General features: G+C 63.9%; 59 protein-coding genes (2 of these 59 running past the window's edge). 27 read left to right on the top strand and 32 right to left on the bottom strand.

Annotated elements, in window-relative coordinates:
- On the top strand, nt 1-218 hold the end of the coding sequence (locus CMN27_RS02435; RefSeq protein WP_293623814.1) for a hypothetical protein. Its footprint begins 1,774 nt before the window's first position; only the last 218 of its 1,992 coding nucleotides appear in the window; its start codon lies off the left edge, out of view; it ends in the stop codon at nt 216-218.
- 52 nt (nt 219-270) lie between these two features.
- Entirely contained in the window at nt 271-912 is a 642-nt protein-coding gene (locus tag CMN27_RS02440; RefSeq protein ID WP_293623815.1) for a pseudouridine synthase, read from the top strand.
- Between the two features lie 11 nt (nt 913-923).
- Here the strand turns inward: CMN27_RS02440 and CMN27_RS02445 are convergent, their stop codons facing one another.
- The 7 genes from CMN27_RS02445 to CMN27_RS02475 form a co-directional block, all read right to left on the bottom strand.
- Nucleotides 924-2,069, bottom strand: a complete 1,146-nt coding sequence (locus CMN27_RS02445) for an aldo/keto reductase (RefSeq protein WP_293623816.1) — start codon at nt 2,067-2,069, stop codon at nt 924-926.
- Between the two features lie 64 nt (nt 2,070-2,133).
- Nucleotides 2,134-2,364 carry a DUF2835 family protein gene (locus CMN27_RS02450; protein WP_293623817.1) on the bottom strand — a complete coding sequence of 77 codons (231 nt, stop codon included), beginning with the start codon at nt 2,362-2,364 and terminating at the stop codon, nt 2,134-2,136.
- A 13-nt stretch (nt 2,365-2,377) separates the two neighbouring features.
- Nucleotides 2,378-4,267, bottom strand: coding sequence for a sensor domain-containing phosphodiesterase (locus tag CMN27_RS02455; protein WP_293623818.1), 1,890 nt, complete (start codon nt 4,265-4,267; stop codon nt 2,378-2,380).
- 142 nt (nt 4,268-4,409) lie between these two features.
- Entirely contained in the window at nt 4,410-5,288 is an 879-nt protein-coding gene (gene yghU / locus CMN27_RS02460) for a glutathione-dependent disulfide-bond oxidoreductase (protein ID WP_293623819.1), read from the bottom strand.
- A gap of 95 nt (nt 5,289-5,383) precedes the next feature.
- Complete coding sequence (locus CMN27_RS02465; RefSeq protein ID WP_293623820.1) at nt 5,384-5,908, bottom strand: phenolic acid decarboxylase; 525 nt, start codon at nt 5,906-5,908, stop codon at nt 5,384-5,386.
- A gap of 78 nt (nt 5,909-5,986) precedes the next feature.
- The gene (locus CMN27_RS02470; RefSeq protein ID WP_293623821.1) at nt 5,987-7,228 is read right to left on the bottom strand and encodes a sodium:proton antiporter; all 1,242 of its coding nucleotides are present in this window, start codon (nt 7,226-7,228) and stop codon (nt 5,987-5,989) included.
- Nucleotides 7,229-7,270: 42 nt separating this feature from the next.
- Entirely contained in the window at nt 7,271-8,332 is a 1,062-nt protein-coding gene (locus tag CMN27_RS02475; protein WP_293623822.1) for an amidohydrolase family protein, read from the bottom strand.
- Between the two features lie 149 nt (nt 8,333-8,481).
- Between CMN27_RS02475 and CMN27_RS02480 the strand changes: the two genes are divergently transcribed.
- The 6 genes from CMN27_RS02480 (at nt 8,482) to CMN27_RS02505 (ending at nt 13,763) form a co-directional block, all read left to right on the top strand.
- Entirely contained in the window at nt 8,482-9,666 is a 1,185-nt protein-coding gene (locus CMN27_RS02480) for a hypothetical protein (RefSeq protein WP_293623823.1), read from the top strand.
- A gap of 75 nt (nt 9,667-9,741) precedes the next feature.
- Nucleotides 9,742-10,674, top strand: coding sequence for a glutathione S-transferase family protein (locus CMN27_RS02485; protein ID WP_293623824.1), 933 nt, complete (start codon nt 9,742-9,744; stop codon nt 10,672-10,674).
- Nucleotides 10,675-10,794: 120 nt separating this feature from the next.
- A complete protein-coding gene (locus tag CMN27_RS02490; RefSeq protein ID WP_293623825.1) occupies nt 10,795-10,983 on the top strand; it encodes a hypothetical protein in 189 nt (62 codons plus the stop codon).
- Nucleotides 10,976-11,356 (top strand): hypothetical protein, encoded by a 381-nt coding sequence (locus tag CMN27_RS02495; RefSeq protein WP_293623826.1) that lies wholly within the window; start codon nt 10,976-10,978, stop codon nt 11,354-11,356. Before CMN27_RS02490 ends, CMN27_RS02495 begins: the two co-directional genes overlap by 8 nt.
- A 135-nt stretch (nt 11,357-11,491) precedes the next feature.
- Nucleotides 11,492-12,658 (top strand): zinc-binding dehydrogenase, encoded by a 1,167-nt coding sequence (locus tag CMN27_RS02500; protein ID WP_293623827.1) that lies wholly within the window; start codon nt 11,492-11,494, stop codon nt 12,656-12,658.
- Nucleotides 12,659-12,716: 58 nt separating this feature from the next.
- On the top strand, nt 12,717-13,763 hold the full coding sequence (locus CMN27_RS02505) for a proline racemase family protein (RefSeq protein ID WP_293623828.1): 1,047 nt from the start codon (nt 12,717-12,719) through the stop codon (nt 13,761-13,763).
- Nucleotides 13,764-13,967: 204 nt separating this feature from the next.
- Here CMN27_RS02505 and CMN27_RS02510 read toward each other — a convergent pair whose 3' ends face one another.
- On the bottom strand, nt 13,968-14,855 hold the full coding sequence (locus tag CMN27_RS02510; RefSeq protein ID WP_293623829.1) for a polysaccharide deacetylase family protein: 888 nt from the start codon (nt 14,853-14,855) through the stop codon (nt 13,968-13,970).
- A gap of 93 nt (nt 14,856-14,948) precedes the next feature.
- Here CMN27_RS02510 and CMN27_RS02515 point away from each other — a divergent pair, with 93 nt between their 5' ends.
- Entirely contained in the window at nt 14,949-15,830 is an 882-nt protein-coding gene (locus CMN27_RS02515) for a DNA ligase (protein ID WP_293623830.1), read from the top strand.
- A gap of 46 nt (nt 15,831-15,876) precedes the next feature.
- Here CMN27_RS02515 and CMN27_RS02520 read toward each other — a convergent pair whose 3' ends face one another.
- Complete coding sequence (locus CMN27_RS02520) at nt 15,877-16,179, bottom strand: antibiotic biosynthesis monooxygenase (RefSeq protein WP_293623831.1); 303 nt, start codon at nt 16,177-16,179, stop codon at nt 15,877-15,879.
- Between the two features lie 137 nt (nt 16,180-16,316).
- Between CMN27_RS02520 and CMN27_RS02525 the strand changes: the two genes are divergently transcribed.
- Nucleotides 16,317-17,189, top strand: coding sequence for an AEC family transporter (locus CMN27_RS02525; protein WP_293623832.1), 873 nt, complete (start codon nt 16,317-16,319; stop codon nt 17,187-17,189).
- Between the two features lie 50 nt (nt 17,190-17,239).
- Here CMN27_RS02525 and CMN27_RS02530 read toward each other — a convergent pair whose 3' ends face one another.
- From CMN27_RS02530 to CMN27_RS02550, 5 genes are all read right to left on the bottom strand, one after another.
- Entirely contained in the window at nt 17,240-17,455 is a 216-nt protein-coding gene (locus tag CMN27_RS02530) for a hypothetical protein (RefSeq protein ID WP_293623833.1), read from the bottom strand.
- An 80-nt stretch (nt 17,456-17,535) separates the two neighbouring features.
- Nucleotides 17,536-17,757: an addiction module protein gene (locus tag CMN27_RS02535; RefSeq protein ID WP_293623834.1), complete on the bottom strand. Its 222-nt coding sequence runs from the start codon at nt 17,755-17,757 to the stop codon at nt 17,536-17,538.
- A 259-nt stretch (nt 17,758-18,016) separates the two neighbouring features.
- Nucleotides 18,017-19,126 (bottom strand): alkene reductase, encoded by a 1,110-nt coding sequence (locus CMN27_RS02540; RefSeq protein ID WP_293623835.1) that lies wholly within the window; start codon nt 19,124-19,126, stop codon nt 18,017-18,019.
- Between the two features lie 162 nt (nt 19,127-19,288).
- Nucleotides 19,289-19,741: a plastocyanin/azurin family copper-binding protein gene (locus CMN27_RS02545; RefSeq protein WP_293623836.1), complete on the bottom strand. Its 453-nt coding sequence runs from the start codon at nt 19,739-19,741 to the stop codon at nt 19,289-19,291.
- Nucleotides 19,742-19,915: 174 nt separating this feature from the next.
- Entirely contained in the window at nt 19,916-21,040 is a 1,125-nt protein-coding gene (locus tag CMN27_RS02550; RefSeq protein WP_293623837.1) for a zinc-dependent alcohol dehydrogenase family protein, read from the bottom strand.
- Nucleotides 21,041-21,236: 196 nt separating this feature from the next.
- Between CMN27_RS02550 and CMN27_RS02555 the strand changes: the two genes are divergently transcribed.
- The gene (locus CMN27_RS02555) at nt 21,237-21,803 is read left to right on the top strand and encodes an adenine phosphoribosyltransferase (protein WP_293623838.1); all 567 of its coding nucleotides are present in this window, start codon (nt 21,237-21,239) and stop codon (nt 21,801-21,803) included.
- Here the strand turns inward: CMN27_RS02555 and CMN27_RS02560 are convergent.
- The 4 genes from CMN27_RS02560 to CMN27_RS02575 all read right to left on the bottom strand — a co-directional run bounded on the left by CMN27_RS02560 (nt 21,800) and on the right by CMN27_RS02575 (nt 25,235).
- Complete coding sequence (locus tag CMN27_RS02560) at nt 21,800-22,831, bottom strand: sodium:calcium antiporter (protein ID WP_293623839.1); 1,032 nt, start codon at nt 22,829-22,831, stop codon at nt 21,800-21,802. The genes CMN27_RS02555 and CMN27_RS02560 overlap by 4 nt on opposite strands.
- A complete protein-coding gene (locus tag CMN27_RS02565) occupies nt 22,828-23,640 on the bottom strand; it encodes a crotonase/enoyl-CoA hydratase family protein (protein WP_293623840.1) in 813 nt (270 codons plus the stop codon). The genes CMN27_RS02560 and CMN27_RS02565 overlap by 4 nt, the downstream gene beginning before the upstream one ends.
- Before the next feature lie 171 nt (nt 23,641-23,811).
- Nucleotides 23,812-24,480 carry a dienelactone hydrolase family protein gene (locus tag CMN27_RS02570; protein ID WP_293623841.1) on the bottom strand — a complete coding sequence of 223 codons (669 nt, stop codon included), beginning with the start codon at nt 24,478-24,480 and terminating at the stop codon, nt 23,812-23,814.
- Between the two features lie 278 nt (nt 24,481-24,758).
- Entirely contained in the window at nt 24,759-25,235 is a 477-nt protein-coding gene (locus CMN27_RS02575; RefSeq protein WP_293623842.1) for a polyribonucleotide nucleotidyltransferase, read from the bottom strand.
- Nucleotides 25,236-25,381: 146 nt separating this feature from the next.
- On the opposite strand from CMN27_RS02575, the gene CMN27_RS02580 reads away from it, so the two are divergent.
- Nucleotides 25,382-25,912 carry a pilin gene (locus CMN27_RS02580; RefSeq protein ID WP_293623843.1) on the top strand — a complete coding sequence of 177 codons (531 nt, stop codon included), beginning with the start codon at nt 25,382-25,384 and terminating at the stop codon, nt 25,910-25,912.
- A gap of 18 nt (nt 25,913-25,930) precedes the next feature.
- On the opposite strand, the gene CMN27_RS02585 is transcribed toward CMN27_RS02580, so the two are convergent.
- Nucleotides 25,931-26,329: a S4 domain-containing protein gene (locus tag CMN27_RS02585; RefSeq protein WP_293623844.1), complete on the bottom strand. Its 399-nt coding sequence runs from the start codon at nt 26,327-26,329 to the stop codon at nt 25,931-25,933.
- 42 nt (nt 26,330-26,371) lie between these two features.
- On the opposite strand from CMN27_RS02585, the gene CMN27_RS02590 reads away from it, so the two are divergent.
- Together CMN27_RS02590 and CMN27_RS02595 are read left to right on the top strand one after the other, a co-directional pair.
- The gene (locus CMN27_RS02590) at nt 26,372-26,650 is read left to right on the top strand and encodes a DUF3634 family protein (protein ID WP_293623845.1); all 279 of its coding nucleotides are present in this window, start codon (nt 26,372-26,374) and stop codon (nt 26,648-26,650) included.
- Nucleotides 26,651-26,739: 89 nt separating this feature from the next.
- Nucleotides 26,740-27,405 carry a glutathione S-transferase gene (locus CMN27_RS02595; RefSeq protein ID WP_293623846.1) on the top strand — a complete coding sequence of 222 codons (666 nt, stop codon included), beginning with the start codon at nt 26,740-26,742 and terminating at the stop codon, nt 27,403-27,405.
- Between the two features lie 53 nt (nt 27,406-27,458).
- On the opposite strand, the gene CMN27_RS02600 is transcribed toward CMN27_RS02595, so the two are convergent.
- From CMN27_RS02600 to CMN27_RS02625, 6 genes are all read right to left on the bottom strand, one after another.
- A complete protein-coding gene (locus CMN27_RS02600; protein ID WP_293623847.1) occupies nt 27,459-27,779 on the bottom strand; it encodes a ComEA family DNA-binding protein in 321 nt (106 codons plus the stop codon).
- Between the two features lie 524 nt (nt 27,780-28,303).
- The gene (locus CMN27_RS02605; RefSeq protein ID WP_293623848.1) at nt 28,304-29,236 is read right to left on the bottom strand and encodes a histone deacetylase family protein; all 933 of its coding nucleotides are present in this window, start codon (nt 29,234-29,236) and stop codon (nt 28,304-28,306) included.
- A gap of 228 nt (nt 29,237-29,464) precedes the next feature.
- A complete protein-coding gene (locus tag CMN27_RS02610; RefSeq protein WP_293623849.1) occupies nt 29,465-29,854 on the bottom strand; it encodes a DUF3015 family protein in 390 nt (129 codons plus the stop codon).
- A gap of 85 nt (nt 29,855-29,939) precedes the next feature.
- Nucleotides 29,940-31,811 (bottom strand): phosphomethylpyrimidine synthase ThiC, encoded by a 1,872-nt coding sequence (thiC, locus tag CMN27_RS02615; protein WP_293623850.1) that lies wholly within the window; start codon nt 31,809-31,811, stop codon nt 29,940-29,942.
- Nucleotides 31,812-31,906: 95 nt separating this feature from the next.
- Nucleotides 31,907-32,533 (bottom strand): bifunctional nicotinamidase/pyrazinamidase, encoded by a 627-nt coding sequence (pncA, locus tag CMN27_RS02620; RefSeq protein WP_293623851.1) that lies wholly within the window; start codon nt 32,531-32,533, stop codon nt 31,907-31,909.
- A gap of 7 nt (nt 32,534-32,540) precedes the next feature.
- Nucleotides 32,541-34,013: a nicotinate phosphoribosyltransferase gene (locus CMN27_RS02625; RefSeq protein WP_293623852.1), complete on the bottom strand. Its 1,473-nt coding sequence runs from the start codon at nt 34,011-34,013 to the stop codon at nt 32,541-32,543.
- Nucleotides 34,014-34,248: 235 nt separating this feature from the next.
- Here CMN27_RS02625 and CMN27_RS02630 point away from each other — a divergent pair, with 235 nt between their 5' ends.
- Together CMN27_RS02630 and CMN27_RS02635 are read left to right on the top strand one after the other, a co-directional pair.
- Nucleotides 34,249-34,875 (top strand): lysophospholipid acyltransferase family protein, encoded by a 627-nt coding sequence (locus CMN27_RS02630; RefSeq protein WP_293623853.1) that lies wholly within the window; start codon nt 34,249-34,251, stop codon nt 34,873-34,875.
- Nucleotides 34,876-34,887: 12 nt separating this feature from the next.
- Entirely contained in the window at nt 34,888-35,649 is a 762-nt protein-coding gene (locus CMN27_RS02635) for a lysophospholipid acyltransferase family protein (protein WP_293623854.1), read from the top strand.
- Here CMN27_RS02635 and CMN27_RS02640 read toward each other — a convergent pair.
- Nucleotides 35,646-37,601, bottom strand: coding sequence for a non-ribosomal peptide synthetase (locus CMN27_RS02640; RefSeq protein ID WP_293623855.1), 1,956 nt, complete (start codon nt 37,599-37,601; stop codon nt 35,646-35,648). The genes CMN27_RS02635 and CMN27_RS02640 overlap by 4 nt on opposite strands.
- A 9-nt stretch (nt 37,602-37,610) precedes the next feature.
- Nucleotides 37,611-38,846 carry a cytochrome P450 gene (locus CMN27_RS02645; protein ID WP_293623856.1) on the bottom strand — a complete coding sequence of 412 codons (1,236 nt, stop codon included), beginning with the start codon at nt 38,844-38,846 and terminating at the stop codon, nt 37,611-37,613.
- 173 nt (nt 38,847-39,019) lie between these two features.
- Between CMN27_RS02645 and CMN27_RS02650 the strand changes: the two genes are divergently transcribed.
- Nucleotides 39,020-39,685, top strand: coding sequence for a 4'-phosphopantetheinyl transferase superfamily protein (locus tag CMN27_RS02650; protein ID WP_293623857.1), 666 nt, complete (start codon nt 39,020-39,022; stop codon nt 39,683-39,685).
- Here CMN27_RS02650 and CMN27_RS02655 read toward each other — a convergent pair.
- The gene (locus tag CMN27_RS02655; protein WP_293623858.1) at nt 39,633-40,157 is read right to left on the bottom strand and encodes an NUDIX hydrolase; all 525 of its coding nucleotides are present in this window, start codon (nt 40,155-40,157) and stop codon (nt 39,633-39,635) included. The genes CMN27_RS02650 and CMN27_RS02655 overlap by 53 nt on opposite strands.
- An 82-nt stretch (nt 40,158-40,239) precedes the next feature.
- Nucleotides 40,240-41,052, bottom strand: a complete 813-nt coding sequence (locus CMN27_RS02660) for a UDP-2,3-diacylglucosamine diphosphatase (protein ID WP_293623859.1) — start codon at nt 41,050-41,052, stop codon at nt 40,240-40,242.
- A gap of 185 nt (nt 41,053-41,237) precedes the next feature.
- On the opposite strand from CMN27_RS02660, the gene purD reads away from it, so the two are divergent.
- The 4 genes from purD to CMN27_RS02680 are packed head-to-tail and all read left to right on the top strand — an operon-like array spanning nt 41,238 to nt 45,731.
- Nucleotides 41,238-42,560, top strand: coding sequence for a phosphoribosylamine--glycine ligase (gene purD, locus CMN27_RS02665; protein WP_293623860.1), 1,323 nt, complete (start codon nt 41,238-41,240; stop codon nt 42,558-42,560).
- A 51-nt stretch (nt 42,561-42,611) separates the two neighbouring features.
- Nucleotides 42,612-43,172, top strand: a complete 561-nt coding sequence (locus CMN27_RS02670; protein WP_293623861.1) for an ATP-dependent zinc protease — start codon at nt 42,612-42,614, stop codon at nt 43,170-43,172.
- A gap of 16 nt (nt 43,173-43,188) precedes the next feature.
- Nucleotides 43,189-44,730, top strand: a complete 1,542-nt coding sequence (locus CMN27_RS02675; protein WP_293623862.1) for an inactive transglutaminase family protein — start codon at nt 43,189-43,191, stop codon at nt 44,728-44,730.
- On the top strand, nt 44,727-45,731 hold the full coding sequence (locus CMN27_RS02680) for an alpha-L-glutamate ligase-like protein (protein WP_293623863.1): 1,005 nt from the start codon (nt 44,727-44,729) through the stop codon (nt 45,729-45,731). The genes CMN27_RS02675 and CMN27_RS02680 overlap by 4 nt, the downstream gene beginning before the upstream one ends.
- Before the next feature lie 60 nt (nt 45,732-45,791).
- Here CMN27_RS02680 and CMN27_RS02685 read toward each other — a convergent pair whose 3' ends face one another.
- The 3 genes from CMN27_RS02685 to CMN27_RS02695 form a co-directional block, all read right to left on the bottom strand.
- Nucleotides 45,792-46,409, bottom strand: coding sequence for a class I SAM-dependent methyltransferase (locus CMN27_RS02685; protein WP_293623864.1), 618 nt, complete (start codon nt 46,407-46,409; stop codon nt 45,792-45,794).
- Between the two features lie 107 nt (nt 46,410-46,516).
- Nucleotides 46,517-47,092, bottom strand: a complete 576-nt coding sequence (locus tag CMN27_RS02690) for a hypothetical protein (protein WP_293623865.1) — start codon at nt 47,090-47,092, stop codon at nt 46,517-46,519.
- A 159-nt stretch (nt 47,093-47,251) separates the two neighbouring features.
- Nucleotides 47,252-49,183: an aconitate hydratase gene (locus CMN27_RS02695; RefSeq protein ID WP_293623866.1), complete on the bottom strand. Its 1,932-nt coding sequence runs from the start codon at nt 49,181-49,183 to the stop codon at nt 47,252-47,254.
- Nucleotides 49,184-49,483: 300 nt separating this feature from the next.
- Between CMN27_RS02695 and ndhC the strand changes: the two genes are divergently transcribed.
- The 6 genes in view from ndhC to nuoG are tightly spaced (at most 55 nt apart) and all read left to right on the top strand, a layout consistent with a single transcriptional unit that may run on beyond the window.
- Entirely contained in the window at nt 49,484-49,933 is a 450-nt protein-coding gene (ndhC, locus tag CMN27_RS02700; protein ID WP_293623867.1) for an NADH-quinone oxidoreductase subunit A, read from the top strand.
- A gap of 55 nt (nt 49,934-49,988) precedes the next feature.
- Complete coding sequence (locus CMN27_RS02705) at nt 49,989-50,645, top strand: NADH-quinone oxidoreductase subunit B (RefSeq protein ID WP_293623868.1); 657 nt, start codon at nt 49,989-49,991, stop codon at nt 50,643-50,645.
- Nucleotides 50,645-52,393, top strand: coding sequence for an NADH-quinone oxidoreductase subunit C/D (gene nuoC, locus CMN27_RS02710; RefSeq protein ID WP_293623869.1), 1,749 nt, complete (start codon nt 50,645-50,647; stop codon nt 52,391-52,393). Before CMN27_RS02705 ends, nuoC begins: the two co-directional genes overlap by 1 nt.
- Nucleotides 52,390-52,857 (top strand): NADH-quinone oxidoreductase subunit NuoE, encoded by a 468-nt coding sequence (gene nuoE, locus CMN27_RS02715; protein WP_006912265.1) that lies wholly within the window; start codon nt 52,390-52,392, stop codon nt 52,855-52,857. The genes nuoC and nuoE overlap by 4 nt, the downstream gene beginning before the upstream one ends.
- 23 nt (nt 52,858-52,880) lie before the next feature.
- Entirely contained in the window at nt 52,881-54,197 is a 1,317-nt protein-coding gene (nuoF, locus tag CMN27_RS02720) for an NADH-quinone oxidoreductase subunit NuoF (RefSeq protein WP_293623870.1), read from the top strand.
- A gap of 14 nt (nt 54,198-54,211) precedes the next feature.
- A protein-coding gene (nuoG, locus tag CMN27_RS02725; RefSeq protein ID WP_293623871.1) for an NADH-quinone oxidoreductase subunit NuoG crosses the window boundary here: on the top strand, nt 54,212-55,980 show its 5' portion. 916 nt of this gene lie beyond the right edge of the window; only the first 1,769 of its 2,685 coding nucleotides appear in the window; its start codon is at nt 54,212-54,214; its stop codon lies beyond the right edge, outside the window.

Here is a 55,980-nt window from a genome sequence, read left to right on the forward strand (position 1 = left end):
GCCAGGACTGGGGCCAGGGTATCGTCACCACGACCGAAGGCCACGGCGAACTGCCGGGCGAGGCGTCGCTGCCGTTCGCGGAATTCGCCTCGCGGCTATTCGTGTATCACTACGACCCGCTCGAACACGGCAACGCCGACGGCGTGACCGACGAGGAACTCGAGCGCATCGTGACGCTGGCCTACGACAGCTGGGGCAAGGAGTTCGATACCGAGTAGGCTTGCTGCATTCGTTTGATTGCCGTCGTTCGCGGGTGGGTCGCATCGCCATATGAGCCGAGCAGCACACAAGCCGAGTCCGGGCCAGGGCTCTGCGCGCCGCCGCAAGCCCAAGCCGCGCAAGCCCGCGGCGCGGCCTGACACGCCGCGGCTGATCGCGTTAAACAAGCCGTTCCGGGTGCTGACCCAGTTCACCGACGGCAACGGGCGGGCGACGCTGGCCGACTATCTCGATGTGCCCGGCGTGTATCCGGCCGGCCGGCTCGATCGCGACAGCGAGGGGCTGCTGCTGCTGACCAACGACGGCCAGCTGCAGGCTCGGATCACCGACCCGAAGTACAAGCTGCCCAAGACCTACTGGGTACAGGTCGACGGCGAGGCTACGAACGCGCAGATCGAGGCGCTACGCGCCGGCCCCATGCTCAAGGATGGTCCGACCCGGCCAGCCGATGTCGAAATCATCGTCGACCCCGAACTCTGGCGCCGCGACCCGCCCGTGCGTTATCGCAAGAATGTGCCCACCAGCTGGCTTGAAATCACTATCCGCGAAGGCCGCAATCGCCAGATTCGACGCATGACCGCCGCGGTGGGTCTGCCGACCCTGCGCCTCGTGCGTACCCGTATCGGGCCTTGGTCGCTGGCCGGGCTGGCCAGCGGCGAGTGGCGTGAACTGGCGCCGAGCCTGCCCGGCTAGAGTCGCCGCGATTACGCCTTCTGAGTCAGCTCGGTCGGCGCATCGCTGTTGATCAGCCCTTCGCGTTTGACCGCCTGCCAGAATGCCGGGTCGATCGAGGCGCGCATGGACGCCGCGTTCTCGCGCGCCTGCCGTGCATTACGTGCGCCCGGAATGGTTGCGGATACGATCGACGGCGCCGCGGTGAACTGCAGGGCCGCGGTCCGCAGATCGGTGCCATAGGACTCGGCCAACTTGCTGAGCTTGGCGCGTTTTTCGCGATAGCCGTCGGGAATGGGGTCGCCGCTGTAGAGCCAGCGATCCTTGCCGGCCAGAAAGCCGGCACCCAGGGGCGCACCGATCACCACCGAGCAGCCCTGGGCCTCGCATTTCGGAAACAGCCGCTCGAGCGCGTCGTCGTGGTTCATCAATGTATAGCGCGTGGCCTGTAGCAGCACGTTGGGCTCGGCATTGTCGAGGGCCGCGAGCGCGGGCTCGATATCGTTCACGCCCATGCCCCAGGCCTTGATCAGCCCTTCCTCGCGCATTTTGGTGAGCTCCGGCATGGCGCCTTCGATCGCGGTCTTGAGCTGGGCATCGTAGTCGTCCAGATCCTTGTTGCTGGGCGCCAGATCGTGGATGAACACCATATCGAGACTGGGCACGCCCAGGCGCTGCAGGCTGTCTTCGACCGAACGTCGCACGCCGGCGGCGGTGTAGTCGTAGCGATAGTTGAAGTTCAGATCGCCCGCCCAGATACCGTGGCTGTCCATCGATGCGTCGGGGGTCAGCAGGCGCCCCACCTTGGACGACAGCAGATACGCTTCGCGCGGTTTGCCGTCGAGAAAATGCCCCATGCGGCGTTCGCTCAAACCCAGGCCATACCAGGGCGAGGTATCGAAATAGCGCACGCCCGCATCCCAGTGCGCCTGCATCATGGCCTCGACGGTTTCGTCGGAAGTTTCGGCAAACATATTGCCGGCCTGGGTACCGCCGACGCCGTATTTATGCGGCGGGCGATAGCCCGACGCGCCGCTCGGGTTGGCCGGCATCGAGTCGGGGCTGTGCGTGGCATGCGCTGCGTTGTCTGCGGCAAAGGCGCGCGGTACGAGCAGCGAGGCCGCACCGGCCAATCCACCGAAGGCGGCCGTGCGAAGAAAATGACGACGGCTGGTCATGATGTATCCGTGAGCTTTGAACGATGCCGGCCAAGGTAGCAGACGCTACCGACAACGTTCGACGTCAGGGGCTGTCGCCCAAACGTTGCAGCGACTGGAAGCGGCCGTTGTCGTCGTAGCTCAGGCGGTAGACGCCGTGCACGCCGTCGCGCGTGACCACGCGCCGCAGCGCCTGGGCGGGTAGCAGCACACGCCGACCGTCGGTGCTGGAGGCATAGACATGGTCGACCGAGCCCGCATAGTGGGCCTGACACTGGGCGGCACAAAGTTCGATGATCAGATCGATGCTCGGCATGGGCAGACAACGCTCACATGGGCCCGGGCTGTTCCTGCGGCTGGGCGGCGACGCGCTCGCAGGAGGCCGCCCGCGATTCCGGCCGGGCGAGCAGGAAACCCTGGCTGTATTCGCAGCCGAACGAGCGGATCCATTCGTGCTGGGCACGGGTTTCCACGCCTTCGGCCACCACGCCCAGATCCTGCCCGTGTGCCAGATCGACAATGCTGCGGACCAGTTCGCGGGCGACCGCATCGTGCTCCAGACGCTGGACGACGCTCTTGTCGAGCTTGACCAGCGCCAGCGGCAGCCGGGTGAGATAGGCAATGGACGAATAGCCGGTGCCGAAATCGTCCATGGCGATACGAATGCCCAGCGTGTTCAGGCGCGCCATGGTGCGGGCCGCTACGTCGAAGTCGGCGATCAGGCTGCGCTCGGTGAGTTCGAATACCAGCCGGCGGCCGTCGATGCCGTGGCGCGCCAGCACGCCGGCGACACAGTCGTAGAAATCGCTCTCATAGAATTCACGGCCGGGGATGTTGATTGCGACATAAGGCAGGGGCAACGACCGTTGCTGCGCCTGCCATTGCGCGATCTGCGCGGCAGCGGTATCCAGCGCGTGTTCCACGAGCGCCCGGCTGAGGTTGTGTTCGGCTTCGGCCAACGGGATGAATTCATCCGGATAGATATCGCCGAGTTCGGAGTCGTGCCAGCGCGCGAGCAGCTCGAAACCGGCAAGCACGTCGCCGCGATTGCTGAACAACGGCTGCCAGTGGAAGTCGATACCGCCTTCCTGCAATGCGGTTTCGAACAGACGGCGGATATGGCGATCGCGCAGCAGCTGGCGGTTGATCGTTTCCGAGAAAAGCACGACGCCGCGGCGGATATCGGCGCGTCGGTGGGCCTGGCGTGCACGCGACACCAGTTCCGCGGCCTGACGCCCATGATCGCCGTGCACGGCAAGGCCGCCAACGACCTGAAACGCCACCTGGGCCGCGCCGCCGCTGACCGCACGGTTGGCATAATCGACCTGGCGCTCGCAGTCGGCACGTACGGCTTCGATATCCTCGCCGTCGGGTACCGCGCCGACGAATTCGGTATCCGACAGGCGTGCGATATAACAGAAATCCGCCGCCCCATCCTGAAGCGCCGCCAGCCAGCTCGCGACCGTATTGCGTGCGACCTGCTCGCCGTAGGTCTGTTCGTAGTGGGCGAGATTGACGATATCCAGGTGCAGCACCGCACTGCCCTGCCCGTCGCGAGCGCGCGACATCAACACATCGTCGAGGCGTTCGAGGGCGATCGTGCGGGTAGCGACCGGCAGCGAGGGGTCGCGATCCATCAGCCTTGCGACGTGGCGATCGTGTGCCGCGATACGCCGGTCGAGATCGAATTCGTGTTCGATCCAGTCCGCCAGTTCCTTGAGCAGCTGGCGGTCCCGGTCGCTGAAGGCGCGCGGCTTGTAGCCGGCCAGGCAGATCGTACCGATCGGCCGGCCCTTGGGCCCATGCAATGGCATGCCGGCATAGCTGCGTATATACGGCGCCCTGGCGACATAGGGTAGATGCGAAAAACGCAGATCGCGACTTGCGTCTTCCACGAATAGCGGCTTGTCGTGGACGATGGTGTGATCGCACACCGACACGCTGCGTGACGATTCCTTGATCTCGATGCCGCAGGTGGACTTGAACCACTGGCGGTCGCCTTCCATGAGCGACATCAGCGCGATCGGCATATTCAGCAGCTGGGTGGCCAACCGCGTGATCCGGTCGAAGCGTTCCTCGGGGCGGGTGTTGAGCAGGCCGAGTTCGAGCAGATCCGACAGGCGCTCGGATTCCCGACGGTCGCTATCGGCTGCCGCATTGATATGCCGTCGCGCCCCGGGCTGCTGCGGCAGCCCGTCGCCGGTCGTTTCGCTGGTCACTTTCCCCGTCCTTTGGCGCTCGCCCCGCTAGATGCGCATATCCCAATCGTTATCGCTCGGACGCGCATTTTTTTCAAGCACCGGATACCGCGCACCGGCCGCCCGACACTGCCCCGCCCCGGGCCGAGCGGCCGGTGCGCGTTCAGTCTGCTGCCTCGAGCTTGTCCTGGGTACGGTATTCGAAGTCGCTGGCGTCGTGGCGCTCACGCAGCTGCTCCTGCGGTTCGCCCCAGAGACGGTTGACCATACGCCCGCGCCGCACGGCCGGACGCGCATCGATTTCCTGTGCCCAGCGCTGCACGTTCTCGTACTCCTGCACCTGCAGGAATTCGCCCGCATCGTAGAGCCGGCCGAGTGCGAGCGCGCCGTACCAGGGCCAGGTCGCGATATCGGCAATGCTGTATTCGCCGCCGGCCAGATACTGGGATTCGGCCAGGCGCCGATCGAGCACGTCGAGCTGACGTTTGACTTCCATGGTGAAGCGATCGATCGGGTACTGCATCTTCTCCGGCGCATAGGCATAGAAATGCCCGAAGCCGCCGCCCAGATACGGGGCGCTGCCCATCTGCCAGAACAGCCAGTTCATCGCCTCGGTACGCGCTGCGGGTTCGCCCGGAAGGAATTCACTGAACTTCTCGGCCAGATACAGCAGAATCGAGCCGGACTCGAACACCCGCGTCGGGTTGGTCGTACCGTAGTCGACCATCACCGGAATCTTGGAGTTGGGGTTGATGGCGACATAGCCGCTGGAAAACTGCTCGCCCTCGCCGATATTGATCGGCCAGGCGTCGTATTCCGCGCCCTCGTGGCCGAGTTCGAGCAGCTCCTCGAACATGACCGTGGCCTTCACGCCGTTGGGCGTAGCCAGCGAATAGAGCTGGAAGTCGTGCTTGCCGACCGACAGCTCGGCTTCGTGGGTCGGGCCGGCGACCGGGCGATTGATATTGGCGAACTTACCGCCGCTGCCCTTTTCCCAGGTCCAGACTTTCGGCGGCGTGTAATCGTGGTTTGCGTCACTCATCATCGAATTATGTTGATAGCTGTTGGCCGCGATTATCCGCATATCCGGGCCTTGGCGTCGAACTGGCCACCGCCGGGCAGCGGCCAGGACATCGACTAGTTGCGCCGGTCTGCATAGCCGTCGGGCAGTTGCTGCGGCGCCTCGGCGACCACGCTTTCGTCATCGATTTCGCGCGTTTCCACGAAGGTCAGCCGGGCGAATTCGTCGATCACCTGTTTAGGGTAGGTCGGGCCTGCATCACGCAGCGCGCGCATCGTCTCCAGATGATCGTTCTGGTAACACACCGTTTTTTCCGGTGCCTCGACCACCCAGCGCGGAAAGAAGATCACGCCGTGCAGACGTCGCTCGGCGAAGTTCGCGGTCACACTCACCGAGGTGCCGGTGGGCTCGTCCCACGATACCTTGCAGACGTCGTCGGACAGGCGTGCGATATGCGCGGCCTGATCGCGTACCCAGCGCCCGCCGACCATACCGCTATGAATACGGTAGTCGATGGTGCGGGCGTTCTTGATATACATCTCGTACTGCCAGCCGTTGTCATAGGTATAGATGAAATGGCGGCCGAGAAAACCGGCAAGCTCCTCGGGATGGGTCGAGTCGAAGGATTCTTCCGTGATCATGAGACAGCGCTGTTCCTTAGAAGCCTGGGGCGATGATGCGCGCCGGCCGCTTGCATGACCATGAACGCGTCGCTTCGCTCAATGGCGACGGCCCAGACGTCGGATCACCGGCCCTACCGTCAGCCCCTGGCCGACGATAGAGAACAACACCACGCAGTAGGTGATGGTCAGCAGCGTATCGCGGGCGTCGCCGGGCGGTAGCGCCAGGGCCAGGGCCACCGAAATACCGCCGCGCAGCCCGGCCCAGGTCAGCAGCGCACTGGCGTTGCTGCCCAACCGGTGCCAGGGGCGCACCAGCTGCAGGGCCACGCTGACACAGCCGTAGCGGGTGACGAGCACCAGCGGGATCGCGCATACGCCGGCCAGCAGGTAGCGCCCGTCGAGGGTGATATGAATCATCTCCAGCCCGATCATCACGAACAAGACGGTGTTGAGGATTTCGTCGACCGTTTCCCAGAAGGTGTCGAGATGCGCACGGGTGGTGTCGCTCATCGCGAACATGCGCCCGTGGTTACCCACCAGCAGGCCGGCGATGACCATGGCGATCGGCCCCGAGGCATGCAGCACCAGCGCCAGCTGATAGCCGCCGAGCACCACCGCCAGCGTGACCAGAATCTCCACCTGGTGATCGTTCATGCGCCGCAGCATCCAGAAGGCCAGCCCGCCCAGGGCCAGGCCCAGCAAGGCACCGCCGACCACTTCCTGAACGAACAACAGCGCGATCTCACCCGCGCCTTCCACATGGCCGGCGCCGGTCAGGCCGAGCAGGGCCAGAAAGACGACCACCGCCACGCCGTCATTGAACAAAGACTCGCCGGTGATATTGGTTTCGAGCTCCTGCGATACCCCGGCCTGCTTGAGCAGGGCCAGCACGGCGATGGGATCGGTGGGGGTGATCAGCGCGCCGAACAGCAGACAGTAGACAAAGCTCAGCTCAAAGCCCAGAAACGGCACGAGCAGATAGGTCACGCAGCCGATGATCGCGGTGGAAAGTACCACCCCGACCGAGGCCAGCACGCCGATGGAAAAGCGATGCCTCCACAGATCGCCCAGGTTGACCTGCAATGCGCCGGCAAACAAAAGGAAGCTGAGCATGCCGTCCATCAGCGTGCGGTTGAAGTCGATGGCCAGCCACCAGTCGCCGGTCTGTTCGCGCACCGCCAGAACGCCGAAGTAATCGGCCGCAACCAACCCGGCCGAAACGACCAGACTGAGCAGCATCACGCCGATCGTGGTCGGCAGGCCCACGACGCGGTAATTGACGAACGCGAGCACCGCGGCCAGCGATACCACGACGGCGCTAATCTGTAGCAGACCCACGGCCTGTCCCCCAGCAAAAACGCGACAGGATAGCGCGTGGGCTTACGACCTGGATATCGAATCCAGCCGGTAGACACGGGCGGCCGTGTCGAAGAACAGCGCGTTCTTTTCGTCTTCGGAACAGCCGCGCGTCAGGTACTTGAAGGCGTTCCAGAGGGTGACGTAATCGCAGCTGAAGTGATCGACCGGAAAATTGCTCTCGAACATGCAGCGCGTCGCACCGAAGGCTTCGATACAGGTTTCGATATAAGGCGCCCAGGCGCCTGCCAGCGCTTCGTGCGACGCCGGTCGATGTTCATAGGACCATTCGAAGCCGGCGAACGGCATGGCCAGCCCGCCGAGTTTGACCACCACGTTGTCGCAGGCTGCCAGGGCCTTGATCCGTCTGCGCCATTCGTCAAAGCGGGCATCGCGCTGGCCTGCATACACGCCGATACCGACCGGGCCGCCGACGTGGTCGAGCACGATCGTCGTGTCCGGGAAGGCCTGGGCCAGATCGACCAGATCCGGTAGCTGGGGCTCCAGCAGCCAGGCATCGAAGCTCAGCCCCCGCGGCGCCAGTTCGGCAAACCCCTTGCGAAAATCGGGGTCGCGCAGCAGATGGGCGGGCGTGCCACGGGTCGATAGCGGGCCCAGCACGTTTTCGTCCGCGTCGTAGGCCGCGCTGTGGCGAATGCCGCGAAAGCGGCCCTGCCCGGCGGATAGATGGGCCTCAAGCACCTCGGCCACGTCCGCGCCCAGACGCAGGTCGGCATGGCCCACGATGCCGGCACAGGCGCGCGTATCGCCATAGACACCGCTGGCGGCTACGGCCGCCACGCCGTTGACGAACTCGGTTTCGCCCACGCTGCGCAGGGGTTTGGGGCCGTCGGCGCGATACATCGCCCGGCATTCGATGAACACCGTTGCGCGGATGTCGTGGCCGCGGTCGGTATCGGCCAGCAGCTCGTCGAGCATGTAGCGCGGGCGTTCGCGCAGCATGCGGCTGAAGCCGTGTTCGGCGAACGGCATGGCGCCGAGATCCAGCCGCGAGCGATCCCATAGATGATGATGGGGGTCGATGATCGGACGGTGGGGTTCGAGTATGTCGGCTTTTTCGCTCATGGCGCTCCTCTGCACGTGGCGGTTCGTTGTTGTGCCCGAAACTTATCATCGAACGAGCGTTCGGTTCGTGAAAGACCGTGCACGGTTATTTGATGTAGCAGGCATATTCAGGCCTGCTAGGGGCATCGTGTTTTCATCGGACGCCTGACATGAGTGCTTATCGAGACGGCATACGCCTGGGCGTGGCCGGCGCGGCCGCGGCGGCGGCGATCTATTTCCCGCAGCCGCTGGCCGCGCGCATCCAGACCAGTTTCGATGTATCGGTGCTATGGGCGGCGATGCCGATGACGTTCGCTTTCATCGTGCTCACCTCCGGGCCGGTTGTGTTCGGGCGCTTCATTACCGTGGCGCGGGCGATGCGTATCGTCATTGTCACCGAGCTGCTGCTCGCCGCGCTGTTTGCGGCTCAGGCCGTGGCCTTCGATTCGCTGCCCTATTTCCTCCTGCGCGCGCTGCAGGTGTTTTTATTGCCGCTGTTGATCCCGGCGGTAATCACCGGCTCGTCGAACATTCAGGGCTCGAACAATCGCGCCCGCGATCTGGCCTTCTATACCGCGGGCACCATCGTCGGCGGTGTCGGCGGGCGGTTGATCGCCGTAGGGTCGGTCACATTCGAACACTGGCAGCTCGGCAGCCTTGCCATTACCGCCATGCTGCTGTTCTCGGCCTGGCTGCTGCGCGATCCGCCGGTACTGGGCAGCGACATGCCGCGTCGGCCATCGGCCCATGCCAACACGGCCGTCCCGCCGGTGGAGCAGAAGAAGAGCTGGTGGTGTCAGGTGACCCTGTCCTACCCGGGCCTGGCACTGGCCTTTGGCGTGCTGACCACGGTACTTACCTGTCTGCCCTTCGAGATCGGCTACAAGCGTGGCGGCGCGCTGATGCTCGCCATCGTCTACGGCGGTTATGCCGTGGGCATCGCCACATCGCTGGGCGCACCGGTGATCACCCGTATCAGCCGTGGCCTGCCCAATGCGACCCTGGTGGCCGCCATCGTGTTCGTCATCGGCCTGGGCGGCGTCATCCAGGGCTCGTTTCCGGCGCTGGTGGCGGGCGTGGTGCTGCTGTGCGGCAGCATGGTGTTCCAGCAGGCCACCCAGATCGTGCTGCTCAACGACTACTTCGCCCGTTCCCAGTCGGGCACGGTGAGTGCGCTGTTCGTGGCCGCGGTATTCGCCGGCGGCACCCTCGGCTCGAGCGTGATGGTGTCGCTTTATGAATGGGCCGGCTGGGGCGTGGTCATGGGGATCTGCCTCGTTTTTGCGCTCGTGGCCGGCTACTGCGTTTATGCCGCGGCCCGTCAGCAGGCCCAGGCGGCCCGCGCCCTGCCCTGACCACGCCGACACAGGCGCTGGTGCTGCGCGCTGCCGCGCGGCAGACTGCGACCGTATTTTCCAACCGAGCGTGGCATGTCGTCGATCATTCTCCACCACTACGGAGCTTCCCCGTTTTCGGAAAAGGTTCGGGCCATTCTGGGTTACAAGCAGCTCGAATGGCGCTCGGTGCTCATCCCGCGCATCATGCCCAAACCGGAGCTGGTGGCCCTGACCGGCGGCTATCGCAAGACGCCGGTCATGCAGATCGGGCGCGACATCTATGCCGATACGCATCTGATCACACGCCAGATCGAGCGACTCGCGCCCGAACCGAGCCTTTTCCCCGAGGCCGATATCGCGAGCGTCATCGGGCTCGAACAGCTCGGCGACAAGCGGCTGTTCCTGGCCGCTGTACCGGTGATGTTCCGCCCGGCGGGCCGTGCAGTGCTCATCGACAAACTCGGCAAAGACTATCTGGCCAGCTTTGGTGCCGACCGCGCCGCCTTGTTCAAGGGTGGCCATGTCGCACGTCCGGACGCGGCGTACTCCGACGCGGTTCTGCCGCCAACGCTGGATGCCGTAGATCACCAGCTCACCGACCGTGACTTTCTGTTTGGCGAGCGCCCCTGTATTGCCGATTTCTCGGTCTATCACCCCATCTGGTATATCCGCTCGAACAGCGGTGTAGCGCCACTGCTCGACGACTACCCCAACCTGCTGGCCTGGGCCGATCGCGTCCGCGCGCTGGGACACGGCACCCGCGAAGATATCGATGCCGGCCAGGCGCACGAGATCGCCGCGCGCTGCGAGCAGTGGCAACCGCTGCCGGCCGCGGTCGAGGGCGGACTCGTCCCCGGCACGCGGGTATCGGTTGCGGCCACCGATTACGGCACCGAACCCAGCCAGGGTGAGCTGGTATCGATCGCCGCCGACAGCATGACCATTCAACGCGGAGGCCCGGACGGACAACCCGTTCGCGTGCACTTCCCGCGCGACGGTTTTCGTGTCGAGGCGGCCGAGGCGTAGCCCCTGCGGCGGCGCGCCGCCCTCGCCGTGTTGCGAAAAAACCGAGCCGGGCCGTTGTACCCACCGGCCCATGCCACCATTATCGGTTCATCCATTCGACCCGCCGATAGAGGCCGAGTCATGAAACGAGCACTGGGCGCGATGGCCGCCAACTGGCTGCGCAAACCGGAAAACCAGGAACGCATCAAGCGCACCGCGCGCAACGTGTGGGGCAAATTCCAGCAGCGCCGTGAGGCCCGCAAGAACCCGAGCGCGGGCACGAAGGCCCGCGAGGCCCGTCCCACCGAGCGCAACAGCCACGATGAATGAGTCGCGTGCAAAACGTGCACGCGGCGCGGGGCTGCTCGCAATGCTTGCGGCCGTGCTTCTCGCCGGCTGTGCGGGCGGCCCGCCCGAGGATCCGACCGAACCGGCCTATCAGCGCTATTGGCAGTGCGCCTATGGCGCGGCCATGCCCTATGCAGCGGACTACAGCGTGAGCCCGCGCAGCGCGGCCGCTAGGGCGCAGTCGGCCTGCGCCAACGTCTATCGAGCGTATCGCGATGCGCGCATCAACTATGTGCGTTCGGTCGTGCCCTCGCATGATCGCGACATGGCGACCACGCTGGGCAATCAGGCGGCGCGGGAACGGCGCAAGATGGTCACGCAGCGCCTCATCGAGCTGGTTGCCGAGGCGCGTTAAAAGTCCTCGCGGGTGGCCGCACGCGCTGCGTTCCGGCTCTACCCTGCGCCCGCGTGGCAAATCGGGTTACGGGCAGCCCGGCCGTCTTTGATACCGTCGGTCATGAATTGAATGCACCGACCAACGAGCCCCGCCATGACTGCGCAAACACTGCCCGACACGATGCACGCGATGCGCCTGACCGGCCACGGCGGCGTAGACAAGCTCGTCTACCAGGACGACGTGCGCACCCCCACGCCGGGGCCCGGCGAAGTCGTGGTCCGAGTGACCGCCACGGCCAAGAACAATACTGACCGCAAGGCCCGCGAAGGCCTTTACCCGACCCGTGAAGCCAACGATGTGACCTCGTTCGCGATCGGCGGCACGCCGACGCTGACGTTCCCGCGGATTCAGGGCGCGGATATCGTGGGCCGGGTGGCGGCGGTCGGCGACGGCGTGGATGCCTCGCGTATCGGCGACCGGGGCCTGCTGGACTTCAATATCTATGCCGAGACGCCCAACGGGGCCCGGCGCGATATCAACCTCATGCCCGACTATTACGGCCACGGCGCCGACGGCGGCTATGCCGAGTATGTCGCCGTCCCCGCCGATCAGTTCCATACCATCGACAACGATCTGAGCGATGCCGAGCTGGCCAGCCTGGGCATGTGTTCCTATCAGACCGGTTACCATATGCTCACGTCGGCGAACATCACCGCGGGCGAGCGTGTGCTGGTCACCGGTGCCAGTGGCGGCGTGGGCACGGCGCTCATCCAGCTGTGCCGGGTGATCGGCGCCATTCCCTATGCGCTGAGCACGCCCGACAAGGCCGATGCGCTGCGCGCGCTGGGCGCCGAAGCGGTGTTCGATCGTGCCGATATGGACGATTTCACGGCGACGGTGCGCGAGGCCACCGACGACGAACCCATCGATGCGGTGATGGACCTGGTCGGCGGCGACATGACCCGTCGCTTCATCGACACGATGATCTTCGATATGGGCCGTCGCACCACCTATCCGCGCCTGAGCATCGCCGGCGCCAGCGGCGGCAACGTCAGCGAAGTGCTCTGGACCCGTATCTATCTCTATCAGGTGCAGATATTCGGCGTATCCCACGGCACCCGCGACGAGGCCGAACAGCTCATGCGCTGGATTCGCGGTGGTGAACTCCAGCCCGTGCTCCATGCCGCGTTCAAGCTGTCAGAACTGCACGAAGCCGAGCGCTATTTCGTGGATCGCTCCAGCAATTACCTGGGCAAGATCGTGATCGTGCCCGACAGCCAGTGGGACCAGCACGGCGCCCCCTACGCGCTGACCGGCTGACCCGTCCGAACTCGCAGCGACGCCTGCATCGCTCCCGAATTTTTCAAGAGACCGCGGCATGAGCGCAGAACTCACGTTTCAGATCATCGATACCCATGCCGGCGGCGATGTCAGCCGCATCGTGGTGGGCGGTATTACCCAGTTGCCCGGGGCGACGGTACGCCAGCAGATGGAGTATCTGCGCGACCATGCCGACGGCCTGCGCACCGTGTTGCTCGAAGAGCCCTACGGTATCCCTGAGATGTCGGTGGACCTGATCGTGCCGCCGGCCAACCCCGAGGCGCAGGCCGGTTACATCATCATGGAAGTGATGGGCTACCCCATCTACTCGGGCTCCAACACCATCTGTACGGCCACCGCCCTGCTCGACAACCACATGATCCCCAAGCGCGAAGGCCGTCAGCAGTTCGTGCTGGAATCGCCCGCCGGACGTGTGGCCATCGAGGCACGGGTGGAGAACGGCGTCGTGGAGGCGATCACCTGCGAAGGCCTGCCCAGCTATATCGACACCCACCGCGCCACAATTCATGTGCCGCTCATCGGTGAGGTGACCTACAGCATTGCCTATAGCGGGGGCTTTTATGCGCTGGTCGACGCGGCCGAGCTGGGCTTTTCGCTCACCCGCGACGAGGAGTCGCGCCTGGCCCACTGCGCCCAGGCAATCGTCGAGGCCATTCTGGAAGAACGCGGCTTTTCTCACTACGAGCTCGGCGACGTGGGGCCACTGCCGTTCCTGCACTTCATGGGCGATGTCGAGCAGACCGGCGCCGGCCATTACCGCTCGCGCTCGGCCACCTATGTGCACCCCGGCGTGATCTGTCGCAGCACCACCGGCACCGGCACCTCCGCGCGTATGGCGTTGATGCATTACGAAGGCCGCATGCAGCCGGGCGATACGCTGGAAACCGTGTCACTGCGCGGCTCGAGCTTTCTGGGCACCTTCACGCGTGTAGCCCAGGCCGGCGGTCACGACGTGGTGGAAAACACCATCACCGGCAAGGCCTATGTGATCGCACGTTCGCAGATCGTGGTCAACCCCGAAGACGAACTGGTCGACAGTTCCCAGCTGGGCGGCATTCTCACCTGCACACAAACTCGGGGCTAAGCGGACCGCATCCGTTCGACACGGCGGGCGCAACGGCGCTGGATCTATTCATTCCGCCACTAAACGCAAAGGACGGGCATGGCGGCTCGGTTTCGCCGCGCACGCGAGAGGCTAATCAGATCTGCGTGCATCTGCGTCGATCTGCGGGCGTCTTGTCTTCCCAAACACGCCACATGTACATACGCCCTGCGGCAACGCGGGCCGTTAGCCGACCGATCGAGCGAAATGGCGGGCGATCGCCCCCGGCGTGGTCAGCCAGACATCGTCGCGCACCGCCGCCACATGGGCGAGCGCCCGGCGTAGCGCGCGCAGGCGAAACGGCTGGCCGACGATATACGGGTGCAGCGCGATGCCCATGACCAGGGGCTGCTCGCGCGCCTGCTCGCGCATTTCGTCGAACTGGTCGACGATGCGGGCGGCGAACTCGCGATAGTCGATATGGTGGGCCACGATCGACGGAATATCGTTGATCTCCTGCGGGTACGGCACTGATAGAATCCGCCCGCCGTCACGCGTGGCCATCCACGTCGGTTGATCGTCGTGGCACCAGTCCAGATGGTAGCCAAAGCCGGCCTCGGCGAGCAGGTCCGGGGTGATCTCGCTCTGGGCGATCCATGGGCCGAGCCAGCCGTTCGGTGCCTCGCCGAACGCCGCCGTGAGTCGATCGCGCGACTCGGCGATGAGCGCGGCCTCGCCGGCCTCGTCGAATTCGTTCTGGGATTCGCTGTTGGTCCGCCCGTGGGCAATGAGCTCGGTATGCAGACGCTCACGATAAGCCGTCACCAGTTCCGGACAATGGTCGAGGATCGTGCTGTTCACGATCAGGCCCACCGGCAGATCGAGCGCTTCGAACATGTCGAGCATGCGCCAGGCACCGACGCGGTTGCCATAGTCGCGCCACGCATAGTTGAGCACGTCAGGCTCGCGTCGGCCGCTCGCAAGCGCCGCGCCGTAACCCTGGCCGAAATCGAAGTGTTCCAGATTCAGCCCGACATACACTGCCAGTCGCCGGCCGTCGGGCCAGTCGAAGTCCGGCCGATCAACGATGGCGCTGTAGGGATAGCGCCCGTGGCTTCGAGGGGTTCGTGGCATGACAGGGCCGCAGACGGAATAGACGGCGCCAGTGTAAGGCCCGGATGCATGCGGCGCCCATCTGCGCTAGCGTCGGGTACGGGGGTGTGGTGCATGCGATCGAATCATACATTCGCGACCGGGTGGCTCATCCACGTGGTGCTGGTGTTATTCAGCGGCCTTACGGCCGCCGCCGAACCGCCATCGGTCACGCTGGCCGAACGCTACGACGGCCAGCACGATCTGTCGACCTACTGGGTGAGCGAGAAATACGACGGCGTACGCGGCTACTGGACCGGCGACGCACTTCTCACCCGCGGCGGTACGCCTATCGATACGCCGGCCTGGTTCACCGCCGGCTGGCCGGACACGCCCATGGACGGCGAGCTGTGGATCGGCTACGGCGAGTTCGCCCGTGTTTCCGGCATCGTACGAACCCACGACGCCCGCGATCGCGAGTGGCGCCGGATCAGCTATCGCGTGTTCGACCTACCCGAACACGGCGGCGATTTCGACGCCCGGGTGCCGGCCATTCGCGAAACCGTGGCCGCTATCGACCAGCCCTGGGTGGTCGCGATTCGTCAGTTCAAGGTCGACGATCCGACCGCGCTCGATGCGGCCCTGGACGCAGTGCTCGCCCGTGGCGGCGAAGGGTTGATACTGCACCGCGGCGCGGCGCCCTATCGCGCCGGGCGCAGCGACGATCTGCTCAAACTCAAGCCCTACGACGATGCCGAAGCGATCGTGACCGCCATCAACCCCGGCCAGGGCCGCCTCGAAGGCCTGATGGGCTCGCTCGACGTACGTACGCCCGACGGGCGCGAATTTGCCATCGGCAGCGGCTTTACCGACGCTGAGCGTGCCGATCCCCCACCGGTGGGCAGCTGGATAACCTATCGTTACAACGGCGAAACCGCGACCGGCCTACCGCGGTTTGCCCGTTTTCTAAGGCGACGACCGGGCGGACCGCCGCCCGAGCCGGACTCAGGCGGGTAAGACGACACGCGCCGCCTGCCCCGATCCGAGGGCCAGGCCTAGGCGACTAGAGCTTGACCTCGAAGCCTTCGAACTGGGGCGGGCCGAGATAGATATCGCGGCGCGCGCCGGCGTTTGCGTGGGCCTTGCGAAAGGCCTCGCTCTGGGTCCAGGCCTCGAACGCTGCGCGGGATTCCCACTCGGAGTGCGAGGCAAACAACGTGTGCTCCTCGTTGGACGGCCCCTGCAACAGATTGAACTGCTTGAAGCCGGGCACCTCCTGCAGATGGGTGTCGCGTTCGCGCCAGATGGCGAGAAACTCCTCTTCGCAGCCGGGTTTGATCTTGAAACGGTTCATGGCAATGAACATGGCCTGCTCCCATCCGTGAAAAACCGTTGTGAGTATACGCATCGCCCGGCGCCCCATGGCCAGGACGATCAATGCGCAGTACAGCTACAATGGCGCGTTTTGTGACCGGGCCGGCCTTGGCCCCGACAGGAGCCTTCGTGCTGATTCGTATTCTCGAGATCACGGTGCCGGTATTCGGCATCATCGCCCTGGCCTACGCCTACGGGCGCCGACGCCCGACTGATCTGCGCGATGCGAACCGGCTCAACATCAGCATCTTCACGCCCGCGCTGATTTTTCATGCGCTCACCGAGCGCTCCCAGGGCGGGGACGATTTCATTATGGCCGCCGTCGGCGCCACGGTGATCGTGCTCGGTTCCGGCCTGCTCGCCTGGTCCTGGGTACGGTTCACCAAACGCGACCCGGCCGTCTACGTCGGCCCGGCCATGTTCAACAACTGTGGCAATCTGGGCCTGCCGCTGGCGATTCTCGCCTTCGGCGAAGACGCCCTGCCGCTGGCCGTGGTGCTGCTGGTCACCGAAAACCTGCTGCAATTCACCGTCGGGCTGTGGCTGCTGGGCGATTCGATTCATATCAAACGCCTGGCCACCAATCCGGTCCTGGTGGCCACCTTCGCCGGCGTGATCGGCATGGTCATGGACTGGCATGCCCCGGCCATGATCGAGCCCGGCATACGCATGCTAGGCGAAATCTCCATTCCGCTCATGCTGGTCGCACTCGGCGTACGCCTGGCCGACGGTGCGCCGGGCCAATGGTCCGCCGGCTTCTGGGGCGGACTGGCCTGCCCGCTCACCGGCCTGATCGTGGCCGTGCCCTGGGTTTTGATCACCCAACCCGATCCGCCGCTGGCCGCACTGCTGATCGTGTTCGGCGCCCTGCCGCCGGCCGTACTCAACTACATGCTCGCCGAACAGTTCGAGATCGCCCCGCAGCAGGTCGCCGCGATCGTGGCCGTCGGACATGTAATCGCGCTCGCGGTCATACCGCTCGCGCTTTATTGCGTTCTATAGCGCCTGCATCGAGATCGCTTGCCCAGCTACGTCCCATGCGAGAAAAGACGTCAGCGAAGCCGCGAGGGTAATTTGCTCGGATTCGCCTTGCCATGCGTACGAGCGAGTATCGTAATTCGGCTTTCTGGTATCTGATACCAAACCAGAAACGGAAATCGGCGCAGCACTGCTCGCCGTATGCCGCGGTATTTTTGCGGGTAAAGAAACGGCTCTTCGGCGATCCGCGCCACCAGGGCGTTGAATTCAGCGTTGAACTCGGCTGCCAAACCGACCTGTTGCTGTTCGTACCACTACTGAGCTTCCACCACATCACGTTCTGCGGTGCGACGAAAATAGACGTTGTAGATCAAGGCAGCTGGCTTTTGATTCGCTCGCGAACGTCGGACCACGGGCTTTCGTCAGCCGGATTCGCTTCAGCATCCGCGATACGCGCGTCCAGTAACGATTGCTCGGCGGCTGTCACCGGCACCTCTTCCGTGCCAATCGTTTCCCAGACCGCCTGGATGAACTCCAATCGCTCAGCAAGTGAGAGTTCCTTGACCTTCGATATTAAGTTCGCATCGATCATGGCTAGAGAATAGCGTAATCACCGCATACGCAATACGCCCGGTCACCAAGCACACAACTCAAGCAGACAACTATCGAGTTCAAACCGGCGCGGCACAATAACAAGCCGTCTCAGCCCACCTGGGTACGCCATGGGGGAACGCGCGCAGCGACCACTTACCTTCAACTGGACAACGCCCCAGATGTTCGGCGGTTCGCACAAAAAAGCCGGCCGATCATAAGACCGGCCGGCTTGGCGCAACGCAGGATGCGCTATCCGATCAACTCTGTTCGCTCAGGAAGGGATAGTCGGTATAGCCCTTTTCGTCGCCGCCGTAGTAGGTGGCTTCGTCGGGCTTGTTGAGTTCGGCACCGACACGGAAGCGCTCCACAAGATCCGGGTTGGCGATATAGGGACGACCGAAGGCCGCACCGTCGCCGAGATCCTTTTCGATCAGGTCTTCGGTCTTCTCCGCCGTGTAGTGGCCGCAGAAAATAAGCTTGCCGTTGGCAAAGCGCTCCCGCAGGGACTGACGGAACTCGTCGGTGAGCTTGATATTGCCGCCGGCCCAGTCGGGTTCCGCGATATGCAGATAGGCCAGACCACGCTTGTTGAGCTGTTCGGCCATGTAGAAGGCCATGGCCTTGGGTTCGTCGTCGCTCAGGCCGAAGATCTCGATGAACGGCGACATGCGAATGCCCACGCGATCGGCGCCCATCACTTCAACCACGGCATCGACGACTTCCAGCGGCAGACGCGCGCGGTTCTCGATCGAGCCGCCATAGGCGTCGGTCCGCTTGTTGGAACCGGTGGCCATGAACTGCTGGAGCAGATAGGCGTTGGCGGCATGGACTTCCACCATGTCGAAGCCGGCCCGCTTGGCGCGGATGGCGGCCTGACGATATTCCTCGACCACCTCGGGGATTTCCTTGGTTTCCAGCGCACGCGGCGTGGAGGAATCCTGCAGGCCTTCGCTGCCATCCTCGAACTGGACATAGGACTGGGCGCCTTCGCCGCGAATGGCACTGGGCGCGACCGGCTTGCGGCCGTCCGGGTGCACCATTTCATGGCCGACCCGGCCGACGTGCCACAGCTGCAGGCACATGCGACCGCCGGCGTCATGCACGGCGTCCACCACGCCTTTCCAGCCGGCTTCCTGCTCGTCGGTGAAAATGCTCGGGGTGAACACATAACCGCGGGCGGATTCCGAGATGTTGGTAGCCTCGGAGATGATCATGCCGGCGCCGGCACGCTGCGAGTAATAGGTACGCTGCATTTCGCCCGGCACCTGATCGCGACAGCGCGCACGTGTGAGCGGCGCCATGATGACGCGGTTGGGCAGCTGTACGGCGCCAAAATCGATGGGGGAAAGAAGCTTGTCGACGGCCATTTTGGTTCCTTGGACGAAAGATCGTGTGATGCCCAAGGAGTTGGTGGCCGCGACGGGCAAATCAAGTCGATTGCGCACAACGCATTCTTGCGCCAGACACAAAACCGGGCACAAAAAAGGCCCTGCCGCAGTGCGACAGGGCCTGAACTCGCCTGGCTGCGCTTATTCGGCCTTGACCGTCAACGTGCCCTTCATGCCGGCCTGGAAATGGCCCGGGAAGGTGCAGATATAGGTGTAGTCGCCCGGCTCTTCCGGTGCGGTGAAGGTCACCGAATCGGATTCGCCGCCGCCAACCAGCCCGGTATGGGCGACGATCTGGTCGCTCAATTCTTCCGGCACGTAGTCGTTGGCCTTGGCGCTCATCGCGGCTTCGTCGATCTTGGCCGCATCGGCATCCGCCTTGAGCAGAATCCAGTTATGCGCCATGGCCGCGGCCGGCAACTTGCTGTTGTTGACCAGCTTCACCGTGACTTCTTCGCCCGGCTTGACCGTGATCGATTCCTGGCTAAAGCGCAGGCTGTTGGTGCCCTCGATTTCGACCGTCTTCGCCTGGGCGGCGACCGCCAGCGTGGACAGCGCAGCAAACAGCGCGAACAGAATTGTCTTCTTCAACATGTGAATTATCTCCGTCGATTTTGTATATGCACAATGAAAGCAATACGAGCGATACGCAAGCTGTGGCAAAGACGATGTGCCCGGGCCACGGGCCAGACGCTCGCGAACCCGATCGCTGAAAAGTCTAGCCGGCACGGCTGAACCCCGGCTGACGCATCGAACATGGGCGACGGCTTAAAAGACGATGACCTGTCGGATGGCCTCACCGGCGGCGAGCCGCTCGAAGCCGGTATTGATCTCGTCGAGCGACAGCCGATGGGTGAGCAGCCGGTCCACCGGCAGACGGCCGGCCTGATAAAGCGCGATGTATTCGGGGATATCGAGCTTGGGCACATGGCCACCCAGATACGAGCCCATGAGGGTGCGCTCCTGGGCTACCAGCTGGGTGGGCGATACCGGCAGGCGCACGTCCGGATGGGGCAGGCCGGCGGTGACCGTCTTGCCGCCCTTGCCGGTGGCCGCAAAGGCGAACTCCAGGGCCGGCTGTACGCCCGCGAATTCCGCGGCCACGTCCACGCCGCCGCCGGTCCATTCCTTGATCTTGTCGAGTGCGTCCTCGTCCTTGGTATTCACTGTGGCGGTGGCGCCCAGCTCGCGCGCGCGCTCGAGCTTCTCGTCGTCGATATCGGCGGCGATCACCTGTGAGGCGCCGCCGGCAATCGCACCCAGTACGGCCGACAGGCCCACGCCGCCGAGACCGACCACGAGTACGGTCTGGCCCAGACGCAGATTGGCGGTATGCACCATCGCGCCCACGCCGGTGAGCACGGCACAGCCGAAGATGGCCGCAATCTCGAAATCCAGGTTCTTATCGATCTTGACCAGAGATTCGGTGCGTACCACCGCGTATTCGGCAAAGCCGGACACGCCCAGGTGGTGATAGACGTCGCCGGCCTGCTCCTTGATACGGATGCCCTCATCGAGGAGCGTACCGGCGTTGTTCGCCTGTGCACCCGGCGTGCACAGCGCAGCCCGGCCATCGGCACAGTAGTCGCAGTGGCCGCAGCTGGGTACAAAGGAACACACGATATGGTCGCCAACCTCGAAGCCCTTGACGTTCGGCCCGACCTCGATGATCTCGCCGGCCGCTTCGTGGCCCAGCACCATGGGCGTAGGCCGGGGCCGGTTGCCGTCGATGGTGGACAGATCCGAATGACACAGCCCGGCCGCATGTACCTTGATGAGCACCTCGCCCGCCTGCGGCGCATCGAGCTCGAAGGTCTCGATCTTGAGCGGCTGGGAATCACTGTAGGGGCGTTGCGCGGACATTTCGCGCAATACGGCGGCTCGGGTCTGCATAAGAACTCCTGGTCTTGAAAAATGCCGGCAATATAAGCGGCCTGCGCTCGAATCTATCATTCGAAACGATGTTTCGGGAGTATGAATCTTACCCGCGAGGCTTCGAGGGCCCGGTCAGTCGTGCAAAAATACGGCCTTTATACGTTTACCCGACGGTCCGTGCGTCGTGCGCTGGATCGTTCGCAAAGGCTTTGACATGACCCCCAGCACCGAGACCTACCCTATCGATATCGCCGGCCTGCACCGCGAACTGCCCCTGTTCGAAGTGGCCGCGGGTACCCGCATCGCGGTGCTCAACGTACTTGGCGATACCGAGCTGGTGGAAACCGCAAGCCGGGCGCTGGCGACCAAGCTCGAAGCCGTGGACTACAGCGTGCTGGTCACCGCGGAGGCGAAGTCGATCCCGCTGGTACATGCGCTGTCGGTCGCCACGGGCAAGCCCTATATCGTGCTGCGCAAGAACTACAAGCCGTATATGGGCGACGCGCTCAAGGCCGAGACGTTGTCGATCACCACCGGTCAGCCACAGACGCTGTTCCTCGACGCCAAGGATCGTGCGCTGGTCGACAGTGCCAATATCGTGCTGCTCGACGACGTCATCAGCTCGGGCTCCACGCTGCAGGCCATGCGCGCGATCATGGATCGCGCAGGCGCGCATGTGGCGGCCGAAACCGCGATCCTCACCGAAGGCGAGCGCGAAAACTGGCACCACATCATTTCGCTGGGGCATTTGCCGGTATTCACCGACGCAGCCGCCGGCTAGGCGAATACCGCGGTCGCGATGCCGAAACCGTAAAGCACGATCAGCGCCGCACTTTCGAAACCGATATTGCCCACGCCGCTCTTCTCGCGCCGGATCAAGCCCAGCAGCAGCACGCCGGTCATAAGAATCGACAGCCCCATCCAGAGCAGGGTCTGCTCGGGAATCGCGTGGTAGATCGAGCCATCGCGATAGGCCAGATCGGCGGCGCCGGCAAACAGGCAGTCGAAGGCATTGCCACCGATGATGCCGCCCACGGCCAGCTGCAGCGCGCCGCGGCGTACCGCGGCGACCGAGGTCACCAGTTCCGGCAGCGAGGTGCAGATGGCGGTAAGTATCACCCCGACCGCGGTCGCCCCCAGCCCGGTCTGTGTACCGATACGGCTGGCCACGATCTCCAGCACGAAACCGCTCACCCCGAGCAGCGCCGCGAGCCCCACAAAGCTCAGCCAGAGCGCGGCGAGCGGGCGGGCTAGCGCTTCGTCGTCGGGTTCGTCATCCCGGGTTTCACCGGTCTCGCGCGGTGCCCACATACGCAGCTGCTGGGCATCGTTGACCACGCGCAGGCCAAAGCCATAGCCGGCGAAGAGCACCAGCGTGGCCGGGTGGATACCGGCGACGGTATAGGCCGGTGTGTAGGGCGCGACCAGCAGCAGGGCCAGCAGACAGATCAGCAGCGCGCTCTGGGCCAGATTAGCGGTCGAGGCGGCCGCATGTTCGAGGTTGGCGCGCTGGTAGACCGCATCGGCGATGGCCAGAAACACGGTCTGTACCGCGATACCGCCGAGCGCATTGCTCATGGCCAGTTCCGGCTCGCCCTTCAGCGCGGCGGTCACCGACACCACGATGCCGGACAACGACGTCGCCGCGCCCAGCAGGACCGCGCCGGCGATCGCTTCGCCCAGGCCCGTGCGGTCGGCCAGATCGTCGGCGATATGGGTCAACCGGGTGCCGACCACGGCGATCACCGCCGCGATCAGGGCGAATATGCCCAGGCTGGCTTCAAGGCCAAGCGTCGATAGCCAGTTCATTTACTTACGCTACGTCGTTTGAAGGGTTTGTCGCTGTCCTTGCCATTGCGCATCACGCTGATGCGTTGGTTGGCGCGGCCGATGAGCCGGCGTTGCCAGCGCCGTTCGGCGGCGGTCACCGACGACTCGCTGGCATCCCAGGATTCCTGCAGCAGAAACTTGCTCGCCGCGACCGCGTCGGGCGAATAGGCGCTCATTTCCAGGGCAATATCGCGCGCGGCCTCGGCCGGGTTGTCGTCGAGATGGGTCACCAGGCCGATTTCATGGGCCTCGCGGGCACTGATGATCTTGGCGCTCATGACCAGCTGCTTGGCCACATCGATACGTACCAGTTCGCGCAGCAGGGCCACGCCGCCCATATCCGGCACCAGCCCCCATTTGGTTTCCATGACCGACAGACGCGCATCGGGCGCGGCCACGCGCACATCGGCACCCAGCGCCAGCTGTATGCCCGCACCAAAGCAGTTGCCGTGAATGGCGGCCACCACGGGCACGCCGATATCCCGCCATGCCAGGCTCCAGCGCTGAAAACGATTGGCATAGGGCAGCCACAGCTGGGCCATCAAGGGCGCCACCGCCAACGGCCCGTTCATTACCGAGCCGAAATCCAGGCCGGCGCAGAAGGACGGCCCGTTGCCCTGGATGACGATCGCGCGCAGGTCGCGATCCTTGGCCAGTGTGCCGGCGGTGTCGTTGACCGCGTCGAGCATGGCCATGTTCATGCCGTTGTGCTTGCGCGGACGATTCAGACAGACCCGTGCCAGCTTGCCCTCGTGTTCGACGAGAACGGTTTCGTCGGCTTCGCTCATGCGCATTCTCCCGGCATAAAAGCACACACTTTGCAGGGTTTTGGCGGAATCGACCAGCGCGCTTCAGCCCTGCCACCCGCCTGGGCATGCGCCGTGCATGCCGCGCTGGCGGCACCATGAAAAAGGCGGCCCCGAAAGAGGCCGCCCTGGTCGATATCCGAGTCCGGCCGTTCAGCCTTTCAGATGCTTTTCAAAAAAAGCCATGCTGCGCTCCCAGGCTTTTTTGCTCGCCTCGGGGTCGTAGTAGTCCCAGTCCTCGTTGCCGAAGGCATGCGGCGCATCGTAGCGGTAGGCCTCGTAGGGCACGTTTGCCGCCTTGAGCTTGGCTTCGAAGGCATCGGCCTGATCGATCGGAAAAAAGGTGTCCTGCTCGGCGAAATGACACTGCAACGGGATAGTGATCGACGCCGGATCGCCGGCTTCGTCCGGCGGGATGCCATACCAGGAGACGGCGGCATCGGTTTCGTCGTTGTGCATGGCCGAGAGCACGGCCAGCACGCCGCCCATGCAGAAGCCGATCACGCCGACCTTGTCGCTGTCGGCCTTGAGGTACTGCAGCGCACCTCGGATATCCTGGGTGGCGGCATCGCCGAAGTCGAGCTCGTTCATCTTGTGCTCGGCTTCTTTTTCATCCAGGGCCTTGTCGCCGTGGTAGAGGTCGGGCACCAGCACGCGATAGCCGGCGTCGGTCCATTGCTGGCCGACTCGCTTGATCTGGTCGTTGAGCCCCCACCATTCCTGGATGACGACGATGCCGGGCGCGTTCGCGTTCTTGGGCTCGGCATAGAAGCCGCTGGCGCTGCCGCCATCCGGGCGCTTGTATTCGATATGTTCGGACATGGCCTGCGTTACTCGCTAATGGAACGTACTCGCATGCTACCGCGCCCGGCCCTGGTTTTTATTAATCCGGCACCAGAACAGCTGACAGTGTCAGCCGTTTCCAACGCCATTCGAAATAAAGGCCGGCACATGTCCGTCTTTTATTTTCAATGGCTTCGCGGCCGCTGGCCGCGGTGAGCATGCTCACGCATACGCGCGTTATTAACCCGAAGATTCATGTATTTTTGTGCCGGGTTAATAACCACAGGGGCGCGCAGCGCCATTGCGCCACAGCCGCGTTAGCGCGCGGCCTGCAGATGCCCGCCGGTAAGCGCGGCGACCTGGGTATCGTCGAGCACCGCCTGCAGCGGCAGCCAGGCCTGACTATCCGGCCGGCGGGTACGCAGCGCCGGATCGGCCAGCGACACCTTCTCGCCCGTCTTTTCCTCGATCATGCGTTCGATGGTCGCGGCATCCAGCTCACCGTTTTTGAGCTTGACCAGTTCCGCCTCGTCCAGGTCCAGCGTGGTGTTGCTGGCGCTGCCCGGCAGGTAGATCGCGCCGGTCGCGAAATCCACCGCGAAGGCGATCACGCCCGGCACGATGAAGAACAGCAGTCCGATGCCATCGAGCACGGCCACGGCCGGGTCGATACGGCCGTCGACCTGTCCCTTGCGCTCAGGGTAGAGGATCACCCCGCAGGCGGTGGTGCCAACGAGCGTGACGGCCATCGCGGCGGCGATACCGGCACGGCGGGCATTTCTGAAATCGGCCATGGCATATTCTCCTGGGTGGGGTGGGCTGATTCGGGCCAGGCAAGCGGCCACGGTTTTCACAATAAAATAATTGTAGCCCCTACTCAGGATTGCCGCCCGCGGCCGATGCAGTAGAGACCGGCCCGCGCGTCGACCTACCCAAGATCATGGCAGCATTCCATCTGGCGGTAACACCGTGCACCGACACGTTCACCCGCCCACCACCGGCCTGGCGAACGGAGGGAGGTTTCACGCTCAGCGAGCTGATGATCGTGGTCGCGATCATCGGCGTTCTGGCCGCGATCGCGATCCCCGTCTATATCGATTACGTTGCGCGGGCCCGGGTCAGTGAAGGGCTTACGCTGGCGTCGCCGGTGAAAACCGCCGTGGGCGAGTATTACAGCGTCAACGGCGAATTGCCGACGGTGGCCAACAACAACTGGACCGAAGTGCTCGCCGCGCTGAACCTGCCCAACAGCTCCGATACGGGCGCGGCGTCGGGCAACAACGTCAAACGAATCTGGTGGCATAACAGCGCCGATGATCCGTCGATCCGTATCCGTTACAGCGGCCTGCCGATCGACGACGACCTGCTCTATCTGGAAGCGGATTTCAACAACGGCTCGATCAGCTGGAACTGCGTGGCCCCCGCCAGCGGCGGCGTGCCCGACCGCTATCTGCCGGCCAGCTGTCGCTAGCCGGCGCCCGCGGGCGCTTCATTCGCCCTGTTTGAAGCGCCGAAGCTCGCGGCGCTGTTTCTTGTCCGGCCTGAGCGACGGTCGCGGCATGGTCATGCGCGCGGCACGCCGTTCGCTGGCCTGGACCTCGCGATGCTCACGACTGGCCGGGGTTTCCTCGTACAGCTGCACGGCTTGGGCCGCCGGGCCGCGCTGCTCGGACAGCCCGCGCACATCGACCTCGAACGCCGTTTCGCCCTTGGTGATCTCGAGGCGATCATCGATCTTGACCCCAGTGCTCGCCTTGGCCCGGTTGCCGTTCACGTGCACCTTGCCACCCTTGACGGCCTTGGCCGCCATGGAACGGGTCTTGAAGAACCGGGCCGCCCAGAGCCATTTGTCGACCCGGACGGGGTTGTTGTGCGCGGATTGCGTCATGCGCAGACTGTGACATCAAATTCACGGCGGGCAAACCATCGCGTGTTCGACCGATTTCGTCTGATCTACCGGCTTCGTGCCACGCCCGAAGGGGTCGAGGTGGTTGCCGGGCGCGTGCCGCCGCGCTTTCTGGCCGCGGTGCGCGATGTCGCACGTCTGCACGGCATCGACCGCGGGGAAATCGAATGCAAGGGGGCCGGACGCAAGGCACGCCTGCGCTTTTCAAGCAATTTCCCGAACGCCGGACGCCAGGCCATACGCAACGTCTGGTCGCCGCCGACGACACCGGGCCCCGGCGGAGGTCGTCGCGCCAGCGGCTGAACCGCGTTTCGCGGGTAAGACCAAGGTCTGACACGCCCCCGACGAATGACGTATGTTTACGCCCGGTGTCTTTGCCCAGGAACTAGCGCATGATCACGGTTCATCATCTCGAGGATTCGCGCTCGCAGCGCGTGCTCTGGCTGCTCGAAGAGCTTGCGCTGCCCTACGAGGTTCGCCACTACAAGCGCGATCCCAGGACCATGCTCGCACCGGCCGAACTCAGGAAGGTACATCCGCTGGGCAAATCCCCGCTGATCACCGACGACGATCGCACCGTGGCGGAGACGGGGCTGATCATCGACTACATCGTTGAAAACCATAGCGACGGGCGGCTGGCCCCACCGCGCGGCAGCGAACAACGCATGCACTATGACTATTGGCTGCACTATGCCGAGGGGTCGGCCATGCCGCCGCTATTGCTGCATCTTGTATTCGATACCGTCGAGAAGCGGGCACCGTTTCTCATCAAGCCCATCGCCAAAGCGATTTCGACCAATGTGAAGAAACAGTTCATCTGGCCGCAGCTCAACCTGCATATGGACTACATCGAGCATACGCTGCGTCAGAAGGAATGGTTCGTGGACCACCACTTCACCGCGGCAGACGTCATGATGAGCTTTCCCCTGGAAGCCGCCTGCGCGCGTATGGACCTGCAGGCGCGCTGCCCGAATATCATCGCCTTTCTCAAACGCATTCACGAGCGCCCGGCTTACCAGCGTGCGCTCGAAGTCGGCGGCCCCTACGCCTATGCCTGATGCGACAAGGCCCGCACGCAGGCGGGCCCTGTCGATTCCCTGAGCGTGCTGTATCAGCTGCCGCCGTCGGTCGAGGCCGAGCTGCTGTCGACCGTGACCTGATCGCGAATACGGTCGACGGTCGTGCTGCCAATACCGCTGACGCGGGTCAGGTCGTCCACCGATTCGAAGTCACCGTGGGCTTCACGTTCTTCGATGATCGCAGCCGATTTGGCTTCCCCGATGTAAGGCAACTCAGCCAGCGCCTCGGCATCGGCGGTATTGACGTTGACGGCCGCCATTGCGAGGGCGCTCATCGTCAGGGCCGAAACGGCAACCAGCATCAGTAACAGATTCTTCATTTTAAAAACCCCAATTTTTAAATGAAGCTTCAACCTAGCGGGGCGTTATTGAATGTTCAAATTGAACTTTTATGACACGTAAAAGAGCGTTTCATCAATCGAACAATCAATTATTTAGCGCTATTTTCAATTAAATATAGAAACAGCGTTCCAACCACATAACTTGTTACCGACTCCGCTGGCGATCCATGCCGCCCGGCGCCGGCAGGCGCAAACGCCCCATCAACGAGCTGCCCGCGTCGCGGCATACCAGCGAGCGCGCCGTAGCCCAGTGGTCGGCGTTGCAACGCTCGTTTCGAACGTGAATTCTCTACGCCTTGGTCACACAATTCATGCGCGTTGCGCCGCTCTGGCCCATCAATCATCGAATGGCACGACCCGGATCGCCGGCTCAGAAACGTACGCCACCGCGCGTATGCCGTAGCGCGCTTCTTGCCGGATCCGGCACGGGCGCGTTCTGCCCGCTGGGGCGCGAGCAAACCGGAGGAGGCTCGGGGCTTGTGGTGAGCCACATCAACACGCCGAGTCGGTCGCTGCGGCATGCCGCAGCGTAGCGATCAGCGTTCGCCGGCCTCGCACAGAGCCTGGATATGTACCGCCGAGCTGGCCGCGAGGGCGTCGAGGGCGTAGCCGCCTTCCAGTGTGGACACCACCCGCCCGTCGCACAGGCGATCAGCGGCTTCGACAATACGCTCGGTCACCCACTGGTAATCTTCGGCCTCGAGCATGAGGTCGGCGAGCGGGTCCGAGCGGTGGGCATCGAAGCCGGCCGAAACGAAGATCATGTCCGGGGCGAACGCGTCCAGGGCCGGCAACCAGTCACGCTCGACCGCCTGGCGGAACACGCTGCCCGGCGTACCGGCCTTGAGCGGCGTCTTGACGAGGGTGTCGTGGCCATTGTCGTCGGAGGTAAAAGGAAACAGCGGGCTCTGATAGCTCGAACAGAACAGTGCGCGCGGTTCGTTGCGCAGCACGTCTTCGGTGCCGTTACCGTGATGCACGTCGAAGTCGAGAATCGCCACCCGACGCAACCCGTGCGCATACAGTGCATGGGCCGCGCCCACCGCCACATTGTCGAAGAAACAAAAGCCCATCGCCCGGTCGCGCTCGGCATGGTGGCCTGGCGGGCGCACGGCACAGAAGGCGTTGGCGGCCTCGCCTGCCAGCACGGCATCGGTCGCGGCAACGAGTGCGCCAGCGGAATGCAGCGCAGCGGTCAGGCTGTGGCCGTTCATGTAGGTGTCATCGTCCAGGCGGACCCGCCCACGGCTGGGCGCGAAGGTCACCAGTTCGTCGACATAGGCCGGGCTGTGTACCCGCTTGATCGCATCCAGCGGTGCCTGGGGTGCATCGCGCCGGGCAACGCGTCGATCCACGCCGACCACGCTCATGCCTTTTTCGACCGCCACGAGACGGGCGGGCGCCTCCGGGTGGCCACGTCCCATATCGTGCAATGGGCAACTCGAATGGCTGAAATAGGCAGTGGTCATAGAGGAATCATCCGAGTACCGACAGGTAGCGCGACCCCGGAGCGGCGTCGACATATGCTGCGCATCGAACAACACCGGACCGCGCAATGCAAGTCAGCCAAAAGTCGGCATGGGCCGGGCCGGCCTGCACGCGCCCATTAAAAAACGCCGCACGTGGCGGCGTTTTTCGATCATCGACCCACCCGCGCTCGCATCGTGGCGGCGGGCACAGAGGGTTCGCCTCACGCACTAGCGCATGGCCACGATACGATCGACCACGTTGCTGTCGGCCGATACCTCGGGCCCGTACAGGGTGCTGTAGTTGCTCTGCATCCACTGACCGAAGGCGTCCGGGTTGTCTTCGTGCAGCAGAGCGGCGAGCGCGTCCAGGTTCTCGCCTTCGCCCGTGGCTGCTTCGCGGCGCAGTGCGACCGACTGCGTATCGGCGAAGTCCTGAGCCTGGGCGAAATCGTCGTCGATGTTCTTGCCCACGATATAGGCCGTGGTACCCGCGGTGCTGGCGGTGGTGATCAGGTCATCGCGATCACGGGCCGAGCTGCTGGTAGCAAGGCCGAGACCGACTGCGGCCACGCCGCAAAGGGCAAGACCACGCTTCCAGGTGCTGGTTTGTTTATGCATTCGTTACTCCCATGAGGTTCTGGCGATTACGCAGGTGAGGCTAGGCACCTGCGCATGAACTATTACTGAATTGGCCAGCGCCCACTCACTTGTACAGCGCGTTGCCGCCGTCGCGAAATTCTTCGGCCTTTTCGGCCAGACCGGCATCGATCGCATCCTGCGGGGTTTCGATACCGCGCTCGGCCGCGAATTCGCGAACTTCCTGTGAAATACGCATGGAACAGAACTTCGGCCCGCACATGGAACAGAAATGCGCGACCTTGGCGCTGTCCTTGGGCAGGGTTTCGTCGTGGAACTCACGCGCCTTCATCGGATCGAGGCCGAGGTTGAACTGGTCTTCCCAGCGGAATTCGAAGCGCGCCTTGGACAGGGCGTTGTCGCGAATCTGGGCCCCCGGATGGCCCTTGGCCAGATCGGCCGCGTGGGCCGCGATCTTGTAGGTGATGATGCCTTCGCGCACATCGTCCTTGTCGGGCAGGCCGAGATGTTCCTTGGGGGTCACATAGCAAAGCATCGCGGTGCCATACCAGCCGATCTGGGCCGCGCCGATCGCCGAGGTGATGTGGTCGTAGCCGGGGCCGATATCGGTGGTCAGGGGCCCCAGCGTATAGAACGGCGCCTCGTGGCAATCGGCCAGCTCGGCGTCCATGTTCTCCTTGATACGCTGCATGGGCACATGACCGGGGCCTTCGATCATCACCTGCACGTCGTGCTTCCAGGCGATCTGGGTCAGCTCGCCGAGGGTACGCAGCTCGGCCATCTGGGCTTCGTCGTTGGCATCGGCAATCGCGCCGGGGCGCAGGCCGTCGCCGAGCGAAAACGCCACGTCGTAGGCCTTCATGATTTCGCAGATCTCTTCGAAATGCGTGTACAGGAAGGACTCGGTGTGATGCGCCAGGCACCACTTGGCCATGATCGAGCCGCCTCTGGAGACGATGCCGGTGACCCGATTGGCCGTCATCGGCACGAACGGCAGGCGCACGCCGGCATGGATGGTGAAATAGTCCACGCCCTGCTCGGCCTGTTCGATGAGCGTGTCGCGATACATTTCCCAGGTCAGGTCTTCGGCCTTGCCGTCGACTTTTTCCAGTGCCTGATAGATGGGCACCGTACCCACCGGCACCGGCGCGTTGCGGATGATCCACTCGCGGGTTTCGTGGATATGCTTGCCGGTGGACAGATCCATGATCGTGTCGCCGCCCCAGCGCGCGGCCCAGACCATCTTCTCGACTTCCTCGGCGATCGAACTGGTCACCGCCGAGGTGCCCATGTTGGCGTTGATCTTCACCCGGAAATTGCGGCCGATGATCATCGGCTCGGATTCGGGGTGATTGATGTTATTGGGAATGATCGCGCGCCCGGCCGCGATTTCGTCGCGCACGAATTCGGGCGTGACGTAGTCGGGGATATTCGCGCCATAGCCTTCGCCCGGGTGGCGCCGCAGCAGTCGCGAATCCTTGATCGCATCGATCTTGGCGTTCTCGCGAATCGCCACGAACTCCATTTCCGGCGTGACGATACCCTGACGGGCATAGTGCATCTGCGACACGTTGGCGCCGGCCCTGGCCTTGCGCGGCACCCGCACGTCGGGAAAACGCAGATGGCCGGTCGCGGCGTCCTCGGCCCGGGCACGCCCGAACTGCGACGACAGGCCCTCGAGCAGCTCGGTATCGCCGCGCTCCTCGATCCAGCCTGCACGCAGTGCGGGCAGGCCACGGGTCAGATCGATCGTGGCGTCCGGGTCGGTATACGGGCCGGAGCAGTCGTAAATCGTGATCGGCGGGTTCTTTTCCACGCCGAACGTGGCCGGCGTATTCGACTGGCTGACCTCGCGCATGGGCACGCGAATATCCTGCCGCGAGCCGGTTTCGTGAATCTTGCGGGAATTGGGGAACGGCTCGCGCATTTCGTCGGCCAGACGCGCGGACACCGCCAGATCTTTGGGAACAGCGCTCATATCGATTTGCCGTCGGGGGAATAGGCTTTCAATCTACCAACCTGCCATGTGCAATAAAAGCCGCGCACGGGCGTGCGTGCGCGGTTTCGAAGTCATCAGCCGGCGGCCGACAGGCTCGCGCTGTCCACGATCATTGCCCCCGCGGCCTGCATGGCTTCGAGCGCGGCGGCGGTATCGCCGGGCTGCATATCCACGCCGCGTACGCCGTCGCGCACCAGCGTTACGCCAAACCCTTCGGCGAGCGCATCCAGCACGGTGAACTTCACGCAGACATCGGCCGCCAGGCCGAGCACCACTACATGATCGATCCGGGCCTCGCGCAGATGGGCCGTCAGCCCGGTGGCCTGGCGATGATGGTTGTCGTAGAAGGCGGAGTAGCTGTCGATTCGCGGGTCCGTGCCCTTGCGCACCACGTAATCGATACCGGCCACGTCCAGCGCCGATGCAAAGCCGGCCCCGGGGGTGCCCTGCACACAGTGCACCGGCCACAGGATCTGGTCATGGCCGTCCAGCTGCGTAACCTCGAACGGCGCGTGGCCGGCGTGTTCGGCGGCGAACGACAGATGGTGCGGCGGGTGCCAGTCCTGGCTTGCCACCACGTGATCGAACAGCGGCATCAGGGCGTTGGCCACCGGTACCACCGCATCGCCGTCGCCCACCGCGAGCGCACCGCCGGGCAGGAAATCGTTCTGAATATCGACGAGCAGCAGGGCCTGTTTCATATCGGGTTCACTCCGCCAGCTTGCCCGAGCGCGACGAGGCCGGCATATCGCGCCGCGCCAGCCAGTCGCGCAGCGCGTCGGTGGATTCTTCAAGATAACGATCGATCAGTGCCGGGTAATCGCGGCGCGCGGCGAAGTAGGCGAACTGTTCCGCGGCATAGGCACGCACGTCGACCAGATCCGGGGCACTGCCGGTGCGCTCGCCGGCTCGAACCACGCCGGTGAGCAGGTCGATATGCGGAGCCTGGGGGTCGAACTGGTGGCAGCTCTCGCCCGAGGTGCCGGCCCAGGCTGTTTTCGGCGCGGCCTCGTCGAACAGCAGATCGGCGAACGGCGCGCCGTCGTCGGTGAAGCGACGTACCTGATGCACGCCGGGCCGGGTGAGCTTGCCCGGCGTATCAGAAAGCTTCATTCGATAGGACCAGGTGCCGCGATCGCTGCGGATCGCAGCGAGCTTGTAGACGCCGTCGAGCGCGGCATCCGGCTGCGCGGTGGTCAGGCGCGTACCCACGCCCCAGAGCACGATCGGCGCCCCTTCGCGCTTGAGTTCGGCGATGACGTTTTCGTCCAGGCTCGAACTGGCCGCAATCCGTACCTTCTCGAAACCGGCGGCATCGAGCATGCGGCGCGCGGTTTTCGACAGCTCGGCCAGATCGCCCGAATCCAGACGGATGCCGGCCATCTCATGGCCGCTTTCGCGCAGTTTCATGCCGGCACGAATAGCGTTTTGGATACCGTCGATGGTGTTGTAGGTATCCACCAGAAACACGCAGTTTTCGGGCAGGGCCGCTGCATAGGCATCGAAGGCATCGATTTCGTCGTCGAAGGCCATGACCCAGCCGTGGGCATGGGTGCCCGATACCGGAATTCCGAACAGCTGGCCGGCCAGCACGTTGGAAGTACCGGCACAGCCGCCGATATAGGCCGCCCGCGCGGCCGATACGCCGCCGTCGATGCCCTGCGCCTTGCGCAGCCCGAAATCCAGCACCGGATCGTCGCCGGCGGCATGGGCGATACGGGCGGCCTTGGTCGCGACCAGGGTCGGGAAGTTCATCATGTTCAACAGCGCGCTTTCCAGCAGCTGTGCCTGCAGGATCGGCGCCCGCACGCGCAGCATCGGTTGATGCGCGAATACCGCCGTGCCTTCGGGCACGGCATCGATATCGCCGGTAAAGCGCAGCTCGCGCAGATAATCCAGAAAGCCCGGTTCGAAAAGCGCGCCGCCCGCGTTGTCTTTCAACGTGGCCAGATAATGGATATCGGCCTCGGTGAACGACATCTGGGTGGCGTATTCCACCGCCGTTTCCAGCCCGCATGCGATCGCGAACCCGTTATCGAAGGGCGCATCGCGAAAGAACAGATGAAACACCGCCTCGCGCTCGCTCGAGCCGTTGTGCCAATGGGCATAGGCCATGGTCAGCTGATAGAGATCGGTCAGTAGCGCAGGCGCACGACCATAGAGTTGCCCCAGCAAGGACATAGACGAAACAGGCAGGGATGGTCTGAGTAGAATGCGAACGTTGCTCGCGACTTTCAACTCGCTGCCCCGCCCCCGAACTTGCACGGGGGTACGATCGAGCCGCAAGCTCGCTGCGATGGACAGGGACAAAGCCACCACCGCCACGGGCGATCAAGCGCGATCAAAGCGGCGCAAGGCGCGCCGCCGCGCGCCCACGCGAGGCCAGCGCCTGGTTCGGATGGTGTCGCAGCGGGGGATGGCCAGCTATATCTGGTTGCTGCGCCTGAGCTGTCGTATCGAAATCGTGGCCGGCGGCGAGCACCTGGAAAGCGCGCTTGCCTCGGGCCAACCGGTGGTGCCGTGCGCCTGGCATCAGCGCCTGGTGCCCAGCGGCCTGTTTCTGCGCTCGCTGGTGGATCAAGGCATGAATGTCGGCTTCTTGATCAGCCCGTCGCGAGAAGGCGATTTCATGTCTCGGGTTGCCCACAACCATCGCGTCATCCCGATTCGCGGTTCCTCCAGCCGCACCGGCCGAGAGGCCATGCAGGCGTTGACCGCTGCCGTGGCCGAGGGCATCTCCCCCATGATGTACGGCGACGGCCCGCGCGGCCCGGCCCGTGTTTTCAAGACGGGGGCGGTCATCCTGGCCAGTCAGAGCGGCGCCCCGCTGTTGCTCGTGGGTGCGGCGAGCAGCCGCTTCTGGCAGGTAAAATCGTGGGATCGCTTCCAGGTGCCCATGCCGTTCTGCCGGTTTAGAATTGCGCTGGGCGAACCTTGGCCGATCGGCCCGTTGCACGACAGGCGCGAGGCCGAAACCATCGCAGAAGAACTGGGCCGGCGTCTCGACGCGCTATGCGACGTCGCCCGGCATGCATCCCCCTAGGATCCGTTGTTTATGAGTCAGGACAGTAAGCGCCCGCCGAGCGCATTCAGCCGGCTGGGCCTGGGTATCGGCGTATCGGTGCTCAAACCGACCGCCCGTGCCCTGCTCGCCAGCTGGCGTATCCAGCAGGTGAGCGGCGAAGCGTACCTTTGGCAAGCCATCGACAGCGGCCGGGCCCTGATGCCCTGCTGCTGGCATCAGCGGTTGAGCGCGAGCGTGGGGTATCTGCTCAAGGCCCAGTCCCGCGGTTTGAAACCCGGGTTTCTGGTTTCGCCCTCCCGCGACGGCGAGATTACCGCCCGCGTGGTCGAAGGCATGGGGGCGCATATCATTCGCGGGTCCGCCACGCGCACCGGCGCCCGCGCCATGCGCGATCTCTACGGCGTGATGAAAACCGGCGTGGCGCCGATCATCCATCCGGACGGCCCGCACGGGCCGGGCTTCGTGGCCAAGCCGGGCACCCTGATGCTTGCCCAGATGACGCAGGCCACCCTGCTGCCGCTTTCATTCTCGGCCGACCGTTACTGGCAGCTCGATTCCTGGGACCGGGTGATCATCCCCAAGCCCTTCGCCCGGGTGACGATCACCATCGGCGAACCGGTCACCGTCGCCCGCGGCGAAAGCGTCGAGGCCGCCGCCGAATCCCTGGGCTCGCAGCTGGACGCGCTCACACGCGAGGCGGATCGTCTGGCCGGAACGACGCCGCGGCCGCCGAAGAAGCTCGGCAAGCCGCGCGCTCCCAGCGCCGGTGCCGAAACCAGCGGCGACGATTAGGCCGTGGCGGTCTCGGCCTGCAGGTAGGCTGCCAGCGCGTTGATGGTCGAATAATCGAACAGGTCGGTCATTTCCACCCGGTTCGGCCAGCGCGTTTCGATGCCTTCATGGATCTGGGCGAGTTCCAGCGAGGACAGGCCGATCTCGAACAGATCGTCGTCGACGCCGATATCCCGGCCGGGCACGACCTCATCGCAGATCGCCTTGAGTTCGGCGGCGAGGTCGGTGTTCTCGGCCGCTTCGGACTCGGACTCCCGAGGGCCGAGCAAGGCATCGAGCCGGGCGGCGATCTCGTCGAATTCGCCTTCGGCATACTGGCGTGCCAGCAGCGAACGCTGCAGCTTGCCGCTGGTGGTCTTGGGCATGCGTGCAATCGGCAGCACCTGCGATGCCACAAGCCCCGCGCGCTGGTTGAGCGCACCGCGCAGTTCCCGGGCGATGCCGGCGAAATCTTCAAGATGACCGCGAAACACCACGAACAGCACCAGCGCCTGCTCGGTGGTGCTCGGCGCCTGTACGCCCGCCGCGGCGAGCTTGTTGAGCTCTGCGCCGGGCAGATCCTGTAGCAGCGCTTCGATATCCTGCGGGTAATGGTTCTGGCCGTTGACGAAGATGATTTCCTTCGCGCGACCGGTGATCACGAGTTCGCCGTCGTGGCGAAAGCCCAGATCGCCGGTGTCCAGCCAGCCCTCGCCCACCAGCGCGTCGGCGTTCGCCCGCGGATTGTCGTGATAGCCGCCGGTGACGTTGGCGCCGCGAATGAGCACCCGGCCGACCACGCCGTCGGCAACGGCCTGGCCCTGGGCATCGACCAGCGCAAGTTCGGTCGACTTGACCGGCGTGCCCAGGCACACCAGTTCCAGCGCATGCGCGCCCTCGTCGAAGCGCACCGTATCGCCTACGCCCAGTTCGCCGCGGGCCACGGAGATACTGCGCAGCCCGCGCCCGGGGTTCGGGAATGTAGCCGCCAGGCTGGCCTCGGCCAGGCCGTAGACGGCGAACATGGTCGTCGCATTCAGGCCGGTGGGCGCCAGCGTGTCGAGAAATTCGCGTACCAGCGCCGGGGCGATGGGCTCGGCGCCGTTGTAGATCAGGCGCACGCTGGATAGATCCAGTTCGGGCCGGCCCTTGGCCGAAATCGCACGCAGCGTGTGCCGATACCCGAAGTTGGGCGAGCACAGCAGCGTGGCGCGCGTTTCGGCGGCTTTTTCGAGCCATAGCAACGGCCGGCGCGCGAACAGATCCGGCGTCATCAGATAATGGGCAAAGCCGTTGTGGACCAGGGTCAGATGGAAACCGATCAGGCCCATATCGTGGGTGAGCGGCATCCACGACAAAGCCACCTCATCAGCGCCGAACTGCGAACCGCTGCTGATCGCTTCGATATTGGCGAGCACGTTGGCATGGGTGAGCACGACGCCTTTCGGATCACCCGTGGAGCCGGACGAAAACTGGATGAACGCCGTATGTTCAGGCGTCAGCCTGGCGCGCTCGGCCGCATGGTCCACGGCCGGCGGCTCGTCGGACAGCGCACGCTCGCCCAGACGCTCGCTGGCGGCCTGCTCGCCGCGCTGTTCGAGCAGTTCGCGCAGGCGCTCGATATGTTTGGGCGCGGCCACCACGCGCGGCTCGTCGAGATGGCGCCAGACCCGCAGCAGCTTGTCCATCTGGGCAGCGGTCGCACCCGCCGCGATCGGCACCGGCACGATGCCGCCATAGATCGCACCCCAGAAGAACTGCAGAAAACGCAGGTTGTCTTCGACGAACAGAATCAGCGGTTCGCCGGTCGTCATGCCCTGCTGCTGCAGCACGGCCAGTCGGTCTTCGGCCGACTTGGCCAGCATGCGATAGTTGAGACCCCGTTCCTCGTCGGCACCGTCGATGAAGACGATGCCGTGCGGCGAGTCTTTATGCGCATCCAGCGCGTCGGCAAGCGTATTGAAAGCAGGCATGAGAAACCTCTAGGACAAGTTCTGTCGAGCGCGCCAGCGAATCGGCACGCCGTCGCCGGGCCGCAGATTGATCCGCGATTCCAGCATCGGTGGATGTTCACCGGCATACACCGGCGTGAAAAGACGCAGCATCGTTACCAGATGCTGGCGCATTTCGGTCATGGCCATATGTTCGCCCACGCAGTGACGCGGACCGGCGGCGAACGGCATATAGGCAAAGCGTTGCGAAGGCACACCCTGTTTTAGAAAACGCGCCGGCGAAAAGCAATCCGGCATGGCCCAGTAGGCCGGATCGCGGTGCAAAACATAGGGGCTGATCAGCAGCTGATCGCCTGCGGCGATTTCGTAATCGCCGAATGTATCGGCTTCGAGGGCGCGGCGGGACAACAGCCAGCCCGGCGGATACAGCCGTAGCGTCTCATGGATTATCGCATCGATGAAACGCAGCCGGTCGCTGGCGTGATCGACCAGGGCCGGAATTTCGCGCTCGTCGATCGCGTCCACCTCTGCCTGAGCCCGTGCACAGACCTCGGGGTGGCACGCGATTTCGTACCAGGCCCAGGCGAGCGCGCTGGCGGTGGTTTCATGGCCGGCCACGATCAGGGTCATGACCTCGTCGACCAGCGTGCGCCGACTCATGGCCTCGCCATCGCGGTCGCGGGCGGCCAGCAAATGCCCGAGAAAATCGAAGGACTGCTCGTCGCTATCCTGTCGGCTGTCGATAATCGACTCCACGACCCCACCCAGCCGATGAAAGCGTGCAGCGAAACGCAGATCCCGGGTCGCCTCCTCGCTGAGCAGGGAAAACGGGTTGCTCTCGCCCTCGACCAGCCGCGCGTAGTCGGCGCCGAAGATGGACTTGAGCACGATCACCAGCGTCAGCTCGCTGATATGCGCAGCCACGTCGACCCACATCTCGTCGCCTGCCGCTTGGCGCCAGCGCTCGGCCAGAGCGAGGTTTTCGTGCGCGATCATGGTGTTGAAGTCCGCCAACCGGCGCGGCTTGAACGCGGGCTGGATGAGGCGGCGCTGGCGCGCCCAGAACTCACCCTCGCTCACCATGATGCCTTCGCCCAGCAACAGACGAACGCGATCCAGGCCCAGGCCCTTGGCATAGCGCGCCGAGCGCCGAACCATGATCTGCTGGACGAAGGCCGGGTCATGCACGACCCAGCGACGCGCACCGCCCTGCGGCGCGGGGACGCGATACACCGGACCATATACATGGTGCCAACGCACGAGCATGCGCCGCGTTGCATCATCGGGTGCGACATCGAATGGCGCGGACGGGCCGACTTTGTCGGCGGCGGAGACAATATCGGATAGGCTGCTGGACATCTGGGAACGACCCGATCGATACGCGGCCCCTGGCTCCTGGGCAAACGGCTGCGCGGCTTGGAATCAAATCGATTATTTTTATGTTACGTGTATTTTACACCTTCCTGGGTGTACACGATCAAGTGCTGCTCGCCCGACAGCAGGCGTTCGACCCGCCGGCGTATCGCGAACGCATCGATCGCATGAAGGATGACGGGGCCCGAAGCCGGACCCGGGCCGGGCTCTGGTTGCTGAAAAAATTGCTGGCCGCTGCCGACTATGCCGACGATACGCTTGAGCGCATCGGCTTCAGCGCCAGCGGTCAGCCGCAGATTCATGACGCGCCTGCATTCAGCATTTCGCACAGCGAGCAGCTGGTCGCCTGCGCGCTATGCGACGAAGCAAGCATTGGCCTGGATGTGGAACACCGACGCCTGCGCGACATGGCGCGCATGGCACGCCTGCTCGACCCGGCCGAACGCGCCCACGTTGAGCGTCAACCGCTCGCATTCTTCGACTACTGGTGCGCCCGCGAGGCCACGGTCAAGGCCAGTGGCCGGGTCGGGCTCAAGCGCATCCGGGCCCTGAGCCTGGCCGGCGACACCGCCAGGCTCGACGAACGGGACTGGCACCTGCGCGCGCTCGATCTCGATGCCGGCTATGCGGCCTGTCTGGCCAGCGATCGCCCGATCGGGCCGGTCGATCTACGTGAGCTCAGTCTTCCCGGCCGAGAAAATACAGGCCCGCATAGATCTTCGGATCAATGAGCCTGCCCTCGGCCTCACGTTCGACCAGCCAGGTCTCGACCTCGGCCAGCGGTATCGCGTACGGAATGATGTCTTCGCTGTCATCGCCGCCGCCGGCACCGACGCGCGTGACCGGGCCCGCACGATAGAAACTCAGCGTTTCGCTGGTCAGCCCCGCGCTTGGCGGGCCTTCGGCGAGGAACGTCATGCGGGCCGCGCGATAGCCGGTTTCTTCCTCCAGCTCGCGTAGCGCGGCCAACTCCATGGCCTCGTCTTCTGCCCCGGCAATGTCGCCGACCAGCCCCGCGGGCAGTTCGATCACGTTGGCCTGCAGGGGCAGGCGGGGCTGCTCGACGAGCAGCAGTTCGTTGTTATCGGTCACGGCCACGATCACGACCACACCGCGCGCGTTGACGCGTTCCACATACTCCCAGTGGTCGCGGCGTTTCAAACGCAGGAATTCACCTTCATGAAGGGTGCGATCGGCAGACATATCGGTGTCAGGGCTTGTGAACAACACCGCCAAGTCTAACCGCAGCGCCGGCCCTGCGTTCGTGCCGCGTGCGCGCTTCCCCTCAGGCCACGCGCAGCGGGTGCACGTTGCTGGGCTTGATCGTGTCCTTGATATCGTTCCAGTGCACGATTTCCATGCGCCCGTCGAAATGCTCGACCAGCGCCGTGGCCGACTCCACCCAGTCGCCCGAGTTGTAGTAGCTCACCCCTTCGATGGTCTTCATCTCGGCATGGTGAATATGCCCGCAGACGACGCCGTCGAAGCCGCGGCGTCGGCATTCGTGGGCCACGGCCTTCTCGAACTCGCTGATGAAGTTCACGGCCGACTTCACCTTGTGCTTGGCATAGGCCGACAGCGAAAAATAGGGATAGCCCAGCCGGGCCCGCGCGTTGTTGAAGTAGCGGTTGACGCGCAGCAGCGTGACGTAGGCGACGTCGCCGATACGGGCCACCCAGCGATGGTAGCGGGTCACCACGTCGAACAGATCGCCATGGATGATGAACAGCTTGCGATTGTCGGCGGTGACATGAACCGCATCGTTGACGATCTGGATATTGCCCATGCGCAGCTCGTAATCGACGAACTTGCGCAGGAAATCGTCGTGGTTGCCGGTCACGTAATAAACCTGCGTACCGCGCCGCGACTTGGTAAGAATACGGCGAATGACGTTGGTATGTTCCTGCGGCCAGAAGAACGTCGAGCGCAGCCGCCAGCCATCGATGATATCGCCGACCAGGTACAGGTTCTCGCACTCGCAGTGCTTGAGAAACGAAGACAGCGCCTCGGCCTGGCTGCCGGCCGTGCCCAGATGCGCATCGGATATGAACACGCTGCGATAACGTAGCGGTTGGCGTTGCTTGTTGTCTTTTGACATGGCCTGTTCCGGTAACGGATTCGGTTGCAGCCTAGAACGCACAAATCACGGTTCGGTGACGCTTTAATGGCGTTTTCATGACAGCCTTGAATGAACTTTTTACGAAACGCTTTTGCTAAGCTTCGCCGCAGGCGCCCGTCGGGCCGCGCCGCGGCGGCACTTCTTTTCAGACGACAAGACAACAGATGACAGCCAAACGACACCGGGTTCTTATCGTGGGTAACGGCGGGCGCGAGCATGCGCTGGCGGTCAAGATCGCGGCCTCGCCACGGGTCGACCAGGTGTATGTCGCGCCGGGCAATGCCGGCACCGCCCGGATGCCGGGCGTCGAGAACATTGCGCTTGCCGCCACCGATATCGATGCGCTGCGCGATTTCGCCCGCGACAACGCCGTATCCCTCACCGTCGTTGGCCCCGAGGCGCCGCTGGCGGCCGGCATCGTGGACTGCTTCGAGCAGGCCGGGCTGGCCTGTTTCGGCCCCGGCCGCGACGCCGCGCGCCTGGAAGCCAGCAAGGCATTCTCGAAGGATTTTCTTGCGCGCCACGCGATCCCCACCGCCGACTATGCGGTATTCAGCGAATACGACCAGGCCGCGGCCTATATTCGCGACGTGGGCGCGCCGATCGTGGTCAAGGCCGACGGGCTGGCCGCCGGCAAGGGCGTTTTTCTCGCGGATAGCGAACAGGCCGCGCTCGCCGCGGCCCGCGACATGCTCGAAGACAATGCCTTTGGTGACTCGGGCGCGCGGATCGTCGTCGAGCGATTCCTCACCGGCGAAGAAGCCAGCTTCATTGCTCTGGTCGACGGCAAGAACATCCTGCCGCTGGCCAGCTCCCAGGATCACAAGGCCGCCCATGACGGCGATACCGGCCCCAACACCGGCGGCATGGGGGCCTACTCTCCGGCCCCGGTCATGACCGATGCCGTTTTCGAACGCGTGATGGCCGACGTCATCGAGCCGACGGTGGCCGGCATGGCGGCCGACGGCAACGCCTTTACCGGTTTTCTCTACGCCGGCCTGATGATCGACGAGGCCGGCGATGCCCGCGTGCTCGAATTCAACGTGCGCCTGGGCGACCCCGAAACCCAACCGATTCTCATGCGCCTGCAAAGCGATCTGGTGGATCTGATCGAAGCGGCGCTGAACGCCCGCCTCGACCAGGTCGAGGCCGAATGGGATACGCGCGCCGCGCTGGGCGTGGTGATGGCGGCCGGCGGTTACCCCGGCAGCTATGAAAAAGGCGACGAAATCACTGGCCTCGACGCCGCCGAGGCGACCGGCGCACAGGTATTTCATGCCGGCACGCGACTGGCCGATAACGATAAGGTACTCACCGACGGCGGGCGCGTATTATGTGTCTGCGCGCTCGGCGACGACGTTGCCCAGGCCCAGGCGCGCGCCTATGCTGGTGTGGAAAAAATAAGCTGGCGCAAGGCGATGTATCGCCGCGATATCGGGCATCGAGCGATATCGCGCGAGACGTCAGCTACGCTTAATGAACGATAATCAAGAATAATCCCCCCTTTTCGCGATCGGACTGTCCCAAGGAATCCAGTGATGAAATCGACTCGTTTCGTGAGCCGTATGTGCCTGTTGTGTGTTCTGCTCGTCACGGCTTCGGCCAGTCAGGCCGCCACCGAAAAGACGGTCTACGGCTGGGTGGAGAAGGCACAGCTCGTGCCCTGGGGCGTGACCCTCAAGGCCAAGCTCGATACGGGCGCGCTCACCTCGTCGCTGCACGCCACCAATATCGAGAAGTTCGAAAAGGACGACGACACCTGGGTGCGCTTCACCACGCGCGTGGAAGACCAGCGCACCAACGAAATGGTGGAAAAGAAGTTCGAGCGGCCGCTCTATCGTGAACTCGAGGTCACCGGCGCGGGCGGCAGCGACGAGCGCCCCGTGGTGCTGCTCGATGTCTGCATGAACAACACGATCTACGAAGAACAGTTTTCTCTGCGCGATCGCGGCGACATGATCTACCCGCTGCTGCTGGGTCGGCGCACCATCCGCCACCTCGGGCTGATCGACGTGAGCAAGAGCTTTCTCAACGAGCCCGAGTGCGACCACGACTCCAAGGTCGTCGAACACAAGAAAGACTCCGACTCCGACGACTGAACGGCCCGGCATTTAAGTGAAAGACTTTCATCTCAAGACGCTGGCGCTGTTTCTCAGCGTCATTGCCATCGCACTGTGCTACTACAAGACGGAACGTCTCGGCGTGCCGCTGACGCCGCAGTCCAGCGCCCAGGTGTGGACCGCTGAGGCCACGGTCCGCTTCGATGGTCAGGATCGATCCGCCAAGATCAACCTGGCGGTGCCCAAGGCCCCGCCGGGCTTCTCTGTCCTCGACGAGAACTTCATCTCGGCCGGCTATGGCCTGGCCACCAACGATGTCGGCGCCAACCGGGTGGTCCAGTGGGCGGCCCGCAACCTCAGCGGCCAGCAGACGCTCTACTACCGCGTCGTGCTCACCGAGGACAGCGACGCGCATCGCGATCGCACCGAGCCGACCCCGTCCTATCCGGATATCCCCGAGTATTCGGACCCGGAGCGGGCGGCAGTCTTCACCCTGCTCGACAGCGTGCGTGCACGCTCGGCGGATACCGCCTCCTTCGCCCATGAACTGCTGCGTCGCTTCAACGATCCGACCCCGGAAGCCGAGGTAAAGGTTCTGCGTGACGAGTCCGCGGATGCGACCGCCCAGGTCAAGCAGATCCAGCATATCCTTGCCGGCGCGCGTATCCCCTCACGGATCGCGCACGTGTTGCCCCTGGCCGGCAGCCTGCGTCACGGCAGCCTCACGCCCTGGCTCGAGGTCTACAACGGCGAACGCTGGCTGGCCTTCAATCCGCGCACCGGCGCCGCCGGTTTTCCCGCCGATGCCCTGGTCTGGTATGCCGGCGACATGCCGCTGGTGGATATCGAGGGCGCCGACAACGCCAGCGTGCAGTTCTCGGCGCTGCGCACCTCGCGCGATGTCATGGGTCTGGCCCAGCAGCGCGCGCGGCTGATCAATTCCGATGTGCTCGAATATTCGCTGCTGTCGCTGCCCATCGCCACCCAGAACACCTACAAGATCCTGTTGACCGTGCCGCTGGGCGCGCTGGTGGTGGTGCTGTTGCGCAACTTCATCGGCCTGCGCACCTTCGGCACGTTCATGCCGGTGCTGATCGCGCTGGCGTTTCGCGAAACCGAACTGCTCTGGGGCTGCATCCTGTTCACGGTGCTCGTCGCGCTGGGGCTGATCATTCGCTTCTACCTGGAGCGATTGAAGCTGTTGCTGGTGCCCAGGCTGGCCTCGATGCTCACGATCGTGATCCTGCTCATGGCGGGCGTGTCCATCATCAGTCACAAGCTGGGCATGGAACACGGGCTATCGATTGCCCTGTTCCCGATGGTGATTCTGGCCATGACCATCGAACGCATGTCGATCGTATGGGATGAAAACGGGCCGAAGGACGCGCTGTTGTCGGGCTTTGGCAGTCTGGCCGTCGCGGCCGTCGGCTTCGTGGTGATGACCCATCCGCTGGCCGAGTATCTGGCCTTCGTATTCCCCGAACTGTTGTTGCTGGTCCTGGCGTTCACCCTGCTCGCCGGCCGCTATACCGGCTACCGTGTCTCCGAGCTGTGGCGATTCCGCGCCTCGGCCCGGGCGATCACGAACAAGCAATGAGCAGTATCGGACGCGGTTGGCGCAGCCGGTTGCGGCTGCTGCGGCGCAACCCGCCGCTGCGCATGCCGTCGACGCTCAGAGAGCTGGGCATCCTCGGCATGAACGAGCGCAACGGCGACTACATCAGCATCTACAACAAGCGTAAGTACTATCCGCTGGTCGACGACAAGCTCAAGACCAAGCAGCTGGCGCTGGAAGCGGGCATCGCCACACCGCAGCTGTATGGCGTGATCGAGATCGAACACCAGGTGCGCGATCTCGACACGATTCTGGGCGATCATCAGGACTTCGTGATCAAGCCGGCCCAGGGATCGGGCGGCAGCGGGATCATGGTCATCGGCGGCCGGCGCGGCAATCAGTTCCTGCGCTCGTCGGGCGTGAGCGTGTCCCGCAGCGAGCTCGAGCACTTCATCTCGAACGTGCTGTCGGGCATGTACAGCCTGGGCGGCCTGCCCGACAAGGCCATTATCGAGTATCGCGTGAAGCCGCATGCGGTATTCGATGCGGTGAGCTTTCAGGGCGTGCCCGATATCCGCACCATCGTCTTTCGCGGTATTCCGATCGCCAGCATGGTGCGCCTGCCGACCCGCCAGTCCGACGGCAAGGCCAATCTCCATCAGGGCGCGATCGGTGCCGGCATCGACCTGGCCACCGGGCGCACGGTGGACGGGGTATGGTTCAACAGCGTGCTGGATTCACACCCGGATTCCGGCAATGCCGTGCGCGGCATTCAGGTGCCCGACTGGCAGCTGCTGCTGGAACTCGCCGCACGCTCCTACGACCTCACCCAGCTGGGTTATCTGGGCGTCGATGTGGTGCTGGATGCCGAGCACGGGCCGCTGGTGCTCGAGTACAACGCCCGGCCGGGCCTGAATATTCAGCTGGCCAATCAGATGGGCCTGCGCCACCGGCTGGAAAAGGTGCGCGCAATCGAAAAGATTCCCAGCTCCGCGGCCGCACGCGTCGCGCTCGGCCAGGAACTATTCGGCGAAGGCGGCTAGCGGCGCGCCCGGCGCAATCGTCGAACGATTGGCGGGCCGCGCCCTTGCGTACCTGCCGGCTCAGCTGGCCTTGTTACGGGCGTGGATGAAGGTCCAGTAGCCGAAGGCATTGACCGGCCGCGTCTCGACCACGTCGAGATCGGCCATTTCCAGGAAATCGTCCAGCGGGAACGACGGGCGGAAACCGACCAGCTTCGACAGCGGCGACACCATGCGCTCGAGCGAGGCCATCGCGCCCCTGCCCTGGCTGAAGTGGTTCACGATAAACAGATCGCCGCCGGGCTTGCAGACGCGCTTCATTTCCTCGACGACCTTCTTCGGGTCCGGGGCAACGGAAACGACATACATCGCCACGACCTTGTCGAAGCTGTTGTCCGCGTATTCCAGCGCCTGTGCATCCATCAGCGCCAGCGAGATACGGTCCGCGTTGCCGTTTACGCGCGCCTTGGCGTATTCCAGCATCTCCGGCGATACGTCGATGCCCACCACCTCGACATCGTCGGCGTAGTGATCGAGCGACAGCCCGGTACCCACGCCCACCTCGAGTACGCGATCACCGGCGTTGCAGTCCATCTTGCGCACCGCGACTTCGCGTCCCTGCTCGAACACCGGGCCGAAGAAACGATCGTATTGTCGTGACAGACGGCGATACGCGGTTACAACGGATTTTTCATCCATGAATAGGTTCCCGTAGATTAGTCGTGCGACCACTTAGGCGAGCGAAGAATACGCCTGTGTCGTCGCCGACACAAAAATCGCTGGCCGCGAGTTTGGCCAGGGATTGGCTAGAGCACGCCGCGCGAGCTTTCCTGTACCTGTTGGCCGACGAGTTCGAACAGTCCGCGCATATCGTCACCGCGATGACACAGCCGCGGACGTGTTTCATGCTCGAAGAAACGGATGGTGCGAAAAGAGCGGGCGGAATCCATGTGAAACCAGTGCCGCAGGCCGGCGGGCACGCGCACGTAGTCGCCCGGCTCACAGGCCAGCGCGAACACCGCGTTCGAAGCGCGCATGAACAGAATGCCTGCGCCGTGGACCAGCAACTGCGACTCCACCGCATCGTGGGCATGCTCGATCATGAGTTCGCGCTCGATGGTATCGCGGCGCGGATGCGAAACCGCCACGCTGGCAACGTCCAGGGCCACTTTCGGCATGCTCGCCATGAGCCGGTCGAGCGGCTCGATATAACTGCCGATCACCTCGTCCGGGCGCGACTCTTCGTCAAAGACCAGGCTGGGTAATTCGACATGGTCGTAATGCACGCCCACGCCGGCCAGACGCGCGCCGATACAGGCGCGCTCGGTATCACAGAGCTTGAGTTGATAGGCGTGGTCGACGTCGCGGTAGAGCTGGGTCATGGTCTTTGCCGTCGCGCAAAAGGGGCCTTGCCCCGAATGGAACACTACACAGCACAGCGCCCCGCAGGAATCCGCCGCGCTCAAAAAAGCGCCGGCATGGTAACCGGCGCCACGTGACAGCGAAATGTCGGGCCGACGAAGCCGCCGACCCGGGCATAATCAGCCCTGGTCGCGCTTCCAGTTGATCAACCCGCCGGCACGCAGGATGTCGATCTGGCGATCCGACAGCGCATGCTTGCAGGTGATCGTGCCACCGTCTTCGGTCTCGACTTCGAGGCTATCCCCGGCCGCCAGTGCATCGTGTAGACCGCTGATCTTGAGTTTGGTGCCCTGCTTGAGCTTATCCAGATCCTCGCCGTTGGCGAAGGTCAGCGGCAGCACACCGAAGTTGACCAGGTTCTGCCAGTGGATACGGGCATAGTCCTTGGCAACGACGACGCGTAGCCCGAGATAGCGCGGCGCAATCGCGGCATGTTCGCGCGAACTGCCCTGACCATAGTTGGAGCCGCCGATGATCGCATGATCGCCCGTCTCCTTGGCGCGATCGGGGTAATCCTCGTCCACGACGTCGTAAACGAACTCGGCGATGGCCGGGATGTTGGAGCGAAACGGCAGCACCTCGGCACCCGCGCGCATGATTTCGTCGGTGGAGATATCGTCGCCGACCTTGAGCAGCACCGGCAGCTCGAATTCATCCGGAATACCGTCGAAATCCGGAAGGGACTTGATGTTCGGCCCCTTGACCAGCTCGACCTTGCGCGCCTCCTCGATCGGGAGCGGCGATTCGAGCATCTTGTCGTTGACCACCGGGTCGTCCGGATTGCTCACCTTCGGATATTCGAAGTCCAGCGTACGCGGGTCGGTGATCTTGCCCATCAGCGCCGAGGCGGTCGCCGTTTCCGGCGAACACAGGAATACCGAGTCTTCCTTGGTGCCGGAGCGCCCCGGGAAGTTGCGCGGGGTGGTACGCAGGCTGTTGCGCTTGTAGGCCGGCGCCTGGCCCATGCCGATACAGCCGTTGCAGCCGGCCTGATGCAGACGCGCGCCCGAGGCGATCAACGGGCCCAGCAGGTTGTCGCGGGCCAGCGTCTGCAGCATGGCACGCGACGACGGGTTCACGTCGAAAGACACATGCTTGCTCACTTCCCGTCCACGCACCATTTCCGCAGTGATGGCGAAATCCCGGTAGCCCGGGTTGGCGGAGGAGCCGATATAGGACTGATACAGCTCGTCGCCGGCGACTTCTTCCACCGGCACGACGTTGCCGGGCGAAGTCGGCTTGGCGATCAAGGGCACCAGCGTCGACAGGTCGATTTCGTCGTGCTCGTCGTATTCGCAGCCCTCGTCGGCCACCAGTTCCTCGTACTCGTCTTCGCGGCCCTGGGACTTGAGAAAGCGCTTGATCTCGGCATCGGCCGGGAAAACCGTGGTGGTCGCACCCAGCTCGGCGCCCATGTTGGCGATCACGTGTCGATCCATGGCCTCCAGATTGTCCAGACCCGGCCCGTAGTATTCGATGATCTTGCCCACGCCCCCGGATACGCCGTGTCGGCGCAGCATTTCCAGAATCACATCCTTGGCCGACACCCAGTCCGGCAATTCACCGGTGAGCTTGACACCGAAGACCTTCGGCATCTTGGTATAGAGCGGCTCGCCGGCCATGGCCATGGCAACTTCCAGACCGCCCGCGCCGATCGCCAGCATGCCCATCGAACCGCCGGCCGGCGTATGGCTGTCGGAGCCCAGCAGGGTCTTGCCCGGACGCCCGAAGCGTTCCATGTGCACGGCATGAGATATGCCGTTGCCCGGGCGCGAGTAGTAGGCCCCGAAGCGTTCGCAGGCGGACTGCAGGAACAGGTGATCGTCGGGGTTCTTGTTGTCTTCCTGGATGAGGTTATGGTCGACGTACTGGGCCGAGATCTCGGTCTTGACCCGGTCGAGCTCCATCGCCTCGAGTTCGAGCATGACCAGGGTGCCGGTCGCGTCTTGGGTCAGCGTCTGGTCGATTCGCAGCGCGATCTCTTCGCCTGGCGTCATCTCGCCGTCGATCAGATGCGACGCGATGAGTTTCTGGGCAACGTTCTGGGCCATGGATCCCTCCAGCGTGTTAGATGCCCTCACCATAGCCTGCGCCAACCCGTTCAGAAAGTGTCGACGGCATATCAAAGCAAAAAATATGCCGTAAATGAGAATTATTACTATTTATCGGCATTTTTAGTTCGCATGTGAGGGGGCAAATCGGCTACCGTTAGTACAGCGATGCAGCAGGCATCGACTCGCCACGAAGAAACGCCGGCACCGGCAACTTGTGTAAACTACACGGATTACGTCTACGCCTTGCACGCGACTGTGATCCATACACGAGTGCTTCGCGTAGAATAGGAACACGCAATGAACGCTGCTACCGAACAAGCCGTCGTGATCTGGCCGCTGCTGCTATTCGCCGCCGGGGCGCTGGGGCTCATCGTGTTCATGCTCGGCGTTTCTGCCGTGCTGGGCGGGCGCCATGAGTCGCGGTTGGGCAACCAGCCCTACGAATCCGGCATCAAGCCCACGGGCAGCGCAAGAATGCGCTTCTCGGCCAAGTTCTATCTGGTGGCGATCATTTTCGTGCTCTTCGATCTCGAAGTGGTCTTCATCTTCTCCTGGGCCATCGCAGCGCCTGCGTTGGGCTGGCCCGGTTACTTTGCATTTCTGTTCTTTCTCGGGGTGCTGACCCTGGGCCTGATCTACGAGTGGCGCATCGGCGCGCTCGATTGGGCACCCAAGGCGCCGCGCCAGTACCGCCTGGAGGCGATCGAAAGCAATCGCCGCCGCAACCAGGCCGACGCGCCACGATGAAAATCTCGCGCCTGGCAGACCCGCTTCGACTGAACACTCGACAGGACGATCATTAATGGGATGGTCACTGACTAGCACCGACAAGAATCCGAAACCCGGCTCGGCCGGTTCGGACGACGGCAGCTCGAACACGATCGAGGATGCGCTGGCGCGTAACGTCGTCACCGCCAAACTCGACGACATGATCGCCTGGGGCCGCAAGCACTCGATGTGGCCGTTCAACTTCGGCCTTTCGTGCTGCTATGTGGAAATGGCCACCGCCCTGACCGCGCCCCACGACATGGCCCGCTTCGGCTCGGAGGTCATTCGAGCTACGCCGCGCCAGTCGGACGTGATGATCATTGCCGGCACCTGCTTTCTGAAGATGGCGCCGGTCATCCAGCGTCTCTACGACCAGATGATGGAGCCGCGCTGGGTGATCTCCATGGGCTCCTGCGCCAACTCGGGCGGCATGTACGACATCTATTCCGTGGTTCAGGGCGTGGACAAGTTCCTGCCCGTCGACGTCTACGTATCAGGCTGTCCACCCCGCCCGGAAGCCTTTCTCGAAGGCCTGCTGCTGCTTCAGGAAAACATCGGCGCGGAAAAACGCCCGCTGTCGTGGATGATCGGCCCGCAGGGCGTCACCCAGCGGCCGAAGCTGTCGATGCGCGACCGTAAACGCAGCGAGCGCCTGTCGGTTACCACTCTTCGTACGCCGGATTCGGTCTGATGCTCGATCGCGTCGATATCAAACAGCAGCTGTTCGAACGCTTTGACGAGCGTACGTTCACCGAGCAGATCACCGCCGATGGCATGCCCACCCTGTGGGTCGGCCGCGACAGGATCTGCGACGTGCTCAAGTTCCTGCGCCAGGACAGCACCCCCGCCTACCGGATGCTGTTCGACCTGACCGCGATCGACGAGCGCGTACGTGAGCACCGGCTCAACCAGCCGGCCGCGGATTTCACCGTGGTCTATCACCTGCTCAGCCTGTCGCCGGTTGCCGAGATCCGCCTCAAGGTCGCGCTGTTCGACGACGATCTGAGCACGCCCACCGCCACCGGCGTATGGCCCAACGCCAACTGGTACGAGCGCGAAGTATGGGACATGTTCGGGATCACCTTCGACGGGCACCCGAACCTGCGCCGCATTCTCATGCCGCCGACCTGGAAGGGCCACCCGCTGCGCAAGGATCACGCCGCCCGCGCGACCGAGTTCGAACCGCTGCACCTGGACCCGAAGCGCCAGGACGAGGAAGAGAACGCCCTGCAGTTCAAGCCCGAAGACTGGGGCATGAAGCGCGAGTCCGGCGATACCGAGTTCATGTTCCTTAACATGGGCCCGAACCATCCTTCGGTGCATGGCGTATTCCGTATCGTGCTGCAGCTCGACGGCGAGGAAATCATCGGCGCGGTGCCGGATATCGGCTATCACCATCGCGGCGCCGAGAAGATGGCCGAGCGCCAGTCCTGGCATACCTACATCCCCTATACCGACCGGGTGGACTATCTCGGCGGGGTGATGAACGAACTGCCCTACGTCATGAACCTCGAGCACGTGCTTGGCATTCAGGTGCCGGAACGGGTCAAGGTCGTGCGCGTAATGCTGTGCGAGTTCTTCCGTATCACCAGCCACCTGATGTTCTTCGGCACCTATGTGCAGGACATCGGCGCGATGAGCCCGATCTTCTGGATGTTTTCGGATCGCCAGAAGGCCTACGACGTGATCGAGGCGATCACCGGCTTTCGCATGCATCCGGCGTTCTTCCGTATCGGCGGGCTGACCATGGACCTGCCGAACGGCTGGGATCGCAAGGTCAAGGAATTCCTCGACTGGTTCCCCTCGCGCCTGACCGAATACAAAAAAGCCATGGCGCGCAACAGCGTGCTGGTCAAACGTTCCAAGCATATCGGCGCCTATTCCCAGGACGAGGCGATCGACTGGGGCATCACCGGCCCCGGCCTGCGTTCGACCGGCGTCGACTTCGACCTGCGCAAGGCCCGGCCCTACTCCGGTTACGAGAACTTCGACTTCGAGATTCCCACCGGCACCAACGGCGACTGTCAGGACCGTCTCGATGTCCGCATCGAAGAGATGTTCCAGAGCTGTCGCATCATCGAGCAGTGCATGAAGAACATGCCCGCCGGTGACTACAAGGCCGATCATCCCTTGACCACGCCGCCGGTCAAGGAGCGCACGATGCAGGACATCGAAACCCTGATCGCGCACTTTCTGACCGTGAGCTGGGGGCCGGTGGTGCCGGCGATGGAATCGGCCTGCATGGTCGAAGGCACCAAAGGCCTGAACGGCTATTACAGTATTTCCGACAAGCATGCGATGAGCTATCGCACGCGTATCCGTACGCCCAGTTTCGCCCATCTGCAGCAGATACCGCTGATCTCGCAGGGCGGCCTGGTGGCCGATCTGGTGGCGATTATCGGCGCGATCGACTTTGTTATGGCAGACGTGGACCGATGAAGTTATCGAAAACCGAAATTGAGGCCATCCAGCACGAGATGACCCTGTACGAGGACCCGGGCGCTGCGACCATCGAAGCGCTCAAGATCGTGCAGGAGCATCGCGGCTGGGTATCGGACGAGTCGCTGGAAGCGGCCGCGGCCGTGGTGGGCGTGACCCCGACCCAGATGGAAGCGGTGGCCACGTTCTACAACCTGATCTTTCGCCAGCCCGTGGGCCGGCACGTGATCATGATCTGCGACTCGATCTCCTGCTATCTGACCGGCTACGAGGAAATTCTGGCCTATCTGAAGAAGACGCTGGGCATCGAGTTCGGCCAGACCACGCCGGACAACCGCTTCACACTGCTGCCGATCTGCTGTCTGGGCAACTGCGACAACGGCCCGGCCATGCGTATCAACACCGACTATCACGGCCGGCTCACGCCCGATAAGGTCGACGCCATTCTGGCGGAATACCCCTAGGCGCGGCGCAAGGACGAACAGTCATGGAAAAGGTTCTTACCAAAAACATCCGCGACAACCGCGAGCCGATGACCCGGGCCGAATACGAGCAGGCCGGCGGCTGGGAGGCCTACAAGAAGGCCCTCCATGAGATGAAGCCGACCGAGGTCGCCGATCTGGTCAAACAGGCCGGCCTGCGCGGTCGTGGCGGTGCAGGCTTTCCCACCGGCGTGAAGTGGTCATTCATGCCGCGCTTCGAGGAAAATCCCGAAAAGCGCCCGGCCCACGTCTATCTCGTGGTCAACGCCGACGAAATGGAGCCCGGTACCTTCAAGGATCGCCTGCTCATGGAAGGCGACCCGCACCAGCTGATCGAAGCCATGGCGATCGCCAGCTATGCGATCGGCGCGGATATCGCCTACGTATTCATTCGCGGCGAATACACCGAATGCCAGCGCAAGCTCCAGCGCGCCATCGACGAGGCCATGGAAGCCGGCTATCTGGGCGAGGATATCCTCGGCACCGGCTTCAACCTCAAGATGTATCTGCATATGAGCGCCGGCCGCTATATCTGCGGCGAGGAATCGGCGCTGTTGTCGGCCCTGGAAGGCCGACGCGCGGTACCGCGGCACAAGCCGCCGTTCCCGGCCGCCTCCGGCCTGTTCGGTCAGCCCACCACGGTCAACAACGTGGAAACGATCTGCAACGTACCGCATATCGTGAAAAACGGTGCCGAGTGGTACAAGGGCCTGGGCCTGCACAAGGATGGCGGCACCAAGATCTTCGGCGCCTCGGGCCATGTTGCCCGCCCCGGCCTGGTGGAGCTGCCGCTGGGCACGAAACTGTCCGACCTGCTCGATCATTTCGGCGGTATTCGCGGCGGGCGCAAGCTCAAGGCCCTGCTGCCGGGCGGTGGCTCCACGCCGCTTTTGACCGACGAGCACCTGAATACGCCAATGGACTACGAAGGCGTGGGCGCGGTCGGCAGCCGTCTGGGCACGGGCACGATGGTGGTCATGGACGACCAGACCCCGATCGTGGGCGTGCTCAAGAACCTCGAGCATTTCTATGCCCAGGAATCCTGCGGCTGGTGCACGCCCTGTCGCGACGGCCTGCCCTGGGTCGAGCGTATTCTCACCAATCTGGAAGCCGGGCACGGCAAGCCGGGGGATATCGAGCTGTTGGACCTGCACGTCAAACTGCTCGGTCCCGGCAAGACCTTCTGTGCCCATGCCCCCGGCGCGATGGGCCCGCTCGAATCCGGTCTCAAGTATTTCCGCGATGAACTGGCGGCCCTGATTCCGCCCGAGGCGGATACGCTGGATCTCACCCAGCCGGCCAACGCCGCCTCGAACAACTAGCGCACGGTTTAGCGATGGCAACGATCAAGATCGACGGCAAGCAGTTCGAGGTGGACCCCACCGACAACCTGCTCAAGGTCGCGCTTTCCAAGGGCTTCGACCTGCCCTATTTCTGCTGGCACCCGGAGCTGCATTCCGTGGGCGCCTGTCGCCAGTGCGCGGTCAAGCAGTACAAGAACGAAGACGATACCCAGGGCCAGATCGTCATGGCCTGCATGACGCCGGCCGCGGACGGCGGCTGCTTCTCGATCGCAGACAAGGAAGCCAGCGATTTCCGTGCCCAGGTCATCGAATGGCTGATGATCAACCATCCGCATGACTGCCCGGTATGCGAAGAAGGCGGCGAATGCCATCTGCAGGACATGACCCTGATGACCGGGCATACGCGCCGCCGCTATCGCGGGCCCAAGCGTACCCATCGTAATCAGGACCTTGGCCCGTTCATCAATCACGAGATGAACCGCTGTATCGCCTGCTATCGCTGCGTGCGCTACTACCGCGACTATGCCGACGGCGACGATCTGCGCGTGCTCGGCTCGCATTCGAACGTCTATTTCGGCCGCGAAGCCGACGGCGCCTTCAACAGCGAGTTCTCGGGCAACCTGGTGGAGGTCTGCCCCACCGGCGTGTTCACCGACAAGACGCTGGGCGCCCACTACAACCGTAAATGGGACATGCAGAATGCCCCCGGCATCTGCACCCATTGCTCGCTGGGCTGCAACACCAGCCCCGGTTCGCGTCAGGGCGTGCTCAAGCGCATCCAGAACCGTTTTCACGGCGAGATCAACCACTATTTCCTCTGCGATCGCGGCCGTTTCGGCGCCGGCTTCGTCAACCGCGAAGACCGTCCGCGTCAGCCGCTGGTACGTGCCGACAACGGCGTGCTCGAGCCCGAGGACATGGACGTCATGCTCGCCTCGCTCAAGAGCGTGCTGGCCGAGGCCAAGGGTCTGGTCGGTATCGGTTCGCCGCGGGCCTCGCTGGAAGACAACTTCGCGCTGCGGCATCTGGTCGGCGCCGACAACTTCCACAACGGCATGAGCGCACCCGAAAGCCATGCCAGCCTGGCCGCCCTCGCGCTGCTGCAGGAACACGCCGGCCGGCTGCCGACGTTGCGCGATGTGGAATCCTGCGATGCGGTGTTCGTGCTCGGCGAAGACGTCACCCAGTTCGCCCCGCGCCTGGCGCTGTCGCTGCGACAGGCGGTACGCAACGAGCATCACGTGCTTGCCGAGGCCGCCAATATCCCGAAATGGCATGCCCGCGCGGTGCGCGACGAGGGCCAGCATTTCTACAGCCCGCTGTTCATGGCGGTGCCGGCGGCCACGCGTCTGGACGACGTGGCCACTGAGCTGTTCCATCTGCGCCCGGCGCGGATCGCGGAACTGGGCTTCGCGGTGGCCGCCATTCTCGACGAGGCCGCACCCATGCCGGCCAATATCGACGAGGAAACCCGCGCCCACGCCGAAACCATCGCCAACGCCCTTAAGACGGCGAAGAAACCGCTGGTGGTGGCCGGCACGAGCCTGGGCAGCGAAGCCGTGCTCACCGCCGCCGGCAACGTCATGCGCGCGCTGGAGTCGGTGCACGACGATGCGGGCCTGTTCGTTACGCTCAACGAGGCGAACAGCCTCGGCATGGCCATGATGAGCGATCGCGATGTGGATCACGCCTTCGAGGCCATCAACAGCCGTCGTGCGGATACGCTCATCGTCATGCAGAACGATCTCTACGAGCGCGCCCAGCACGGCAAGGTCGATGCCGCCATCAAGGCCGCCAAGAA

The sequence above is a fragment of the Salinisphaera sp. genome (assembly GCF_002729955.1).
Classification (GTDB): domain Bacteria; phylum Pseudomonadota; class Gammaproteobacteria; order Nevskiales; family Salinisphaeraceae; genus Salinisphaera.

Bases quoted from the DNA above. Each gene is read 5' to 3' on its own strand.
- yghU (WP_293623819.1), bottom strand. From the start codon at position 5,288: ATGAGTGACGCAAACCACGATTACACGCCGCCGAAAGTCTGGACCTGG.
- CMN27_RS02450 (WP_293623817.1), bottom strand. From the start codon at position 2,364: ATGCCGAGCATCGATCTGATCATCGAACTTTGTGCCGCCCAGTGTCAG.
- CMN27_RS02570 (WP_293623841.1), bottom strand. From the start codon at position 24,480: ATGTCCGAACATATCGAATACAAGCGCCCGGATGGCGGCAGCGCCAGC.
- CMN27_RS02490 (WP_293623825.1), top strand. From the start codon at position 10,795: ATGAAACGAGCACTGGGCGCGATGGCCGCCAACTGGCTGCGCAAACCG.
- CMN27_RS02550 (WP_293623837.1), bottom strand. From the start codon at position 21,040: ATGCAGACCCGAGCCGCCGTATTGCGCGAAATGTCCGCGCAACGCCCC.
- CMN27_RS02515 (WP_293623830.1), top strand. From the start codon at position 14,949: ATGCGATCGAATCATACATTCGCGACCGGGTGGCTCATCCACGTGGTG.
- CMN27_RS02500 (WP_293623827.1), top strand. From the start codon at position 11,492: ATGACTGCGCAAACACTGCCCGACACGATGCACGCGATGCGCCTGACC.
- CMN27_RS02565 (WP_293623840.1), bottom strand. From the start codon at position 23,640: ATGAGCGAAGCCGACGAAACCGTTCTCGTCGAACACGAGGGCAAGCTG.
- CMN27_RS02685 (WP_293623864.1), bottom strand. From the start codon at position 46,409: ATGGATGAAAAATCCGTTGTAACCGCGTATCGCCGTCTGTCACGACAA.
- purD (WP_293623860.1), top strand. From the start codon at position 41,238: ATGACAGCCAAACGACACCGGGTTCTTATCGTGGGTAACGGCGGGCGC.
- CMN27_RS02695 (WP_293623866.1), bottom strand. From the start codon at position 49,183: ATGGCCCAGAACGTTGCCCAGAAACTCATCGCGTCGCATCTGATCGAC.
- CMN27_RS02610 (WP_293623849.1), bottom strand. From the start codon at position 29,854: ATGCATAAACAAACCAGCACCTGGAAGCGTGGTCTTGCCCTTTGCGGC.
- CMN27_RS02595 (WP_293623846.1), top strand. From the start codon at position 26,740: ATGATCACGGTTCATCATCTCGAGGATTCGCGCTCGCAGCGCGTGCTC.
- CMN27_RS02630 (WP_293623853.1), top strand. From the start codon at position 34,249: ATGGCCAGCTATATCTGGTTGCTGCGCCTGAGCTGTCGTATCGAAATC.
- CMN27_RS02635 (WP_293623854.1), top strand. From the start codon at position 34,888: ATGAGTCAGGACAGTAAGCGCCCGCCGAGCGCATTCAGCCGGCTGGGC.
- CMN27_RS02690 (WP_293623865.1), bottom strand. From the start codon at position 47,092: ATGACCCAGCTCTACCGCGACGTCGACCACGCCTATCAACTCAAGCTC.
- nuoC (WP_293623869.1), top strand. From the start codon at position 50,645: ATGCTCGATCGCGTCGATATCAAACAGCAGCTGTTCGAACGCTTTGAC.
- CMN27_RS02680 (WP_293623863.1), top strand. From the start codon at position 44,727: ATGAGCAGTATCGGACGCGGTTGGCGCAGCCGGTTGCGGCTGCTGCGG.
- CMN27_RS02670 (WP_293623861.1), top strand. From the start codon at position 42,612: ATGAAATCGACTCGTTTCGTGAGCCGTATGTGCCTGTTGTGTGTTCTG.
- nuoF (WP_293623870.1), top strand. From the start codon at position 52,881: ATGGAAAAGGTTCTTACCAAAAACATCCGCGACAACCGCGAGCCGATG.
- CMN27_RS02650 (WP_293623857.1), top strand. From the start codon at position 39,020: ATGTTACGTGTATTTTACACCTTCCTGGGTGTACACGATCAAGTGCTG.
- CMN27_RS02510 (WP_293623829.1), bottom strand. From the start codon at position 14,855: ATGCCACGAACCCCTCGAAGCCACGGGCGCTATCCCTACAGCGCCATC.
- CMN27_RS02655 (WP_293623858.1), bottom strand. From the start codon at position 40,157: ATGTCTGCCGATCGCACCCTTCATGAAGGTGAATTCCTGCGTTTGAAA.
- CMN27_RS02555 (WP_293623838.1), top strand. From the start codon at position 21,237: ATGACCCCCAGCACCGAGACCTACCCTATCGATATCGCCGGCCTGCAC.
- thiC (WP_293623850.1), bottom strand. From the start codon at position 31,811: ATGAGCGCTGTTCCCAAAGATCTGGCGGTGTCCGCGCGTCTGGCCGAC.
- CMN27_RS02480 (WP_293623823.1), top strand. From the start codon at position 8,482: ATGAGTGCTTATCGAGACGGCATACGCCTGGGCGTGGCCGGCGCGGCC.
- CMN27_RS02560 (WP_293623839.1), bottom strand. From the start codon at position 22,831: ATGAACTGGCTATCGACGCTTGGCCTTGAAGCCAGCCTGGGCATATTC.
- CMN27_RS02445 (WP_293623816.1), bottom strand. From the start codon at position 2,069: ATGACCAGCCGTCGTCATTTTCTTCGCACGGCCGCCTTCGGTGGATTG.
- CMN27_RS02465 (WP_293623820.1), bottom strand. From the start codon at position 5,908: ATGATCACGGAAGAATCCTTCGACTCGACCCATCCCGAGGAGCTTGCC.
- ndhC (WP_293623867.1), top strand. From the start codon at position 49,484: ATGAACGCTGCTACCGAACAAGCCGTCGTGATCTGGCCGCTGCTGCTA.
- CMN27_RS02520 (WP_293623831.1), bottom strand. From the start codon at position 16,179: ATGTTCATTGCCATGAACCGTTTCAAGATCAAACCCGGCTGCGAAGAG.
- nuoE (WP_006912265.1), top strand. From the start codon at position 52,390: ATGAAGTTATCGAAAACCGAAATTGAGGCCATCCAGCACGAGATGACC.
- CMN27_RS02660 (WP_293623859.1), bottom strand. From the start codon at position 41,052: ATGTCAAAAGACAACAAGCAACGCCAACCGCTACGTTATCGCAGCGTG.
- CMN27_RS02585 (WP_293623844.1), bottom strand. From the start codon at position 26,329: ATGACGCAATCCGCGCACAACAACCCCGTCCGGGTCGACAAATGGCTC.
- CMN27_RS02645 (WP_293623856.1), bottom strand. From the start codon at position 38,846: ATGCTCGTGCGTTGGCACCATGTATATGGTCCGGTGTATCGCGTCCCC.
- CMN27_RS02575 (WP_293623842.1), bottom strand. From the start codon at position 25,235: ATGGCCGATTTCAGAAATGCCCGCCGTGCCGGTATCGCCGCCGCGATG.
- CMN27_RS02535 (WP_293623834.1), bottom strand. From the start codon at position 17,757: ATGATCGATGCGAACTTAATATCGAAGGTCAAGGAACTCTCACTTGCT.
- CMN27_RS02440 (WP_293623815.1), top strand. From the start codon at position 271: ATGAGCCGAGCAGCACACAAGCCGAGTCCGGGCCAGGGCTCTGCGCGC.
- CMN27_RS02640 (WP_293623855.1), bottom strand. From the start codon at position 37,601: ATGCCTGCTTTCAATACGCTTGCCGACGCGCTGGATGCGCATAAAGAC.
- CMN27_RS02625 (WP_293623852.1), bottom strand. From the start codon at position 34,013: ATGTCCTTGCTGGGGCAACTCTATGGTCGTGCGCCTGCGCTACTGACC.
- CMN27_RS02505 (WP_293623828.1), top strand. From the start codon at position 12,717: ATGAGCGCAGAACTCACGTTTCAGATCATCGATACCCATGCCGGCGGC.
- CMN27_RS02545 (WP_293623836.1), bottom strand. From the start codon at position 19,741: ATGTTGAAGAAGACAATTCTGTTCGCGCTGTTTGCTGCGCTGTCCACG.
- CMN27_RS02540 (WP_293623835.1), bottom strand. From the start codon at position 19,126: ATGGCCGTCGACAAGCTTCTTTCCCCCATCGATTTTGGCGCCGTACAG.
- CMN27_RS02580 (WP_293623843.1), top strand. From the start codon at position 25,382: ATGGCAGCATTCCATCTGGCGGTAACACCGTGCACCGACACGTTCACC.
- CMN27_RS02485 (WP_293623824.1), top strand. From the start codon at position 9,742: ATGTCGTCGATCATTCTCCACCACTACGGAGCTTCCCCGTTTTCGGAA.
- CMN27_RS02705 (WP_293623868.1), top strand. From the start codon at position 49,989: ATGGGATGGTCACTGACTAGCACCGACAAGAATCCGAAACCCGGCTCG.
- CMN27_RS02605 (WP_293623848.1), bottom strand. From the start codon at position 29,236: ATGACCACTGCCTATTTCAGCCATTCGAGTTGCCCATTGCACGATATG.
- CMN27_RS02475 (WP_293623822.1), bottom strand. From the start codon at position 8,332: ATGAGCGAAAAAGCCGACATACTCGAACCCCACCGTCCGATCATCGAC.
- pncA (WP_293623851.1), bottom strand. From the start codon at position 32,533: ATGAAACAGGCCCTGCTGCTCGTCGATATTCAGAACGATTTCCTGCCC.
- CMN27_RS02495 (WP_293623826.1), top strand. From the start codon at position 10,976: ATGAATGAGTCGCGTGCAAAACGTGCACGCGGCGCGGGGCTGCTCGCA.